We start from the raw sequence: 55,643 nt of genomic DNA, 5'->3' as shown, positions 1-55,643 counted from the left end.
AAAGCAGCCTGGAGAGGATCCGGTCCGTCACGGTCGATGATCTGCCGCTGGTCTCGGGCGCGGTGCGGCTGGGGCCGTGCGTGACCGGTGTCGGCAACTTCATCGCCGTCGGACTGAACTATGCCGACCATGCGGCGGAAAGCGGCATGCCGGTTCCGGCGGAACCGGTGCTGTTCAACAAGGCGCCGTCCTGCATCGTTGGCCCGGACGACACCGTGCTGATCCCCCCGGGGTCGGAGAAGACCGACTGGGAGGTCGAACTCGCCATCGTCATCGGCGAGCGCGCCTCCTACGTGTCGGAGGCCGACGCGCTGAACTATGTTGCCGGCTATTGCGTGTGCAACGACGTGTCGGAGCGCGGTTATCAGCTGGAGCGCGGCGGCGGACAGTGGACGAAGGGCAAGGGCTGCCCGACCTTCGGTCCGCTCGGCCCCTGGCTGGTCACCAAGGACGAGGTGGAGGACGTCCACAACCTCGCCATGACGCTGTCGGTCAACGGCCAGACCATGCAGAACGGCTCCACCCGGACGATGGTGTTCCAGGTGCCGTTCCTGGTTTCCCACATCTCGCAGTTCATGACGCTGATGCCGGGCGACGTCATCACCACCGGGACGCCGCCGGGCGTCGGCATGGGCATGAAGCCGCCGCGCTACCTGAAGCCGGGCGATAGCATCCGCGTCGAAATCCAGGGGCTGGGCGTGCAGAACCAGCGCGTCGCCGCCACCTGAGCAGCTATCCGGGCCGCGATCCGTCGCGGCCCGCTTTTCCGGCGGCGCGCGGGTTCGGCCTTCAGTTCGGCCGCGCCGCCCGTCCCGGCCTTCTTCGGCGTCCCATCGCCGCCCGTACCAGTCAATGCAGAAAGCGGGAACTCGCCGTAGCGCGGGATTGCGCCCGCTCATCCATCCGAGATTTGTGGCCGAGATTTGTGGCCGAGATTTGTGGAGGAAGCGCCCCATGAACATAAAAGACAGAATGGATCGGATTCCCGGCGGCCTGATGCTGGTGCCGCTGCTGCTCGGTGCGCTGTGCAAGACCTTCGTGCCGGAGGCGCCCGGCTATTTCAAAGGCTTCACCCAGGGGATCATGACCGGCGTGGTGCCGATCCTGGCGGTGTGGTTCTTCTGCATGGGCGCGTCGATTAAGCTGAGCGCCACCGGAACGGTGCTGCGCAAATCCGGCACACTGGTCCTGACCAAGCTGATCGCCGCCTGGATCATCGTGCTGGTGATGTCGCAGTTCATTCCGCCCGAGGGCATCCACAGCGGCTTCTTCGCCGGTCTGTCGATCCTGGCCATCGTCTGCGCCATGGACATGACCAACGGCGGGCTCTACGCCTCGCTGATGCAGACCTACGGCACCAAGGAGGAGGCCGGCGCCTTCGTGCTGACCTCCATCGAATCCGGTCCGCTGATGAGCATGATCATCCTCGGCGCATCCGGTGCGGCGCATTTCGAGCCGCAGATCTTCATCGGCGCCGTGCTGCCCTTCCTGGTCGGCTTCGCGCTGGGCAACCTTGATCCGAAGCTGCGCGCCCTCTTCGCGCCGGGCGGCCAGCTGATGATCCCGTTCTTCGCCTTCTCGCTCGGCAACACCATCAATCTCGGCACGCTGTTCTCGCCGCTGCTCGGGCTTGGCGTGCTGCTGGCGCTCGGCGTCATCGTGCTGACCGGCATTCCGCTGATCCTGGCCGACAAGATCATCGGCCGCGGCACCGGCACCGCCGGCATCGCCGCCTCCTCCACCGCCGGCGCGGCGGCGGCCAACCCGGTGGCGATCGCCGCCGTCGCCCCGCAATTCGCCCCCGCGGCGGCGGATGCCACCGTGCTGGTTGCGATCTGCATCATCGTCACCTCGGTCGCCGTCCCGGTCATCACCGGCCTCTGGTACAAGCGTTTCGGCCAGGGACTGGCGGAGACGAACCGTGACGACTCCCCGCTGATGCCGGTCGGGGCGACACCGGTGGACTGACGCCGCAGCCGTCCTTCCATATGAACCGTTACCCACACGCATCACGTCCCGTATTCAGGAGTAGGACCATGACCGGAAAACTGACCGGGAAGACCGCCGTCATCACGGGCGCGGCCCAGGGGATCGGCCGCGCAACCGCCGAGCTGTTCGCCCGCGAAGGGGCCAGGGTCGTAGCCACCGACGTCAACGGCGCCAAGCTGGCCGAGCTGGCAGGGCAGGGGATCGAAACGCGGGTGCTGAACGTCCTCGACGATCAGGCGGTGCGGTCGGTCCTGGGCGAGATCGGCCGCGTCGACATCCTGTTCAATTGCGCCGGCGTGGTCCACAACGGCACGATCCTGGAAATGACCGACGACGAGCTGGAGTTCGCCCTCGACCTCAACGTGAAGGCTCTGGTCCGCACCACGAGGGCGGTGCTGCCCGCCATGCTGGAGCACGGCGACGGCTGCATCATCAACATGTCGTCGGTGGCGTCCAGTGTGAAGGGGGTGCCCAACCGCTTCGCCTACACGACCACGAAGGCGGCGGTCATCGGGCTGACCAAGTCGGTCGCGGCCGATTATGTGGCGAAGGGCATCCGCTGCAACGCCATCTGTCCGGGGACGGTCGAATCTCCGTCGCTGCAGGAGCGGCTGTCGGCCCAGGGCGATTATCAGGCCGCCCGCGCCGCCTTCGTCGCCCGTCAGCCGATCGGCCGCATCGGCCAGCCCGAGGAGATCGCCGATCTGGCCCTCCACCTCGCCACCGCCACCTACACCACCGGCCAGATCCACATCATCGACGGCGGCTGGGCGATGTAAGGGGCGTCACGACAGGTGCGGCCCCCCTTCAGACCAGCGTAAGTCCAAGCCCGTACAGGGCATGGACGCCGACATAGATCCCGACCAGGATGATGACGGCGCTGGACAGGTAGGGGGCACGGCGCGCGAATTTGCCGAAGGCGTCCGACCAGCGCCGCTCGGCATGGCGCATGCCCAGCGCGGCGACCGCCCCGGCGGCGACCAGGGTCAGCGCCAAGCCGATGCTGAAGCAGACGACCAGGGCGGCGCCGAGCGTCACCTCCTTGAGCTGCAGGCACAGCAGCAGAACGGTAATGGCCGCCGGGCAGGGGATCAGCCCGCCGGTCAGGCCGAACAGCAGGATCTGTCCGGTGGTGACGTGCCGTCCGGCGAAGCGGCGCTGGATGTCGCGGGCATGCGCCCGTTCATGGGCGTCCTGATGGTCTGACCGTCCGAGATCCAGTCCGCCCGCGTGGGCATGGGTATGTCCACCATGGCTGTGGCCGTGATGGTGGTGATCATGCCCGTGGTCATGGTCATGCACATGGCCGTGACGATGATGGTGGTGATCGTGCCCGGCCGTCTCATGCCGCTGATCCCGCCATGTCCGCGCCGCCATCCACAGCGCCACCGCGATGATCAACGCCGCCGAGGCGAGCTGGAAATAGGGCTCGGTCGTCTCGGCGTTCCAGCCGCGGCCGATCCACATCCCAGCGAGAGCCACCGCCCACACCACCGCCGTGTGCGAAACCGTCGCGGCCAGACCGAGCAGGACCGCCTGGGCGACGGTGCCGCGGATGGCGACGATGAAGGCCGCCATCATCGTCTTGGAATGGCCCGGCTCCAGCCCATGCAGCGCGCCGAGCAGGATGGCGCTCGGGATGAACAGCCAGGCGTTGGCGGCGCCTTGCTGCAGGAGGGCGGAAAACTCCGGCATCGCGGGTTCCTACAGATATTTCGTGATCGCCTTGAACTCGGCGATCGATGCCCGCGCTTCGGCGGGCGTGGCGTCGACCGCCGCGTCCAGGCAGTGATCCAGATGGTCGTGGATCAGCACCTTCTTGGCCTCGCGCACGGCGCTTTCCACTGCATGCAGCTGCTGGGCAAGGTCGAGGCAGGGCCGGCCGGCTTCGATCATCTCGATGATGCCGCGCAGATGTCCATCGGCCCGCTTGAGGCGCTTGATGATGTCGGGGTGGCTGTGGTGCGTGCTCATGCCGAAATCGTATCCCCCTGGATAGGATATGGCAAGAGCCACGGCCGCGCCGGACGTGCTGCCGGTTATGCATTGATTGCGCTGCATGCCGGGCGGAGTTGACCGACCCCCTGATCATGCTCTATCCCCCTGGATAGGATCGCCGCGGCGACGCGCGCGGGGCGGGGGTCGGCTCCCGCCGATCCGACGCCCGCCGATCCGACGGAGGTCTCATGGATGATTTCGCCGGTCTGGCCGGCCTGTTCAGCGCGGCGCTGCTGGCGGCGACGATCCTGCCGGCCCAGTCGGAGGTGGTTCTGGCCGGCATGCATATGGCCGGGACCCATTCGACGCCGACGCTGGTGCTCGTCGCCACCGTCGGCAATGTGCTGGGGTCGGTGGTGAACTGGCTGCTCGGCCGCTACCTGATCCATTTCCGCGACCGCCGCTGGTTTCCGGTTAAGGCCTCGCTGATCGACCGCGCCACCGCCTGGTATCAGAAATGGGGGGTATGGTCCCTGCTGCTGGCCTGGGCGCCCTTCATCGGCGACCCGCTGACCCTGGTCGCCGGCATCCTGCGGGAGAATTTCTGGATATTCCTGCTGCTGGTGACCATCGGCAAGGCCGCCCGCTACGTGGCGCTGGTGGTCGCCTTCTGATAGTCTTGCCACCTTTAACCGAGGACCAACGATGTCGTCTTGCCCCTGCTGTTCCGGCCGTTCCTTCGAAGACTGCTGCGGCCCCATCCTGGCCGGGGAGCCGGCACCGACCGCCGAGGCGCTGATGCGGTCCCGCTACACCGCCTTCGTCCGCCACGAGCTGGACCATGTCGAGCGCACCCACGCTCCGGAAATCCGCGACGACTTCAACCGCGGCGAGGCGGAGCGGGTGGCGGAGGAATCGGAATGGCAGCGGCTCGACATCCTGCGCGCCGCCGAGGAGGGCGACAGCGCGGTGGTGGAGTTCCAGATCCAGTTCCGCAAGGACGGCAAGGACATGCGCCATCACGAACGGGCAAGCTTCCGCCGGGAGGATGGGCGGTGGCTGTATGTCAGCGGCGAGGTCAACCCGAAGGGCGAGCCGCGCCGGGTGGTGAAGGTCGGACGCAACGAGCCCTGCCCCTGCGGATCCGGCAAGAAATACAAAGCCTGCTGCGGCAAGTGACCGGAGGGGCGCCGCGATGGAACCGCGTTTCTCCTGCACCGCCTGCGGCAAATGCTGCCACGGCTGGCTGCCGCTGACGCTGGCGGACGCCGTCGCCCATGCCGGCCGTTTCCCGCTGGCGATGGTGTGGACGCCGGTGCGGCAGAACGCCCGGTCCTACGAGCTGGCGACCCGGCTGGGCGCCACGGTGCGGCTGCCCAACCGCAAGACGGTGGCGGTGCTGATCGTGCCGACCGCCTACCTGCCGACCTCCCACCCCTGTCCGGAACTGCGGGAGGACGGGCTGTGCGGCATCCATGAGGACAAGCCGTCGCGCTGCCGCACCATGCCCTTCTACCCCTATCGCGAGGAGAAGGATCAGGCCGACCTGCTGATCCCGCGCAAGGGCTGGCAGTGCGACACCTCGGCCTCGGCGCCGGTCGTCTATGCCAATCACGCCATCCTCGACCGCAAGGATTTCGACCGCGAGCGGGGCGACCTGCTCGACCAGGCGCCGGTGATCCAGCGTTACGCCGACTATGTGCTGAAATACATGCCGTGGATCGTCGACGAGCTGGCGAAGCTGGCGGCCAAGCCGACCGGCGGCAATCTGGTCACCAGCCTGTCTTCCTTCCTCACCGCCACGCGCCGGCCGGATGCCGTGGAGATCGCCGCCGCCCAGGCCCCGCTGTTCCGGGCAATGGCGGAGCGGACCAGGGACGATCCGGCCTTGCGTGACTACCACCGCAATTACAGCGGATGGGCCAAGGAGATGGAGGCGCTTGCCCGGCGGAAGTAGCCTTTCTCAGAGTTCGGCCGCGACCGCCTTCACCGCCTTGGCGGTGGCGGCCACCACGATGTCGGCCTCCTCCCGCGTCAGGCAGAGTGGCGGGGCGAAGCCGAGGATGTCGCCCTGCGGCATGGCGCGGGCGATGACGCCGCGTTCCAGCAGTGCGGCGGACAGGCGCGGTCCGACCTTCGCCTCGGCCGGGAAGAAGCGGCGGTCGTCCTTGTCGGCGACGAACTCCACCGCCGCCAGCATGCCCTCGCCGCGCACCTCGCCGACCATCGGATGCCCGCCCAGCGCATCGGCCAGCGCGGCGCGGAAATAGCCGCCGGTCTCGCCCGCGTTGGTCACCAGATCGAGCTTGTCGATCAGCTCCAGGTTCGCCACGCCGGCAGCGGCGCAGAGCGGATGCGCCGAATACGTCCAGCCATGGCCGATGGGCCCGAGCTGATCGGAACCCTGTTCCAGCACCTTCCACACCCGGTCGCCGACGATCACGCCCGACAGCGGCGCATAGGCGGAGGTCAGGCCCTTGGCGATGGTGATGAGGTCCGGCTTGATGCCGTAATGGTCGGACCCGAACATGCTGCCGAGCCGGCCGAACCCGGTCACCACCTCGTCGGCGATCAGCAGGATGTCGTACTTGGTCAGCACCGCCTGGATCTTCTCCCAATAGCCGGCGGGCGGCGGGACGATGCCGCCGGTGCCCAGAACCGGCTCGCCGATGAAGGCGGCGACGGTCTCCGGCCCCTCCGCCAGGATCATCGCCTCCAGCTGGTCGGCGCAGTGCTGGGAGAACTGCTCCTCGCTCATGCTGCGGTCGGCGCGGCGGAAGTAATAAGGGGCTTCGGTGTGCAGCACCGGCGGGCGCGGCAGGTCGAAGGCCTTGTGGAACAGCTCCAGCCCGGTCAGGCTGCCGGTCATCACCCCCGACCCGTGATAGCCGCGCCAGCGCGAGATGATCTTCTTCTTTTCCGGCCGGCCGAGGATGTTGTTGTAATACCAGACCAGCTTGATGTTGGTCTCGTTCGCGTCCGATCCCGACAGGCCGAAATAGACGCGCGACATCCCGGCGGGCGCGCGGTCGATGATCATCTTGGCCAGCGTGATCGACGGCTCGCTGCCATGCCCGACATAGGCGTGATAATAGGCGAGCTTGCCGGCCTGCTCGGCGATGGCATCGGCGATCTCGCGGCGGCCATAGCCGACATTGACGCAATAGAGTCCGGCGAAGGCGTCCAGGCTGCGCTTGCCGTCACGGTCGGAGATATAGACGCCTTCGCCGCCGGTGACGACGCGGGTCGGCGTGTCGCCGCGGGCATGTGCCGCCATGTGGGTCGACGGGTGGAAGAAATGGTCGCGGTCCCAGGCGGTCAGCTCGTTGGTCAGGTCGGTCATGACGTTTCTTTCCCGATATGAATCTTGGTTCAGGCGGCGTCGAGGCAGACGTATTTCAGCTCGGTGAAGGCCTCCATCCCATGGCGCGAGCCTTCGCGGCCAAGGCCGGATTGCTTGACCCCACCGAAGGGGACCGGGGCGCCGGTGATCTTCAACCGGTTGACCGCCACCATGCCGTACTGCAGCGACCGCGACAGGCGCAGAATCCGGCCGGCGTCGCGGGTCACCAGATAGGCGACGAGGCCGAATTCGGTGTCGTTGGCGCGGGCCACCACCTCCGCCTCGTCATCGAAGGGCAGGATCGCGGCAACCGGACCGAAGGTCTCCTCGCGCAGGATCAGCGAGTCCGGCGCCACGTCGGCCAGCACGGTGGGCCGGTAGAACAGCGGGCCGGCGGGATGGATTTCGCCGCCGGTCAGGCAGCGGGCGCCGCGGTCCACCGCGTCGCGGACGTGGCGTGCGCATTTGTCGACGGCCCGCTCGTTCATCAGCGGTCCGATCTGCACCTCCGGCTCCAGCCCCGGCCCGACGCGCAGCGCGGCGCTGCGGGCGGTGAAGGCGGCGCAGAAGGAGTCGTAGAGTGGGCGCTGCACATAGATGCGGTTGGCGGCGAGGCAGTCCTGGCCGGAGGTGGCGAACTTCGCGTCGATGGCGATGTCCACCGCCCGCTGGAGGTCGGCGTCGGCGAAGACCAGCAGCGGCGCATGGCCGCCCAATTCCATCACCAGCCGCTTCATGGTGGGCGCGCAGCGCGCGGCGATGCGGCTGCCGATTTCCGTGGAGCCGGTGAAGCTCATGGCGCGGACGCGGGAATCGTCGCACAGCGCGCCGACCAGCGGTTCGGGATCGCCGGTCAGGACGTTGAACACGCCGGCGGGGATGCCCGCCCGCTCCGCCAGTTCCGCCAGCGCCAGTGCCGACAGCGGCGTCTCGGAGGACGCATGCGCCACCACGGTGCAGCCGGCCGCCAGCGCCGCCGCCGCCTTGCGCGTCAGCATGGCCGACGGGAAGTTCCACGGCGTCGCCATGCCGACCACGCCCAGCGCCTCCCGCCGCAGCAGCATTTCGGCACCGGGGAGATGGCTGGCGATACTCTCGACGCCGCCCCGCTTGGATTCCTCGGCGTACCACTCGACGAAGGAGGCGGCATAGTCGATCTCCCCCCGCGATTCGGCGAGCGGCTTGCCCTGCTCCAGCGTCATCAGCAGGGCGAGATCCTCCCGGGCGGCGGTGATGCGGTCGAACCAGTCGCGCAGGCGGGCGGCGCGGTCCTGCGGCAGCCGGGCGCTCCAGGCCGGGAACGCTGCCGATGCCGCGGTGACGGCGGCGGTCGCCTGGGCGGCGTCCAGCGCCGCGACATGGGCGAGCGTCCGTCCGCTGGCCGGATCGGTCACCGGGAAGGTGGAATTGTCCGGGGCTGCGGTCCAGCGTCCGCCGACATAGGCGAGTTCGCGCAGCAGGCGGCGGTCGGTCAGGCGGCTGACGGCGTCGTGACGGTCCAGGCGGGACAGCTGCGCGGTCATGGGCACCTCCGGAATAGTGGGGCGCAGAAGCGCCGGTGATCCGGAGTCTAGCGGTGATGCGGTGGAGACTGTGTCCGAACTGGGCCTGCTTGGCGGAGACTGTCTCTTTGCCGGGGCGGGGTGGAAGAGAAAGTCTCTCTCACGATGGTACGGACCCGCCCGGCTCCTCCATCAGCGCCTCCAGCGGCATCGCCGCGTCGTCCTTCACCGTGCGGGTCACGATGTAGGTGAAGTAACGGTCGATCCCGGCGTCGCCCTCCAGCAGCCGGTCGATGATGCGCTGATAGGCGTCCACGTCACGCGCCACCACCCGCAGGACATAGTCGAGCCCGCCGCCGACGGACCAGCAGGAGACGATGCCGGGTTCCGCCCGCACCGCCCGTTCGAACCGGTCGAAATCGGCCTGCCGGTGGCTGCCCAGCGTCACCTCGACCAGCGCCATGGCGAAGGGCGTCACCTGCCGCAGGGCCAGCCGGGCGTGATAGCCGGTGACGATGCCGGCCTCCTCCAGCCGGCGCAGACGTACCCAGCAGGGCGTCGGCGACAGCCCCACCCGGTCGGCCAGCGCCAGCTTGGTGATGCGGCCGTCGCGCTGGATTTCCGACAGGATGCGCAGGTCGATGGGATCGAGCTTCAGGTCAGACATGGGCCGGCCGCCTTGGGAAAAGTGACAACCCGACGATGTCCATGCTTTCCGCCATTGTCAAATGTGATGATTTCCAGCAGAAATGTTGCATGACAAATTGGCACCCCGATGCATCGGCTTTGAGCAGGCCCGTCTATCTCTCGCTGGCCGATCAGGTGCAGCGGGCGATAACGCAAGGCCAACTGGCGGTCGGCGACCAGCTGCCCACTCACCGGCAGCTTGCCGACGAATTGGGCATTTCCGTCCAGACCGTCAGCCGCGCCTACGAGGAATTGATCCGGCGCGGCCTGATCAGCGGGGAGACCGGCCGCGGCACCTTCATCCGCGCAGCGCAGACCGAGGTCGATCCGCCCTATATCCCCCAGCGCACCGACGAGGTGATCGACCTGTCGATCCTCAAGCCGGTGTGCGAGCCGCTGCATGTCGAGGCGATGCGGCAGGCGCTGGTGGAACTGTCCGCCAGCCTGCCGCCGGCCGTCGTGCTGTCCTTCCGCCCCAACACCCTGTTCGCCCGCCACCGGGCGACGGCGGTATCCTGGCTGCGCCATTGCGGGGTGGAGACCACGGCGGCCAACGTCACCCTGACCAACGGCGCCACCGCCGGCATGACCATCGCCCTGATGGCCGCCGCCCCTCCCGGATCGACCGTGGTGACGGAGGAGGTCGGGCACCACACGCTGCTGCCGCTCGCCTCCTATCTCGGCATCAAGCTGCGCGGCGTCGCCATCGACGAGGAAGGAATCCGGCCCGACGCGCTCGACGTCGCCTGCCGGGACGGTATGGCCAAGGCGCTGTTCGTCATGCCGAATCCGATCAACGCCACCGCGACCCACATGGGCGAGGCCCGGCGCGCCGAGATCGCGCGGCTGGCCCAGCGCCACAATCTGTCGATCGTCGAGAACGACCCGCTCGGCCCCCTGCTGAGCGACCGGCGCCCGCCGCTGGCGGCCCTGGCGCCGGAGCGGACGCTCTACGTCACCAGCTTCACCAAGACGGTGATGCCCGGCCTGCGCACCGGCTATCTGGTGGTTCCCGACCGGCTGCTCGCCGCCGTCACCAACCGCCATCTGGTGACCAACTGGATCGCCACGCCCATCGTCGCCGAGATCGCCACACGCTGGGTCGAGAGCGGTTTCGCGATGGAGATGGTGGAGTGGCAGCGCAAGGCGCTGCACCGCCGCCACGCGCTGGCCGCGGAAATCCTGCATGGCATTCCCCACCGCAGCCATGCCGAGGGGCTGCATCTGTGGCTGCCGCTGGGCGAAGGGCGGCCGGAGGCGACCTTCGTGTCGCATGCCCGCCACCAGGGGGTGGCGCTGGCGCCCGGATCGGCCTTCGCCATCGGCCCCGGCACGCGGCCCGACGCGCTGCGCGTCTCCATCGGCTCCACCACCGAGGCGGAGCTTCACGCCGGCCTGCGCGTGATCGTCAATCTGCTGAACAGCGACCCGGAGCCGGTGCTGCTCGCCATATGACAGGCACTACATTGTCATGATTTGATTTTCCGGATTGACATGATTTAGGCGGTCCCGCATCGTTCACGCACATCCACGGTCGCCAACATTGCAAGGGAAGACCGGTGTGACCGATACAATCATCGACATCGACTGCGTCACCAAACGCTACGGCTCGCACACCGTGCTGAAAGACTTGTGCTTTTCAGTCCGTCCAGGGGAGAAGCTGGCGCTGATCGGGCCGTCCGGTTCCGGCAAGACGACGATCCTGCGGACGCTGATGACGCTGGAGACCATCGAAGGCGGCACCATCCGCATCGATGGCGAGAACCTGTTCCAGATGGAGCGCAACGGCCGTCTGGTCCCCGCCGACGAGGCGCATCTGCACCGGATGCGGACCAAGATCGGCATGGTGTTCCAGCTGTTCAACCTGTTCCCGCACAAATGCGTGCTGGACAACATCACGCTGGCGCCGATGCTGACCAAGGGCGTCAAAAAGGCGGATGCCGAGCGGCGGGCGATGGAGTTGCTGGACCTCGTCGGCCTCGCCGACAAGGCCCGCGCCATGCCGGCCCAGCTGTCCGGCGGCCAGAAGCAGCGGGTGGCCATCGCCCGCGCCCTGGCGCTGCAGCCCAGGATCATGCTGTTCGACGAGGTGACCTCGGCGCTCGACCCCGAACTGGTGGAAGAGGTGCTGAGCGTCATGCGGATGCTGGGGTCCACCACCGACATGACCATGCTGCTGGTGACCCACGAGATGAGCTTCGCCCACGATTTCGCCGACCGCGTGCTGTTCTTCGACCGCGGCCGCATCGTGGAGGAAGGGCCGCCCGACGTGCTGTTCACCAACCCGTCGCACGAGCGGACCCAGACCTTTTTGAAAAAGATCATCGCGGCCGGCCAGCGGATCTGACCGTTTGCGCCGACGACAGGCGCTCTTGCCGCATCCATTCCGAACGCAGGAGATTTCGGCTTCATGGCTGATTGGGCCGGCTATATGGGCTTGATGCTGGACGGCGCGCTGGTGACGGCGAAGCTGACCGTGCTCGGCTGCGCGCTGGCACTGCCGGCCGCCTTCCTCGCCGGGCTGGGCCGGCTGTCGCGTTTCTCCGCCGTGCGCGCCCTGTCCGTCGCCTACATCGAGTTCTTCCGCGGCACATCGATCTTCGTCCAGCTGTTCTGGGCCTATTTCGTCCTGCCGTTGATGGGGGTGACGCTGACGCCGCTGCAGGCCGGCGTGCTGGCGCTGGGGCTGAATGTCGGCGCCTATGGTGCGGAGGTGGTGCGGTCGGCGGTGCAGTCCATCGGCCGCGAACAGCACGAGGCCTGCGTCGCCCTGAACCTGACGCGCTGGCAGAGCCTGCGCCATGTGCTGCTGCCGCAGGCGGCGGTGGTGATGGTTCCGACCTTCTGCAACAACGCCATCGAGCTTTTGAAGGCGACCTCGGTCGTCTCGCTGATCTCGCTCAGCGACCTGACCTTCCAGGCGCAGGTGGTGCGTTCGCAGACCGGCAGCACCGCCATGCCCTTCCTGACCGTCCTGGTCATCTACTTCGCCTATGCCAGCCTGATCTCGTTCGGCATGAAAACCCTGGAGCGCCGCATGACCCGCGGCCTCGACGGGCTGCGCACCTGAGGAACCGGCCATGGAATGGGATTGGGAATTCGTCCGCGAGATCATGCCGACGCTGCTGGACGGCCTGCGCATCACGCTGCTGGCGACGCTGCTCGGCTCCATGCTGGCCGCCGCCGCCGGGCTGGGCTTCGCCCTGCTGCGCCGGTCCAAAAGCCGGGCGGTGGCGCGCACCACCGGCTTCGTGGTGGAGTTCATCCGCGGCACGCCGCTGCTGGTGCAGCTGTATTTCCTGTTCTACGTGCTGCCGGAACTGGGGGTGCTGCTGTCGCCGCTGACCGCCGGGGTGGTGGGGCTAGGCCTCCATTACGCGACCTACACCTCTGAGGTCTTCCGCGCCGGCATCGACAACACGCCGCGCGGCCAGTGGGAGGCGGCGAAGGCCTGCAACCTCACGCCCTATCAGACTTGGCGGCACATCATCCTGCCGCAGGCGATCCCGCCGATGATCCCGGCGCTGGCGAACTACTTCGTCGCGATGTTCAAGGAAACGCCTCTGCTCTCCGCCATCACGGTGATCGAGCTGATGAGCGAGGCCCGCAGCGTCGCCAACAGCAACTACCGCTATCTGGAGCCGATGACGCTGGTCGGCGTCCTGTTCCTGTGCATCAGCCTGATCGCCGTGCCCGCCCTGCACCTGCTGGAGCGCCGGTTCCGGCCCACCCGCTGACTGCGGACACGCTGATTGCAGCAAGCCGATCTCTGGAGTTTTCGAGCCATGCCCTCCATTCCCATCCTGCGCTCGGACACGACGCTGGCCTTCGACGACCGACCGGTGGAAAAGCGCGTGGGCCTCGTCGTCCTGGCGACCGACCACACGACCGAGCCGGATTTCCGCCGCATGGTCGCGAGTGAGCGCATCGGCGTCTACACCGCGCGCATCGCCTACGCCAACCCGACGACGCCGGAGAATCTGCGCCGCATGCAGCCGCGCCTCGCCGAAGGGGCGGCGCTGATCCTGCCCGACGAACCGCTCGACGCCATCTGCTATTCCTGCACCTCGGCCAGCGTCGTGATGGGCGACGACGCCATCGAGGAGGCCATCGCTTCGGCCAAGCCGGGCGTTCCCGTCATCACGCCACCCGCCGCCGCCCGCCGCGCCCTGTCGGCGTTCGGCGCCCGGCGGATCGCCGTGCTGACCCCCTACACCGAAGAGACCAGCCGGCCGATGGCGGTCTATTTCTCCGAGCACGGCTTCGACATCGCGCGCTTCACCTGCTTCGGTCTGGACGACGACCGCGAGATGGCGCGCATCGCGCCGGCCAGCCTGGTGCGCGCCGCCGTCGAGGCGATGGCGCCCGACGCCGACGCGCTGTTCATCTCCTGCACCGCCCTGCGCTCCGCCGGCGTCGCTGCCGAGATCGAGGCGGCGGTCGGCCGTCCCGTCGTCACCAGCAACCAGGCCACCGCCTGGGCCACCTTGCGCCTGTGCGGCGACGAGCGTCCCCGGCCCGAAGGCGGGCGTCTGATGACTTTGCCGCTGCCGGGGGAGGCCCAGAAATGATCGACCGGGTCATGACCGAGCGCAGCATCGGCCTGGAGGATGTCTTCCGCGCCCGCGCGCGGCTGGCCGGGCGGATCGCGGCGACGCCGACCGTGGCCTCGCCCAGCCTGACCGCCCGCTGCGGCGCCCCGGTCCTCCTGAAGCTGGAAACCCGCCAGACCACCGGCAGCTTCAAGCTGCGCGGCGCCACCAACGCGCTGTCGGCCCTGCCGCGCGAGGCTCTGGCGACGGGAGTCGCGGCGGCCTCCACCGGCAACCATGGCCGGGCGCTCGCCCATGCCGCCGCACAGGCCGGCGTCCGCTGCGTCGTCTGCATGTCGGCGCTGGTCCCATCCAACAAGGTCGAGGGCATCCGGGCGCTGGGCGCCGAGATCCGCATCGTCGGCCGCTCCCAGGACGACGCCCAGGTCGAAGTCGACCGGCTGGTCCGCGAGGAGGGGTTCGCCACCGTCCCCCCCTTCGACCATGCCGACGTCATCGCCGGGCAAGGCACGCTGGGGCTGGAGATCATCGAGGCGGTTCCCGATGCCGAGTTGCTGCTGGTGCCGCTGTCGGGCGGCGGCCTGATCGGCGGCGTGGCGCTGGCGGCCAAGGCGCTGCGGCCCGGATTGCGGGTGATCGGCGTCTCGATGGAGCGCGGCGCCGCCATGCATGCCAGCCTGAAGGCCGGGCACCCGGTCCTGGTCGAGGAGTTGGAGACGCTGGCGGATTCGCTCGGCGGCGGCATCGGCCTCGACAACCGCTACACCCACCGCCTCGCCGCCAGCCTGCTCGACGACGTCGTCCTGCTGACCGAGGACGAGATCGCAGCCGGCATCGAGCACGCCTATTCCGCCGAGCAGGAGATCGTCGAGGGTGCCGGCGCCGTCGGCATCGCCGCGCTTCTCGCCGGCAAGGTGACGCCGCGCGGCCCCACGATCGCGCTGCTGTCCGGCCGCAACATCGCCATGGACCTGCACCGCCGCATCATCACCGGAGCCCATTCATGCCCCGCATGACCATCCTGACCGAGGCGGAGCTTCGGCGGATCGTTCCGCTCGACCGCGACGCCGTCGCCTGCGTCGAGGACGCCTTCCTGGCGCTGGCCACCCGCCCGGTGGCGATGCCGCCGATCCTGCGGCTCGACATCCCGGAATATCGGGGCGAGGTCGACGTCAAGACCGCCTATGTCCCCGGCCTCGACGGCTTCGCCATCAAGATCAGCCCCGGCTTCTTCGGCAACCCGGCGCTCGGCCTGCCCAGCGTCAACGGGCTGATGGTGCTGCTGAGCAGCCGGACCGGGCTGGTCGAAGCGCTGCTGCTCGACAACGGCTATCTGACCGACGTGCGCACCGCCGCGGCGGGGGCGGTCGCCGCCAAACATCTGTCGCGCCCCGACAGCGCCGTCGCCGCAATCTTCGGCGCCGGGGTGCAGGCGGCGTTGCAGTTGGAGGCGTTGACCCTGGTCCGCCCGATCCGCGAGGCCCGCATCTGGGCACGCCAGCCCGAGCGCGCCGCCGCCACCGCCGCCCGCCTGTCGGAGCGGCTGGGCATCCCGGTGCACGCCGCGGAGGAGGGCAGGGCGGCGGTCGCCGGCGCCGACATCGTCGTCACCACCACCCCGGCCGACCGGCCGATTCTGACGGCCGACTGGCTGCAACCCGGCCAGCATGTCACCGCCATGGGGTCGGATGCCGAGCACAAGAACGAACTGGATCCCGCCATCCTGTCGCGCGCCGACCTCTACGTCGCCGACAGCCTGAAACAGACCCGCCGGCTGGGCGAACTGCATCACGCCATCGCCGCCGGGATCGTCGCCACCGACCGCGACTTCCCCGAACTGGGTGCCGTCATCGCCGGGCAGGCCGCCGGCCGGCCGTCCACCGACGCCATCACCGTCTGCGACCTCACCGGAACCGGGGTGCAGGACACCGCCATCGCCACGCTGGCGCGCAGCCGGGCCCTAGCGGCCGGCGCCGGCACCGTCTTCGAGACCTGAACAGCCCTCTTCTTACAAGAGAGACCACCGACATGCTGGAACCGACGCTGAACTTCAGCCGGGCCGAATATGCCGCACGGCTCGACAAGACCCGTGCCGCCATGGACAAGGCCGGCATCGAGCTGCTGATCGTCACTGATCCGTCGAACATGGCCTGGCTGACCGGCTATGACGGCTGGTCCTTCTACGTCCACCAATGCGTGATCGTGCCGCCGCACGGCGAGCCGATCTGGTACGGCCGCGGCCAGGACGCCAACGGCGCCAAGCGCACCGCCTATCTCGCCCATGACAGCATCATCGGCTATCCCGACCATTACGTGCAGTCGACCGAACGCCACCCGATGGATCTGCTATCGACGATCCTGGCGGATCGCGGCTGGGGCGGGCTCAACATCGGCGTCGAGATGGACAATTACTGGTTCACCGCCGCCGCCTTCCAGTCGCTGACCACCCATCTGCCGAATGCCCGCTTCAAGAACGCGACGGCGCTGGTCAACTGGCAGCGCGCGGTGAAGAGCCAGCAGGAACTCGACTACATGCGCAAGGCCGCCCGCATCGTCGAGGCGATGCACGCCCGCATCGTCGAGCGGGTCGAGCCGGGCATGCGCAAATGCGACCTCGTCGCCGAGATCTACGATGCCGGCATCCGCGGCATCGGCGGAGCGGACGGCTTCGGCGGCGACTATCCCGCCATCGTGCCGCTTCTGCCGTCGGGGGCCGACGCCTCGGCGCCGCACCTGACCTGGGACGACCGGCCGATGAAGCTGGGGGAGGGCACCTTCTTCGAGATCGCCGGCTGCTACAAGCGCTACCACTGCCCGCTGTCGCGCACCGTCTTCCTCGGCACGCCGACCCAGGCCTTCCTCGACGCCGAGAAGGCGACGCTGGAGGGGATGGAGGCCGGGCTCGCCGCCGCCAAGCCGGGCAACAGCTGCGAGGACATCGCCAATGCCTTCTTCGCCGTGCTGAAGCGCTACGGCATCACCAAGGACAACCGCACCGGCTACCCGATCGGTCTCAGCTATCCGCCGGACTGGGGCGAGCGCACCATGAGCCTGCGCCCCGGCGACCGCACCGAACTCCAGCCCGGCATGACCTTCCACTTCATGACCGGCCTTTGGCTGGAGGATATGGGGCTGGAGATCACCGAAAGCATCGCCATCACCGACACCGGCGTCGAATGCCTGGCCAACGTGCCGCGCAAGCTGTTCGTGAAGTCCTGACCATGGCGCCCGTCACACTTGCCCCCTCCCCGATAACCCCCACCGTCGATTTCGACCGTGACGGCGTGCAGCACGGCTTCCTGCGGCTGCCCTACAGCCGCGACGATTCGGCCTGGGGATCCGTGATGATCCCGATCACCGTGGTGCGCAACGGCAGCGGGCCGACCGCCCTGCTGACCGGCGCCAACCATGGCGACGAGTATGAGGGCGCGGTCGCCCTGTTCGACCTGTCCCAGACGCTGACAGCCGACCGGGTCGCCGGCCGCGTCATCATCGTCCCGGCGATGAACTACCCGGCCTTCCAGGCGGGAACCCGCACCTCGCCCATCGACAAGGGCAACCTGAACCGCAGCTTTCCCGGCCGCCCGGACGGCACGGTGACGCAGAAGATCGCCGATTACTTCACCCGCGAGCTGCTGCCGCTGGCCGATCTGGTGATGGACATCCATTCCGGCGGCCGGACGCTGGATTTCGTTCCCTTCGCCGCCGCCCACATCCTGCCCGACAAGGACCAGGAGGCGCGCTGCTTCGCCGCGGTGGCCGCCTTCGCCGCGCCCTATTCCATGCGCATGCTGGAGATCGACGCGGTCGGCATGTACGACACCGCGGCGGAGGAACAGGGCAAGACCTTCGTCACCACCGAACTCGGCGGCGGCGGCACCGGCCGGGCGGAGACCATCGCCATCGCCAAGCGCGGCGTCCGCAACGTGCTGCACCACGCCGGGATCCTGACGGGCGACCAACCGTCGGACGCCCAAGCGGCGGAAGCCAGCCGCTGGCTCGACATGCCGTCGGCCGACTGTTTCCGCTTCGCCGAGGACAGCGGCCTGATCGAGGCCTGCGTCGATCTGGGCCAGCCGGTACGCAAGGGCGATCTGCTTGCCCGCATCCATCCCATCGGCCGCACCGGGCTGGCGCCTTCCGAATACCGGGCGGCGCTGGACGGCATCCTGGCGGCCCGCCATTTCCCCGGCCTCGTCAAGGCCGGCGACTGCATCGCGGTGGTCGGAACGGTCGAATCCTGACCGCCGCCTGTATGAACCCGCCTCGGCAGAAGGCGGGCAAGTTGCAAGAACGGTAACGACACCGACCAAACAGGGGCCGGCGCCCCAAGGGGAACGCCGGCCGGGCAATCACCAAATCACGAACAAGGGACGGCCGACATGAAACACCTCAAGATCGCCCAAGGCTTCGGCATCGCCGCCGCACTCCTCACGCTCGCCGCGCCGGCCTTCGCCGCCGACACGCTGGAGACGCTGCGCGAACAGGGCTTCGCCCGCATCGGCATCGCCAACGAACCGCCCTACACCGCCGTCAAGCCGGACGGCACCGTGTCGGGCGCCGCCCCCGACGTCGCCCGCGCGGTGATGAAGAAGCTGGGGGTCAACGACGTCGTCGCCTCGATCTCCGAATATGGCGCGATGATCCCCGGCCTGCAGGCCCGCCGCTTCGACATCGTCACCGCCGGCCTGTTCATGAAGCCGGAACGCTGCAAGGCGGTCGCCTATTCCGAACCGATCCTCTGCGATGCGGAGTCCTTCGCCCTGAAGAAGGGCAACCCGCTGAAGCTGACCTCCTACGAGGACATCGCCAAGAACCCCAACGCCAAGATCGGCGCTCCCGGCGGCGGCACCGAGGAGAAGCTGGCGCTGCAGGCCGGCGTGCCGCGCGACCGCGTGATCGTGGTCCCCGACCCGCAGAGCGGCCTGAAGATGCTGCAGGACGGCCGCATCGACGTCTATTCGCTGCCGGTCCTGTCGATCCATGATCTGGTCGCCAAGGCCAACGACCCGAACATCGAGGTGGTCGCTCCGGTCAAGGGCGCCCCGGTCTATTGCGACGGCGCCGCCTTCCGCAAGCAGGACACCGCGCTACGCGATGCCTTCGACAAGGTGCTGGCCGAGATGAAGGCGTCCGGCGAGTTCGCCAAGATCATCGAGCCCTACGGCTTCTCCGCCGAGGCCGCCAAGCAGACCTCCCGCGAGAAGCTCTGCGCCGCGTCCAACTGATCGGGCAGGTTGACGTCCGTCAGTGCCGGCCGCTTCCGACCCCGGCGTCCGGCCCGTCCTCGCCCAGCGTGTGCAGGACGGCGCCGGCGGCCAGGGTCCGGGCATCGTCTCCGCGCGGTGCATCTCCGGGCGGGGCGCCGGCGGGGCCGTTCACCGTCGCTTCGCCGGCGAAGCGGACCGTCACCTCGCGATGGGCGAAGCGGATGCCCTCGCGGCGGAACAGCGCGTGGAGTTCCTGGAACACCCGCTTGCGGACGTCCCACTGGTCACCGGGGCGGGTCATGAACTTGACGCGGAGGATCATCGCCGAATCCTCCATCTGGATGACGCCCTGCGATTTCAGCGGCTGCAGGAACTTCGGCCCCAGTTCGGGATCCTCCAGCAGGGCTTGGCCCAGCTGCTTGATGTGCTTGCGCACCTTCTCGACATCGGTGTCGTAGGTGATGCGCAGCGGCAGCTTCATGATCACCCAGTCGCGCGAATAGTTGGTCAACTGGTGGATTTCACCGAAGGGAACGGTGTGCAGCGGGCCGCGATGATGGCGGAGCTGCATAGACCGCACCGAGATCTTCTCCACCGTGCCGCGGATGTTCCCGATCTCGATGTACTCGCCCTTGCGGAAGGCGTCGTCGATCAGGAAGAAGGCGCCGGAGAAGATGTCGCGGATCAGCGTCTGCGCGCCGAAGCCGATGGCGATGCCGGCGATGCCCGCCCCGGCGAACAGCGGCGCGATGTTGACCCCCAGATCCATCAGAACGCTGACCAGCACCGCGCCGATGATCGACAGCAGCACGAAGTTGCGCACCAGCGGCAGCAGCGTCGCCAGCCGGCTGGCCGAGGCGTGGCCACCGCCCTCGTCACCCGGCACGGTGCCGGGCACCGGCCCCTCCTCGGCGATCCGGCGGTCGATCCAGATGCGGATGCTCTGGTGGGCGACGTAGCCGATCAGGCAGATCGTCATGATGCTGGTGAGGTGCTCGGCCGCATCGCCCTGCATGCGCGGGATGTTCCACACCGACAGGGTCACCGTCACCCCGGCGGCGGCGGCCAGGATGCCGGCGACCCGCCGGGCCAGCGCCTCGAAACTGTCGGGGGCGCCGGCCGGCGGGGGAGAGGAGGGCAGGGCGTCGCCGTCCGCGGGCTCTCCCGCAGACCACCAGAGGCGCCGCCGCTGGTGGAACAGCCGGTGGGTGGCGTAGGTGACGGTGGCGTAAACGACCAGGATCGCCCCGGCGACCGCATAGGCGCCGAGCAGCAGCGGCAACTCGGTCGGCCAGCCGAGAATCAGGCGGTTGACCAGCACGACCCACGCGCAGGCGAAATAGGCGACCACCACGGGAAACCACAGGCGCAGGCCCAGCCGCACCAGCGGCGCGACCGCTTCGGCCCTGCGTCCGGCGAGAACGAGATGATCGACCGTCCGCCGGTGGATATAAAGCGCGCCGACCGTCGCCAGCACGGTCAGCAGCCCGAACAGCGCGACCAGCACCGCATGGGGATCGGCGGGCATCCCCAGCGCCTCCAGCCAGACGGTGCACGTCATCAGGGCGATGCCGACGGAACCGCTGGCGGTCAGGTCGCGCCGCAGCCGATGGCCGCCGGGGGGCAGCACCAGCCGCCAGAACAGGCCGATGGCCCAGACCAGCAGATATCCCACTCCGGCAAGGATGACGGTCTTTTCGGTCATCGGCGTCGGGTCCGGGAGCAGCGCGGTGGCGAGCCCGAATGCGATCAGGCTGGCCAGGACCATGCCGACCGCCGTCATCAGCGCACGGGCAACCAGACCGGGAAAGCGGTCGGCCAGGTCCGAACCGCCCGGATCCGGCGCGGCGCGGCGCGGCAGCAGGCGGCGGGCGACCGGCCGCTCATAAAAGACATGCTGCACCGCATGTCCCGCGGCCAGCAGGGCGATGACGATGCCGATGACCCGCAGGAAGTGGCCGGGATTGCCGGTCGGGCTCTGGGCCGTCAGGGTCGCCACGATGGCCGAGGGAATGTCCGGCGTGGCGCGGAGCCGCTGGGCGAGCTTGCCGCGGAACCCGGCCATGCGGTCCTGACTCTCGCTCAGCATCTTCATCATCATGTAGTCGCCACCGCCCAGCGCGGCGGCGGTTGCCGGCGCGGGCGCGGGAGCCGCCGGCGGGATCGCCTGCGCCGAAGCCCCGGCCGCCGGCCAGAGCGCCATCAGAAACAGCAGCCCGACGATCCGGAGCCGGGAGCGCAGGGCGCTCGAAATAAGCAGGACTGTATGCATGGCGTGGCTTCGCGGTCCGTGGCGGTCGACGCCATCAGAATAGCTCAGCTCACGCGGCCGGGAAGCGTATCGCAGTCGGTCGGGACAAGTTGCACGTCAGAATGGAATCCGGCCTTGCTTGCACCCAAAAAAACGCATAACGGTCCTTATGGAAAACACTACCCGTCATGCGACATCGCATGATGGGTAGCTGCGCCCATCAACACTCCGGCAGATTGACCGCGAGTCCGCCCAGGCTGGTTTCCTTGAATTTGCTGCTCATTTCTTCGCCGGTCTGCCGCATCGCCTGGATGCAGTTGTCCAGCGGCATGAAATGCTGGCCGTCACCGCGCAGCGCCAGGGATGCCGCAGCGACCGCCTTGGTGGCGCCGATGGCGTTGCGTTCGATGCACGGCACCTGCACCAGCCCGGCCACCGGATCGCAGGTCATGCCGAGGTGATGCTCCAGCGCGATTTCCGCCGCATTTTCCACCTGCTCCGGCGTTCCGCCCAGAACGGCGCAGAGACCGGCGGCGGCCATGGCGGCGGCGGACCCGACCTCGCCCTGGCAACCGGCCTCGGCCCCGGAGATCGAGGCGTTGTGCTTGATCAGCCCGCCGATGGCCGCGGCGGTCAGCAGGAAATCGGCGACCTTGGCCGGTTCGGCCCCGGCGCAATGGTCCAGGTAATAGCGGATCACCGCCGGCACGACGCCGGCCGCCCCGTTGGTCGGCGCGGTCACCACCTTGCCGCCGGCTGCATTCTCCTCGTTGACCGCCATCGCGTAGACGCTCAGCCAGTCGTATGCGACATGCGGCTGGCTGGAATTGACACCGCGCTCCCGCAGCAGCTGCTGGTGGATGGCCTTCGCCCGCCGCTTCACCTTCAGGCTGCCCGGCAGCTGGCCGTCCAGGCTCAAACCGCGTTCGATGCAACCGTTCATCACCGCCCAGATGCGGTCGAGGCCGTCGTCCAGCTCCGGACCGGAGTGATGCACCAGTTCGTTGGCGCGCTTCATCTCGGCGATCGACAGGCCGCTTTCCCTGGCCATGCGCAGCATGGTGGAGGCACGCTCGAAGGGATAGGGCCACTCGGCGCTCCCCTCGCGGGCCGCGGTCGGGGCCGCTTCCCGCTCCGCCGCCGTGACGACGAAGCCGCCGCCGATGGAATAGAAGGTCTCGGACAGCAGAACCGTGCCCTGCCCGTCCAGCGCCTCGAAGACCAGCCCGTTGGCGTGGCCCGGCAGCGCCGGCCCGAAGTCGAACACCACGTCGGCCTCGGGATCGAACGCCAGCGGCGGCAGGCCGGGAGGCGTCAGAGTCCGCCCGTTGTAAAGCTCGGCGATGCGGCGGTCGGCCTCGTCGACGTCCAGATTGTCCGGCCGGTAGCCGAGCAGGCCGAGCACCACCGCCCGATCCGTCGCATGGCCCTTGCCGGTGAAGGCCAGCGACCCGTGCAGCCGGACCCGGACGGCGGCAGGCGCTGTCCCGGTCCACTCCCGCAGCATGGCGAGGAACCGCACCGCGGCGGTCATCGGCCCCATCGTGTGCGACGAGGATGGGCCGATGCCGATCTTGAACACATCGAATACGCTGAGGAACATCGGGCGCCTCGTCAGAGTTCGTGAGTTTTCAAAGCTCTTCTCGGCCGTCATCCCCGCGAAGGCGGGGATCCAGGCGGCTCCGCGTCTAAGCTTTCGAAACTGTTGGATCCCCGCCTTCGCGGGAATGACGGCCGAGAGATGCTCATGATGAGATCCGGTGCGAAGCGGTTCAATCTTGAACGTCTCTCGGCAGGACTCACAAAAACTCACAAACTCTCAACCATAAATCGGGAAGCGCTCGCACAGTTCCCGGACCACGCCGTGCACCCGCTTCTCGACATCGGGGTTGCCGTCCGGGCCGGCTTCGGCCAGGGCGTCGACCACGGTCAGGATCAGCTCGCCGATGCGGGCGAACTCCTCCTCGCCGAAGCCGCGGGTGGTGCCCGCCGCGGTGCCCAGCCGGATGCCGGAGGTCACCGCCGGCTTTTCCGGGTCGAACGGGATGGAGTTCTTGTTGCAGGTCAGGCCGGCCCGCTCCAGCGCGCGCTCGGCATCGCGGCCCTTGACGCCCTTCGGCCGCAGGTCGACCAGCACCATGTGGCAATCGGTGCCGCCGGAGACGATGTCCAGCCCACCCTTCACCAGCGTGTCGGACAACACCTTGGCGTTGGCAACCACCTGGCCCGCATAGGCCTTGAACTCCGGGGTCAGAGCCTCGCCGAAGGCGACCGCCTTGGCGGCGATGACATGCATCAGCGGGCCGCCCTGGTTACCCGGGAACACCGCCGAATTGAACTTCTTCGCCAGCGCCTCGTCATTGGTCAGGATCATGCCGCCGCGCGGACCCCGCAGCGTCTTGTGCGTGGTGGTGGTCACCACATGGGCATGCGGCAGCGGGTCCGGATAATGGCCGGTGGCGACCAGCCCGGCGTAATGGGCCATGTCCACCATCAGATAGGCGCCGATCTCGTCGGCGATGCGGCGGAACTCGGCGAAGTCGATCACCCGCGGATAGGCCGACGCGCCGGCGACGATCAGCTTCGGCTTGGTTTCCAGCGCCTTGGCACGCAGCGCTTCATAGTCGATCCGCTGGTCGCTCTCGCGCACCTCATAGCTGACGATGTCGAACCACTTCCCCGACATCGTCACCGGCGACCCATGGGTCAGATGGCCGCCATGGGCCAGCGACATGCCCATCACCCGGTCGCCCGGCTGCAGCAGGGCGAGGAACACCGCCTGATTGGCCTGGGCGCCCGAATGCGGCTGGACATTGACGAAGCCGGCGCCGAACAGCTTCTTGGCGCGGTCGATGGCGATGGTCTCGACCTCGTCCACGAACTGGCAGCCGCCGTAATAGCGGCGGCCCGGATAGCCTTCGGCGTATTTGTTGGTGAGGATCGACCCCTGCGCGGCCAGCACGTCCGCCGAGACGATGTTTTCCGAGGCGATCAGCTCGATTTCGTACTTCTGGCGGTTCAGTTCGCGGTCGATGGCCGCCGCAATCGCGGTGTCGGCGAGATCGGGCTTCGGCAGTGACTGATGACGGTTCATGTGCGGTTCTCCCGATCAGATGCCGAGCGCGATTTCGCGGCTGACGGCTTGCAGCAGGCCCCAGACATGGTCGGCGAAGGAGCGCCAGACCTCGATCCGGAAGCGGTTGTTGTCCTCGCGGATCAGGACGATCTGCGCCTTGTCGAAGATGGTGCGGCAGCCGCTGCCGACCGGCATCGCCTCGACATCGAAGGCGATGGCCGAGCGGAGCGCGAGCGCCGCCGCCTCGCCTTCCACCAGGATGCCGACCTCGCGATGGCCGATGTCGACCAGGCTGTGCGGCTCCTGCAGGGCGGCGAAGGCCTCGGCGATGGCGTCGCTCTCGGCGACCGGCGCCAGCAGCACCCACTCGTCGGGGCCGAGTTGGAGCGCGGTCCGGCCGCCATTCTCCACCAAACCGCCGATGCGGGTGGGAAGCGGCGTGCCGAAGGCGGCCCCGGCCGACTGCGCGGATGCGGGATCGATGCGCAGGCTGAAGCGGGCGACGTCCTCGGCCGCACGGATGGTCAGGCTGCTGGTTTTGTCGCCGGCGATCGTCTTGCCCAGCAACGGGTGATTGGCCAGAAGCACGGTTAGGCCTCCTATGCGCTGAGACGCTTGTTCTCGGGATCGACGAACACCATGCCGGTGATGGTCGCGGAATGGACGTTGTCCGGCATCGGCACATGCACGGTCTGGCCCTGCAGCGACCGGCCGCCCTGGATCACCGCAAAGGCGATGGACCGCCCCAGCTCGGCGCTCCAGTAGGACGAGGTCACATGGCCGACCATCTCCATCGGCACCGGCTGGTTGGGGTCGAGGACGATCTGCGCCCCCTCTTCCAGCACGGTCTTCGGATCGGCGGTCAGCAGGCCGACCAGCTGCTTGCGGTCGTTCGCCAGCATGTCCGGCCGCGACAGCGACCGCTTGCCGACGAAGTCCGGCTTAGTCTTGCCGACGGCCCAGGACAGCCCGGCGTCGTCCGGCGTCAGCGTGCCGTCCGTGTCCTGCCCGACGATGATGTAGCCCTTTTCGGCGCGCAGGACGTGCATCGTCTCGGTGCCGTAGGGGGTGATGCCGAAGCGCTGCCCGGCCTCGAACAGCTTCTCCCACACCGCGCGGCCGTAGCGGGCCGGCACGTTGATCTCGAAGCCGAGTTCGCCGGTGAAGGAGACGCGGAACAGCCGGGTCGGCACGCCGCAGATCCTGCCGGTCGCCACCGCCATGTGCGGGAAGGCGCCTTCCGACAGGTCGATGCCCTCGACGAACGGTTCGATCAGCTTGCGGGCGTTCGGACCTTGCAGCGCGATCACCGACCATTGCTCGGTGGTCGAGGTCAGCCAGACCTTCAGGTCCGGCCATTCGGTCTGGAGGTAATCCTCCATCATGCCCAGCACGCGCGCGGCACCACCGGTGGTGGTGGTGACGTGGAAGCGGTCATGGGCCAGACGCCCGATCACGCCGTCGTCGCGGATGAAGCCGTCCTCGCCCAGCAGCAGGCCGTAGCGGCAGCGGCCAGGCGCCAGCTTGGTCCAGGCATTGGTGTACATGCGGTTCATGAACTCGGCGGCGTCGGGACCGACGATCTCGATCTTGCCGAGGGTGGAGGCGTCGAACATGCCCACCGACGTGCGCACCGCCTTGCACTCGCGCGCCACCGCCGTGTGCATGTCCTCGCCGACCTGCGGGAAGTACCAGGCGCGGCGCCACAGCGACACCGGCTCGAACACCGCGCCGTTTTCCTCGGCCCAGCCGTCGATCGGCGTCTTGCGCGTCACGTCGAACAGCGCGCCCTTGTTGTAGCCGGCGAAGGTGCCGAAGGTGGTCGGGGTGTAGGGCGGACGGAAGGTGGTCAGGCCCACGGCCGGGATCGGCCGCTTCAGCGCATCCGACGCGACGGCCAGACCGTTGATGTTGGACGTCTTGCCCTGGTCGGTCGCCATGCCGTTGGTGGTGTAGCGCTTGATGTGCTCGATCGACTTGAAGCCTTCGCGCACCGCCAGCCGGATGTCCTTGGCCATCACGTCGTTCTGGAAATCGACGAAGGCCTTGGCATGGCCCGGATCGCGGTCGGTCGGCAGCTCGCGGCCGGTCACCCCGGTGAAGGACAGCTCGCCCTCCACATGGTAGGAGGCCGGTTCGGCCCCAGACCCGGCCCCGGCGTCCGCCGCAGCGGCGGCACCGGCCGCGGCGCCATCCTCGAACGCCGCCTTCAGCCCGAAGCGGCCCTTGCCGGCACCGGCCAGACGGCATTCCTCCTTGCCACGGCCGGGCAGGAACATCTGGCCGTCCTCGTTCCAGGTCAGCGAACCCTGGGTGTGCGAGAACAGATGGACGCTGGGGGTCCAGCCACCCGACATCAGCAGGGCGTCGCAGGCGATGGTCTCGGCGCCGCCGACCTTGCCGCCGGCGCCGACCGGATTGACCCGCACCGACGAGACGCGCAGCCGGCCCTTGGTGCCGGTGACGGTCCAGCCGATCTTCGTCTTGATGCGCAGCGCGTCGGCGGCGGAAACCAGTTGGGTCGGAACGGTGCCGCGGACATCGACGATGGCCGCGACCTCCACCCCCGCCTTGGCGAGGTCGAAGGCGGCATGCCAAGCGCTGTCATGGGTGGTGACGACGACGACCCGGTTGCCGACCTTGACGCCGTAGCGGTTCAGGTAGGTGCGCGCGGCGCCGGCCAGCATCACGCCCGGCCGGTCGTTGCCGGCGAACACCAGCGGCTTCTCGATGGCGCCCTGGGCCAGCACGACCTGCTTGGCCCGCACCTTCCACATCCGTTCGCGCGGCGCGCCGTCCGGCACGATGGCGAGGTGGTCGGTCAGCCGCTGGCACAGGCCGACGAAGTTCTGGTGGTAATAGCCGATGGCCGTCGTGCGCGGCAGCACGGTGACGTTCGGCATCGACGCCAGCGCGGCGTTGGTGTCTTCCAGCCAGTCCCAGGCCAGTTGCCCGTTGATCTCGGCAGCCGGCTCTGACAGCAGCGAGCCGCCAAGCTCCGTCTGCTCGTCGCACAGGATGACCGAGGCGCCGCTGCGCCCGGCTTCCAGCGCGGCGGCGAGACCGGCGGCGCCGCCGCCGACGACCAGCACGTCGCAATGGGCGAAGCGGCTGGCGTAGGTGTCGGGATCGGGAGCGGTCGGCGCCTTGCCCAGGCCGGCGGCGCTGCGGATGAACGGCTCGTAGACCTTATTCCAGAAGCTCTTCGGCCACATGAAGGTCTTGTAGTAGAAGCCGGCCGAAAACATCATGTAGAGCGAGTCGTTCACCGCACCGATGTCGCGGGTCAGCGACGGCCAGCGGTTCTGGCTCTCGGTCTTCAGCCCTTCGAACACCTCCAGCACGGTCGCCCGGGTGTTCGGCTCGAACCGGCCGTTGCCGCGGTCGGTGCCGACCAGCGCGTTCGGCTCCTCCGACCCGGCGGTCAGGAAGCCGCGCGGCCGGTGGTACTTGAAGGAGCGGCCGACGAGATGGACGCCGTTGGCCAGGAGTGCGGACGCCAGGGTGTCGCCCTCGTATCCGGTGTAGTCCACGCCGTCGAAGGAGAAGCGGACCTGACGGCTGCGGTTGACCCTGCCCTTGCCTGCAATGCGGAAATTGCTCATGGACGTGCTTCCTTGACGCTGGAGGCGGCCAGCGCGATCTCCTCGTCGCTCGGACGCGGAGCCCCCGCCTTGTAGGTCATGGCGAATTTGTCGGTCACGGTGTCGCGCACCGCGTTGAAGAAGCGGCCGCAGCCGTGCATGTGGCGCCAGCGTTCGAAATGCCGGCCGCGCGGGTTGGTGCGGATGAACAGGAAGTCGCGCCATTCGTCGTCGGACAGGGCGGACGGGTCCGCCGGGCGGGCGATGTGCGCCTCGCCGGCATAGGTGAACTCCAGCTCCGGGCGCTCGGCTTCGCAATATGGGCAGCGGATGAGCAGCATGGTCGTTTCCTCAATGCGCGACGGCGGCGGCGGCGGCCTCGTCGATCAGCCGGCCGGTCTTGAAGCGTTCCAGCGTGAAGGGCGCGTTGATCGGGTGCGGCTCGTCACGGGCGATGGTATGGGCGAAGACGTTCGCCGAGCCCGGCGTCGCCTTGAAGCCGCCGGTTCCCCAGCCGCAGTTCACATACAGCCCCGGCACCGGCGTCTTGGCGATGATCGGCGAGCGGTCGGGGGTGACGTCGACGATGCCGCCCCATTTGCGCAACATGCGCATGCGGTTGAAGATCGGGAACACCTCGCAGATGGCGGCGACGGTGTGCTCGATCAGCGGCAGGCCGCCGCGCTGGCTGTAGGAGGTGTATTGGTCGGTGCCCGAGCCGATCACCAGCTCGCCCTTGTCGGACTGGCTGATATAGGCATGCACGGTGTTGGACATCACGACGCAGGGGAAGGCCGGCTTCACCGGCTCCGACACCAGCGCCTGCAGCGGATAGCTTTCCAGCGGCAGCCGGACGCCGGCGGTGTCCATCACCACCGAGGTGTTGCCGGCGGCCGACACCGCGACCTTCTTCGCCTTGATGAAGCCGCGCGCCGTCTCCACGCCGGTGACGCGGCCGGAGGCGTCGCGGCGGATCGCCGTCACCGGGCAGTTCTGGATGATGTCCACCCCGCGCGCCGACGCGGCCCGCGCATAGCCCCAGGCGACCGCGTCATGGCGGGCGGTGCCGCCGCGGCGCTGCAGCGCCGCACCCATTACCGGATAGCGGGCGTTGGCGGCGATGTTCAGCGGCGGGCAATATTCCTTGGCCTGCTCAGGCGTCAGCCACTCGTTGTCGATGCCGTTCAGGCGGTTGGAATGGATGTGGCGCTTGAAGCTCTGGACGTCGTGCACCGTGTGCGCCAGCATCATCACGCCGCGCTGCGAGAACATGACGTTGTAGTTCAGCTCCTGGCTCAGCCCTTCCCACAGCTTCACCGCATGCTCGTAGAGCCGGGCGCTTTCGTCGTACAGGTAGTTGGAGCGGATGATGGTGGTGTTGCGGCCGGTGTTGCCGCCGCCGAGCCAGCCCTTCTCCACCACCGCGACATTGGTGATGCCGTGTTCCTTGGCGAGATAATAGGCCGCACCCAGACCATGCCCGCCCGCGCCGACGATCACGACGTCATATTCGGCTTTCGGCTCCGCGTCGGGCCATTGAGGCTGCCAGTTCTTGTTTCCGGTCAGCGCGTTCGTCAAAAGCGAGGAGAATGAGAAGCGGGTCATGGCAGCACCGCGAAGTTCAACGTGCTGACAGTATCGGGAAGCGACCCTTTGTTGGACAGGACGGATGCGTCAGTTTAATGTCACCCATGCGACGCTGGGTCCGCCGGAGGTCACATGACGAACACCACTGGGGCTGGCAACACTGGGGCCAGCGGAATCGCGGCAGGCAGCAACGGATCAAACGCCGCCAGGGCCGGCCGGTTCCCGAACCGTCCCGCGGCACCGCGCCTGTCCGTCGGTTTCATCCTCGCCCACCGCTTCACGCTGTGCGCCTTCGCGAATTTCGTCGACGTGCTGAGGCTCGCCGCCGACGAGGGCGATCGCAGCCGGCCGATCCTGTGCGACTGGGCCGTGCTGTCGGACCAGATGCGGCCGGTGGCGTCCAGCTGCGGCATGCTGGTCCAGCCGACCGAGCGGCTCGGCGATCCGGCAAAGTTCGACTACATCGTCGTGATCGGCGGTCTGATCGACGAGATCTCCAACCTCAGCCCCGACTACATCCGCTATCTGCGTCAGGCGGCGGCATCGAGGATCCCGCTGGTGGGCGTCTGCACCGGTGCCTTCATCCTGCAGCGGGCCGGGCTGATGGACGGCTATCGCTGCTGCATCAGCTGGTTCCACCATGCCGATTTCCTGGAGCAGTTCGACGGCATTACGCCGGTGTCCGACCAGATCTTCATCGTCGACCGCGACCGGCTGACCTGCTCCGGCGGGACCAGCTCGGCCCATCTCGCCGCCTATCTGGTCGAGAAGCATGTCGGCCGTGCCCAGGCGCGCAAGAGCCTGCACATCATGATCATCGACGACGCGCTGCGCGGGGAGAAGCCGCAGCCCGGCATCCCGCTCGACTTCTCCACCAATGACGAGGTGGTGCGGAAAGCGCTGCTGCTGATGCAGCAGAACATCGACGTGCCGCTGTCGGTGGCGGAGATGGCCCGCCGGCTGGGAGCCGCCCGGCGCCAGATGGAACGGCATTTCCAGAATGCGTTGGGCATGACGCCGACCGAGGCCTACCGCATCATGCGGCTGGAGCACGCCGAATTCCTGCTGCGCAACACCGAACAGTCGGTGACGGAGATCGCCGCCGCCGTCGGTTTCTGCGATTCGTCGCACTTCGTCCGCGCCTTCAAGGAACGCCGCGGCATGACGCCGTCCGTCTTCCGCAAGGGCTGAGGCTCTCCCTTCCCGCCAAGCCGCAAGGCAGTTTCATGCAATGCCGGTGACGCACCCGTACAATCGGCGGGTGGATCCCTTTGCCATGCTGCGTCCTACGGAAAGGTCGGGATCGCAACCATCCACGGTGCCCTCGACCCGCACAGCGGCAATCCGCTCTCCATGGCTTGCCGGACCCACAAGGATGGCGAAAATGCTCGACCAAACCGACACCATGCAGATGCACTGGCGTGAAGCCGGCATTCCGGAAGACCTGTGCCGGGAACTCGCCCTTGCATCGATGCCGATGCGCCTGCACGCCCATCCGCCGGTGCGCACCGTCGCCGACGCCGAGGAACACTGGCGCAGCGTTCCCGGCGTGCACACCAAGAACCTGCTTCTGAAGGATGCCAAGGGCGTTCTGTGGCTGGTCGTGCTGCCGCACGATCAATCGGTGAACATGAAGGAACTGGCCCCGGTCATCGGCTCGGCCAAGCTGTCCTTCGCCTCCCCGGTCACGCTGGAGCAGGTGCTGTCGATCGAGCCGGGCGGCGTCAGCCCGCTGGCCCTGGTGGCGGACAAGGAACGCCGTGTCCGTCTGGTGCTGGACCGGCGTGTTCTGGCCGGCGACACGGTCAATTTCCACCCGATGACCAACCGCGCGACGCTGTCGATGCACCCCGACGATTTGTCGGCCTTCCTCGCCCGGCTCGGCTACGAACCGACGCTCGTCGACCTCGCCTGAGCCCTCCGGCCTTCCCTTCCGCGCGAGACCTGCGATGCGTCAGACTCACAACCCGTTCTACATGACCGTCAGCTGCCGGAGCCGGCCGGGGATCATCGCGGCCGTTTCGACCTACCTGTCGGAGCGCGACTGCGACATCATCGAAAGCGCGCAGTTCGTCGATCACGACGGCGAGCATTTCTTCCTGCGGATGGCCTTCGACGCTCCCGAAGCGATCCGCAGCGAAGCCGGCCTCATCGAAGAGCTGCAGCCCATCGTGAACCGCTTCGCGATGACCCTGACCCTGCGGGACGCGCGGCGGCGGCCGAAGATCCTCATCATGGTGTCGAAGTTCGGCCATTGCCTGAACGACCTGCTGTACCGCCACAGCATCGGGGCGCTGCCGGTCGACATCGTCGGCGTCGTCTCCAACCACGACGATTTCAAGTCGCTGGTCGAATCGCACGGCATCCCCTTCCACCATCTTCCGGTCTCCGCCGGCACCAAGCGGGAACAGGAAATCCGCCTCATGGAGATCGTGGAGGCGAACGAGGTCGAGCTTGTCGTCCTCGCCCGCTACATGCAGGTGCTGTCGCAGGACCTGTGCACGCGGATGGCCGGGCGGATCATCAACATCCATCACAGCTTCCTGCCCAGCTTCAAGGGCGCCAAGCCTTATCACCAGGCCTACAAGCGCGGCGTGAAGCTGATCGGCGCCACGGCGCATTACGTCACCGACGATCTCGACGAAGGTCCGATCATCGAGCAGGAGGTGGCGCGCGTCGACCATTCCATGTCGCCCGACGATCTGGTCGCTATCGGCCGCGATGTCGAAAGCGTCGTGCTGGCCCGCGCCATCCGCCTGCACATCGAAGCGCGCGTCATGGTCCACGACCACAGGGCAATCGTGCTGCGCTGACCAGCCCTCCAAAAGGAGTCCATGGACATCATGCAACTCATCGACGAAAAGGCCACCCAGGCGGTTCACCGGGCCTTCGCATCGGGCGGTCTGGCTGCGGCGGTGCAGGAACTCCGCCGGCATGTCGTCATCGAAGACGAACGCATGGCGCTGGCCACCATCGAAGCCTTCCTCGCCGCATCGCGGAACGAGGCCGCACCGAAGGACCCGGCCCCGCGTTCGTAACCGTCGCCGGCCTCAGCCCGGACGCGTCACGTCGGCTGCCGTCTCCTCGCCGCAACCGGCTTCGCATCCGAGCGCGACGGCGGCATCGTCGAACCGTTCTTCGAAGCGCTCGATGCGGCCGTCGTTCACACGCAGATGGTGGTGTGTCACCGTCTCGATCCGCTTGCCGGTCTTGCGGTAGGTGGCGCCGACGAGATTCGTCACCCGGACATCGTCGCCTTCCACCGTGATGTCCAGCATGTCGTGGCGATCGATGCTCCAATCCCGGATCAGCCCGTCGAAATACTGGCGGACGCCCTCCGGCCCCCGGAATGTACCGGACATGGGGGCGAAGACCGGCGACTCCCGGTTGGAAATCCATTCCACATCGGGAGACAGGTGATCGAACACCGCCTGCACCTCGCCGGCGCCATAACGCTGGTAAAGGGTCCGCAGCCACGCCAGATCCGCTTGCGCCATGATGTCCTCCCTGCCCTGCCCGGCGCCTGTCGACGCCATGTTCAGAAGACCGGGAGCGAATCCTACGCCAGCCTTCCGCCCGGACAAGCAGGCAGTCGGCGTGCCCCGAAGGATGCCGGCGCCCGTCCGTCCGTACACGACCGCGGGGCCGCCACGACCGGACGGCGGGCGCCGGTCCGGGCTCAGAAGCGCTTGTAGGGCAGGAACTTGCCGGACATGGTGATCTTCACGCGGTCGCCCTTGGGATCCGGCTGCCTGTCCATCTCCATCTCGAAGTCGATGGCGCTCATGATGCCGTCGCCGAACTCCTCCTGGATCAGCTCCTTCCAGGTGGTGCCATAGACCGACACCAGTTCGTAGAAGCGGTAGATCAGCGGATCGGTCGGCACGGCGGTGGGCAGCGAACCGCGATAGGGGATCTCCTGGAGAAGCAGCGTCTCCTCCTCGTCCAGGCCGAACAGCTCCGCCGCCACGGCCGCCTGTTCGGCTGTCATCGGCATCTGCCCCATGAGGGCCGCGGTGATCAGCACGGGAGAAGCGCCGCCGATGCGCTCGGCGATCTCCGCCCAGGTCAGCCGCGCCAGACGCTTCTTGCTGAGGACCTTTTCGGTGACGTCTTCGCGCTTCATGGCGGTGCTCCTGTGGTGAAGAGGAAAAAGGCGGGATGAAGGCGCGCAGGCTCTGCAACGCCCGTACCAGACCCGTCCTTGACCGTCCGTCGGCGCTTCGGCCGCTCCGGCGACGCCCGAACTGCCCGCAAAGCGATCAGGTTGCCCATTGCGCCGCCGGGCCGAATGCCCCCCGCATGCCGATCGCAGCGGCATGTCCTTTTTTGAACCTGGACGACGAACACAAGGCGCATCGACCCCGGCTTCCGAAGCCGCGCGAACGTCGAAGCCCTATCGTTTTGAATAGGCCTCAGACTCTTTGGTATGGGTTTCCGCAGGTTTGATCCATGTCAAATCGCTCGCACCTTGCAGTGGCGCAAATTTCGTTTTCCAAGTGGATTGCCTCATCGCCCTCACCGCTCTCTGACGGTTCTGTGGAGACGACCATGTCGTCATCGCATGGCTTTTCGAACAGCGAAGCGCTCTACGCGGAACTCTTGAGCTTTGCTGTCGCCGCACTTGCATCCGGCTCGCACAGCGATCACGCTCTCCTGCTGCTGCACGAACGCTACCGCGAATCCAAAGACGGGGAAACCGCCCGGCGGAAGCGGTTGCTGCGCTCGCTCATCAGCACCCCCGCCCAAACCCCGCTCGGCGTCGCCGTCAAGCTGACCGTGGCCTGTCGCCTCGACGGACACCTGGAAGCGGCCCAGGAAGCGGCGGACGGTCCCATCGGCAGCCACGTCATCGTTTCAGCCCTGATCGACTCCCTGGCGCAAGCTCATGTGCTCTCCCAACTGCGCCCCGATCTGCCACCCACAGGCCGGAAAGAGCCGAGACATTAGGCACATGCGAGAAAGGCATCCCATGCGGCCCGAATGCCAGTCCTGCCCGGTTCGACGCGACGGGCTATGCGCAAGCGCCTCCGACGCGCAGCTCCAGGCGCTGGGCACCATCAAGCACCCGCTCTGGCATGTGCCGGCGGGCGGCTGCGTCTTCGCCGAAGGGGACGGCAGCGAGATGGTGTTCATCATTCGCCGGGGCTGGGCGGCGGTGTCCGTCTTCCACGAGAACGGGCGTCGCCAGGTGCTTCGCTTCGCCATGCCCGGCAGCATGGTCGGGTTCGAGACGACCGCCGACGGCTGCATGCCCTGCACGGTGGAGGCGCTGACCGACCTCACCGCCTGTCCGATCCCGCGCCAGTCGCTGATGCGGTTCTGCCAGACCGCACCGGAACTGACGTTGCGGATGTGGTCGCTTCTGGCGGCGGAGACGATTTCGGACTGGCGTCTGCTGGGCGGGCTCGGCACCTGCACCGCGACCGAGCGGATCGCCCGTCTGCTCGTCGCGCTGTGCCAACGCCAGCCCCGGGAGGCCGGCGCCGGTGTCGACGAGTTCGCGCTTCCGATCAGCCAGACGGTGATCGCCGACGCGACCGGCCTGACCTCGGTTCACGTCTGCCGGACCTTGAAGGAGATGCGGGCCGCCCGGCTGCTGTCCTTCGCCAAGGGGCGCCTGCGCGTCATGGACTGGCAACGGCTGGCCGGTCTGGCGGAGATGACCGCAGCGCCGGCGCCCTGCTCCGCGGTCCTCCCGTCTCCGACGCTTCAGCCGGACCGCTGGCGCGAGGGCGTCTGGCGCAACGCCTCCACCCAAATCCAATGACCGTTACCCATCGAACAGGCGCAATCTTGCCTCAATGCACCATCAGCACCGGTATGGTGGCGAGCCCCACCACATGGGACGTGGTGCTTCCCAACGTCCACTGCCGCAAGCGGTTGCGGCCATGCCCGCCCATGACGAGCAGGTCGGCGCCGAACTGGGCCGCCATCGCAAGCAGGACGCTGCCGGTCTCGCGCAGGCTTGCCGGCAGATGTTCGGCCTTGGCCTCGACCCCCTGCATCAGCAGATAGTCCTGCAACCGCTCCGTATCGGCGTGGATGTCGTCCCCCAATCCGAAGGTTCCGATGAGGACCTCCTGCGCATGGCGCAGCAGGGGCAGCGCCGCCACCATGGCCCTGGTTGCCTGAGGACTGCCGTTCCACGCGATCATGATCCTCGACCCGATGGGCCGCACGGCCGTGAAGGGAGTCAGGATCACCGGGCGGGCCGTTCCGAACAGGGCGGCGTCGAACATCGACCGCCAGACGTTGTCGGTCACGCCGTCATGCTTGGGCTTGGCGAACAGGAGGAGGTCCGCGAAGCGCCCTTCCGTCGCGATCGTCTTGTCGGCCGGCCCGTCTACCTCGCGCCAGACGATCTCCGGATCGCGGCCGGCAGCCGCCGCCTGGCGGAGATGCCCTTGCATCCGCTCATGTGCGGCCTGGCAATCCCGTGCGATCTTCGCCTGGACCTCCCGCATGGCGTTTTCCAGCATCGTGCCGGCAAAGCCCTTCCCGAGCACCAGGATCAGGTTCTCCGGGCTGGGGCGCGCGTACAGCACCTCGACACGGGCACCGAAGACGCGGCCGATGAAGAGTGCGGCGTCGAGCGCGGCATCCATGCTGCCGGCCGCGTTGGACAGCGGAACAAGAATCTTGCGGTACATGGTCCATCCCTCCGGCTGACGGGACCGAGGCGTTCCCGACATTCGCAAGACCAGGATCGGACCTTCGCATCGCCGCGGCATTAATCCCGGTTAAGGCCCCGCGCTCCGCCATCCGCCATTCTGTCCCGACACCAACGATGGAGGGCACCATGCACCCTACCCTGTCCGGCGGGCGGCTCTTCGCCCGGATCGTCATGGTCATGGGCATCGCTGCGCTGTGCTCGCCGGCGCTTGCGCAATCGCGCTCCGAAAAGGCCACGGGAAGGTCTGACGAGCCGATCGGCCAATCCTCCTACTTCGCCAACTGCGCGGTGTGCCACGGCCGCACCGGTCATGGCGACGGCCCCTATGCCGATTACCTCACCAGGAAACCGGCGGATCTGACCACCATCCGCGAGCGCAACAAGGGCGTCTTCCCGCTCGACTATCTCTATGGGATGATCGACGGGCGCGAGTCGATCGGGGCCCATGGCCCGCGGGAAATGCCGGTCTGGGGGTCGGCGTTCCGGGCCGAATCGGTGCAGGACTTCTGGCCCTGGGGGTCGGAACAGGTCGTCCGCGGAAAGATCCTGGAGCTGGTCTATTACATCCAGACCATTCAGGACAAATGACGGGTTCGCCTTGCCGGTGCGGGTCCCGCGCCGGCCGGTGGGTGCGGCGGTTTCAGGCGGGGGCGCAGCGCATGTCTCGAAAGACCGCGAAACGGATCGTCGATCTGGTGCGACGCACGGCGATCGGATCGGCGGTGCTGGCGAGCCTCGGCGCCTGCGCCCTGAACGGCTCCGTCGAACCGCCGAACGGCATGTCGCCGAACGCCATGCCCACGCTCGCCCCCATGCTGGAGCGGGTGCTGCCGGGAGTGGTCAGCATCGCGGCAAGCGGCCAGTTTTCCGCGGAGGAAATGGCCCTGATCCGCGACCCGGAATTCCGCGCCATGCTCGGCCTGCCCAAGCGCATGCGGCCGGAGGAGGAACGGTTCCTCGTCCAAGGGTCCGGCATCGTCATCGACGCGCCCACCGGCACCATCCTCACCACCCGCCACCTCGTCGACGGGGCGGACGACATCACCGTCACGCTGAAGGACGCGCGGAGCCTCCCCGGCCGCATCGTCGGCACCGACGCGGACGGCGACATCGCGGTTGTTCAGGTCGAGGCGCGCGACCTCGTTGCGGTGCCGCTGGGGAATTCCGACGATCTGCGCGTGGGCGATTTCGTTGTGGCGATCGGGAACCCGTTCGGCCTCGCCCAAACCGCGACGCTGGGCATCGTCAGCGGTCTGGGGTCGCGCAACCCGACCGAGCCCGACGGTTCCTTCATCCAGACCGACGCCTCGATCAATCCCGGCAATTCGGGTGGCGCGCTGGTGACTCTCCGGGGCGAGCTGGTCGGGGTCAACGACAGCCTGATCGGGTCGGCCGTCGGCAACAGCGGCATCGGCTTCGCCATCCCGATCGCCCGGGCGAACCGCAGCGTCGACCGTCTTCTCCGACGAAAGATCGACCGGCCTTAATCCAGATAAAGTCGGCCGGCTCCGCCGGGTGCTAAAAACCATCGCGTCACAAGGGTAATCCCAAGGGAAAACCAGGAGGATGCCATGACCATGACTGAAACGAGCGCCGCCGAAAAGCCGAAGGAGCTGAAGACCACCGGCCAGGCGGCCAAGGAAGTGGCGGAGCGCAATCGCCATCCGCTTTTCGCCCTGCGCGACGAATTCGACCGCCTGTTCGACGAGGCGTCGTCCATGCTGCGCTTCCCATGGAGCCGCCGCCCGGTATTCGGCCTGGAGCCGCTGTTGCGCGGCGACGCCGACCTGGAGGCGATCGTGCCCCCGGCGGAAGTGGACGAACGGGAGACCGAGTACCGCGTCACCCTGGAAATCCCCGGCATGGACGAGAAGGACGCCGAGGTTTCCATCCAGGACGACATCCTGACCGTCAAGGCCGAGAAGAAGGAGGAGACGGAGGAAAAGGACAAGAACCGTTACTTCTCGGAGCGCCGCTATGGTTTGTGCGCCCGCACCTTCCGGTTGCCGGCCAATGTGAAGGCGGACGCGATCACGGCCAGCATGAAGAACGGCGTGCTCACCATCGTGCTGCCGAAGGCGGAGCCGAGCAAGCCCACCAAGCGCACCATCGAGATCGCCAAGTCCTGATCTCCCGGCGCCACAGAACAGGCCGCTGAAACACAGGATCGCGAAACACAGGATCGCCGACGGTCAGGCCGGCCGCCGGCGATCCCGTCCGTCAGGGATCGACGCTGCGGGCGGCCACATGTTCCTGCAGGAAATGGCACAGGACGAGCTTCAGCAGCGCGGTGCGTTCCTGCTGGCCGTGCGCCTTCGCCTCGGCGATGTCGTCCTCGATCATGCGGCGGATTTCGCCCTGCCCCGCCTCGGTCGCGACCAGATAGCTGCCCAGCTCGGAGGCGACGATCTCCGGCAGATGCTCGTGCGTGGCGATCGCGTCGATCTCCTCCTTCGTCAGCCCGCTCATGCCGACGCAGTCCTCGAAGGTGATGACCATGGCCCGTCTCCCCATTTGGCGGTTTTGAAGTTCGTCAATGGCGGTTCGCACTCCATTGCCGGCCTCCCTGAACGGCATCCGTGCAGCCGTGTCGGGAGAATGACGCCATTCAGCCATGGCTTTCCGATGCCGGCCTTAACCGGCGTTAAGGCCGTGCTCTCCTCAAGCTGCTGGGATGGGTGACGCCGTTGCACAGACGGTTGCCAAGCCAAGGAGAAGAGCCATGCCGATGGCCCAACTGAAAGCCGACCGCCCCGTTGCCCCCAACCGGTCCGACGCCGCGCCGGCAGCGGTCGGTCCGGCGGCCATTCCGGCGCCTCCACCCGGAACGGCGACAATGGGAACGGCGATGCGCAGCCCGGCCTATGGATTTCCCTATCTGCCCTTCAGCGGCGAGATCATCGACCGGCTGGTGCATGCGTGGCAGGGCCGTTTCACCCTGTCGATCTCGCCGGCGGCGGTGACGCTGGCCTTCGCCGACTGGGCGATGCATCTGGGCAATGCGCCGGGCAAGCAGGCCGTCCTGGCCGACAAGGCGGTGCGCAAACTGGTGCGGCTGATGGTCTATGCCGGCGCCGCTGCCATCGACCGCGACACCCCGCCCTGCATCGAACCGCTGCCGGGCGACCGCCGCTTCGCCCATCCCGACTGGCGGCAGTTTCCCTATTCACTCTATGCCCAGTCCTTCCTGTTGGCACAGCAGTGGCTGCACAACGCGACCACCGACATTCCCGGCCTGTCGCAGGCCAACGCCCGCATCGTGCCCTTCGTCGCCCGTCAGCTTCTCGACGTGGCGGCGCCGTCCAACAACCCCTTCACCAATCCCGAGACCCTGCGCACGGTCATCGCCACCGGCGGCATGAACTTCGCCTTCGGCATGGCGAACTGGATGGAAGACGCCCTGCGCCTGATGACCGGACAGCAGGCGAAGGGCTTCGATGCGTTCCAGGTCGGCCGGGACGTGGCGGTGACGCCGGGCAGCGTCGTCTTCCGGAATGAACTGATCGAACTGATCCAGTACGCGCCAGCCACCGCACCATCGGCCGGCTCGGTCCATGCCGAACCGGTGCTGATCGTGCCGGCCTGGATCATGAAATACTATATCCTCGATCTGTCGCCCGAAAACTCCCTGATCCGCTATCTGGTCGGCCGCGGATTCACCGTGTTCGCCATCTCCTGGCGCAATCCGGGTCCGGAGATGCGCGATTACGGCCTCGACGAATACCGGCGACTGGGGGTGATGGCGGCGCTCGACGCCATCGGCGCGATCTGCGACACGGAAGACGGCCCGCCGCCGCCCGTGCACGCCTGCGGCTATTGCCTGGGCGGCACGCTGCTGACGATCGCCGCCGCCGCGATGGCCCGCGACGGGGACCGGCGGCTGAAGTCGATCACGCTGCTGGCCGCCCAGACCGACTTCACCGAGGCCGGCGAACTGATGCTTTTCATCAACGAAAGCCAGGTCGCCTATCTGGAGGACATCATGTGGGAGGCGGGATACCTCGACACCACGCAGATGTCCGGCGCCTTCCAGATGCTGCGCTCGAACGATCTGATCTGGTCGCAGGCGGTCCAGCAATATCTGCGCGGCCGGCGGCCCGAGGTGACCGACCTGATGGCCTGGAATGCCGATGGAACGCGGCTGCCCTACCGGATGCATTCGGAATACATGCATCAGCTGCTGTTGGGCAACGACCTGTCGGAAGGACGCTACAAGGTGGAGGGCCGCCCGGTCGCCCTGTCGGACATCCGGGCGCCGATCTTCGCCGTCGGGACGCGGCGCGACCATGTGGCGCCCTGGCGGTCGGTCTACAAGATCAACCTGCAGACCGACACGACCGTCACCTTCCTGCTGACCGACGGCGGCCACAATGCCGGCATCGTCGCCGGCCCCGACCGTCCCGACCGCCAGTACCGCATGAGCGAGCGTGGACCCGACGACCGCTATGTCGACCCCGACCTGTGGCTGGACTCGACACCCGCCCGCACCGGGTCGTGGTGGCGCCCCTGGGCGGACTGGCTGGACCGGCAATCGGACGCGGAGCCGGTGGCGGCGCGGGCGATCGGATCGGCGAAGCGCGGCCTCGGCCCGCTCGGCCCGGCGCCGGGACACTATGTCCTGGAACGGTGAGGCGGGCTCAACCTCCCGGCAGCCGCTTCTCCAGCTCCATCAGCACGAACAGCCCGGCGCCGACGGCGATCATCGCCACCCAGGCGGTGACGCCGACCGCGGCGGTGCCGAACAGGGCCTGCAGCGGGGGCGCATAGGTGAAGGCCAGCTGCAGCACGATCATCAGCAGGATGGACAGCCAGACCGGCCGGCTGCCGGCCAGACCGGACAGCAGCCCCAGCCGGCCCCCCGCTTCGCCGCGCAGCCCGCGGGCGCTCAGCAGGAAGAAGATCTCCCCAATCACCAGTGTGTTGACGGCGATCGTCCGCGCCATTTCGATCCCGTCGCCCTGCATCCGGTGGTAATGGAAGAATCCGAAGCTGGCCGCCACCAGCAGCACCAGCACCACCGTCATCCGCCACACCAGCCGGCCGACCAGGATCGGCTCGTCGCGCGGGCGCGGCGGGCGGGCCATGACGCCGGGCTCCGGCGCCTCGAAGGCCAGCGCCAGACCCAGCGTCACGGCGGTGACCAGGTTGACCCACAGGATCTGCACCGGCGTGATCGGCAGGATGCTGCCCGACAGCACCGCCAGCAGGATCACCACCGCCTGGGCGCCATTGGTCGGCAGCATGAACAGGATCGTCTTGCGCAGATTGTCGTAGACGGTCCTCCCCTCCTCCACCGCATGGACGATGGAAGCGAAATTGTCGTCGGCCAGCACCATCGCCGCCACCTCCTTCGCCGCCTCGGTGCCGTCGCGGCCCATGGCGACGCCGATGTCGGCCCGCTTCAGCGCCGGGGCGTCGTTGACGCCGTCGCCGGTCATGGCGACGGTGTCGCCCGCCGCCTGGAGCGCCGCGATCAGCCGCAGCTTGTGTTCCGGCGTGGTGCGGGCGAAGACGCTGTTGTCCTGGGCCGCGGCGGCGAATCCGGCCTCGTCCAGCCGGTCCAACTCCGGGCCGCTGATGACGCCATCGGGGAGGCCGAACCGCCGGCCGATGGCGGCGGCGGTGGCGGCATGGTCGCCGGTGATCATCTTCACCGTGATCCCGGCCTGCCGGCAGGCAGCGACCGCCACCAGCGCCTCCTCCCGCGGCGGGTCGATCAGGCCGCAGAGGCCGAGCAGTTCCAGCCCCTCCTCCCGCAAATCCTCGGCATTCAGTTCGGACAGGTCGATGGGGGTGCGGCGCATCGCCAGCGCCAGCACCCTCTGCCCCTGCCCGGCCAGTTCGGCGGTCAGGGCGGTCCAGCGGCCCCGGTCCAGCGGTGCGGTCTGCTCCCCATGCCTCTCCCGCTCGCAGAGCGCCAGCACCCGTTCCGGTGCGCCCTTCACCACCAGGATGCCGTGGCCGGCATGGTCGTGATGCAGGGTCGCCATATACTGGCGTTCGGATTCGAAGGGCAGAGCGTCGCGGCGCGGGGTGCGCCGGGCCTCATCCACCGGGTCGAGCCCCGCCTTCATCGCCAGCGCCAGCAGCGCGCCGTCGGTCGGGTCGCCGGCCAGCCGCCACTCGCCGCCGGGATCGCGGTGCAGGGCGGCGTCATTGCACAGCAGCGCCGCACGCGCCAGATCGAGCAGCAACGGCTCCCCGGACGGGTCGGCCAGCCGGCCGTCGCGGCAGATCTCCCCCTCCGGGGCATAACCGCTGCCGCCGACCCGATAGGTCGCGTCGGCGGTGACGACGTCGGTCACCAGCAGTTCGTTGCGGGTCAGGGTGCCGGTCTTGTCGGTGCAGATGGTGCGGACGGAGCCCAGCATTTCCACCGCCGGCAGATGGCGGATGATGGCATTGCGGCGGGCCATGCGGGTGACGCCCACTGCCATGGTGATGGTCATCACCGCCGGCAGCCCTTCCGGAATCGCCGCCACCGCCAGCCCGACCGCGGTCAGGATCATGTCCTGCCACGGCTCGTCCCAGACCAGCCGGCCATAGGCGACGGTGACCGCCGCCAGCAGGAGGATGCCGCCGGTCAGCCAGCGCCCGAACCGCTCCATCGACACCAGCAGCGGCGTCGCCACCGACGACACGGAGGCCAGCAGATGACCGATGCGCCCGACCTCCGTCGCGTCGCCGGTCGCCACCACGGTGCCGGTGCCCTGGCCCTGGACCACCATGGTTCCGGCATAGGCCATGCCGCTGCGGTCGCCCAGCGCCGCATCGGCGGCGACGGCGGCGGCGGACTTGACGGTGGGAACCGACTCCCCGGTCAGCGCCGCCTCCTGCACCAGCAGGCCCTTGGTGCGGTCGAGCCGCAAATCGGCCGGCACCCGGTCGCCGGAAACCAGGAACACGCGGTCGCCCGGCACCAGCGCGTCGGCCGCCAGGGTCACGGCATGGCCGTCGCGCAGCACCACCGCCTGGGGCGACAGCAGGTTGCGGATCGCCTCCAGCGCCTGCTCGGCCTTGTCCTCCTGGATGTAGCCGATCAGCGCGTTGACCAGCACGACGCCGAAGATCACGCCGGCATCCGTCCAGTGGCGCAGCAGCAGCGCCACCGTGCCCGACGCCAGCAGCACATAGATCAGCAGATTGTGGAACTGCGCCAGGAATCGCAGCCATGCCGGCCGCCGCTTGGGCGGGGTCAGGCGGTTGGGGCCGAAGCGCCTCAGCCGCGCCGCCGCCTCGCCGCTGCCGAGTCCCTCCGCCGGACTGTCGAGCTGCACGGCGACGGCGGACGCGTCCAGCGCATGCCACGGGACATCGGCCGGCGACGGGCTGCCTGTGCGTGTCTCTGCGAGATGAGCCATGATCCGTTACTCCCGGCCTTTACAGATTGGCGCTTCAAAGGCGCGGGGAAGTGGGACGGATGGTCGCGCCGCCGACAGGATGCCATAGCCCGCCCGCGATTCTTCGGGCTATGCTGGCGATTATGTGGAAGCTGCTGATAGTTTCATGTGTCGTGCTGATCTCCGCGGCCACCGCAAGGGCGGAGCCGGAGTTGGACACCGTGCGCGTCGGCGTGCTCGCCTATCGCGGATCGGAGCGGGCGGCCCACGATTGGGAGCCGACGCTGTCCTATCTGGAGCGCGCGATTCCCGGCCGCCGCTTCGTCATGATGCCGCTCGACCTCGCCGGCATGGTGCTGGCCGTCGCCGACCGCCAGGTCGATTTCGTCATCACCAATCCCGGCAGCTATGTCACGCTGGAGGCGCGCTTCGCGGTGACGCGCATCGCGACGCTGGAGTCGGGGACACCGGACACGCCCATCGCCGCCGTCGGATCGACCGTCATCCGCCGCGCCGACCGGGCCGGGATCGGCAAGCTGGCCGACCTGAAGGGCAAGCGGCTGGCGGTGGTGTCGACCGACGCCTTCGGCGGCTTCCAGATCGCGTGGCGCGAGATGGAGGAGGCCGGCGTCCGCCCCTTCACCGATCTGGCGGAGCTGACGGCGGTGGGCTTTCCGATGGAAGGGGTGGTGGAGGCGGTGCGCGCCGGCAGCGCCGACGCCGGCGTGCTGCGCGCCTGCCTGCTGGAGGAGATGACGGCGCGAGGGCGCATCGCCCCCAACGAGTTCGTGGTGGTCGGCGAGAAGCCGCCCGGCGAGCTGCCCTGCCGGGTGTCGTCGCGGCTCTATCCCGACTGGCCCTTCGCCCGGCTGGCGCACACGCCGCGCGATCTGGCCCGGCGCGTCGCCGCGGCGCTGCTGACCATGCCCGAGACAGAGGGGCCGACCTGGACCGCCTCGCTCGACTACACGTCGGTGCATGAGCTGTTCCGCACCCTGCACATCGGCCCCTATCCCAAGACCCCGCCGACGCTGGAGGAGGTTCTCAAGGAAAACTGGCAATGGCTGGCGGTCATCGCGGCGGCGGTGCTGTGGTGGGTGGTCCATTCCGCCCGTGTCGAGGTTCTGGTCCGCCGCCGCACCGCCGAGCTTGAACGCGAGATCGCCGAGCGCGAGCGCGCGGAGGCCACCGCGCTGCGCCTGCGCGAGGAGCGCGACCAGCTCTCCCGCCTCGGCATCGTCGGGGAGATGGCCAGCAACATCGCCCATGAGCTGAACCAGCCCTTGGCGGCCATCGGCAATTTCGCCGGCGGCATGACCCGCATCCTCGACGCACCAACGCCCGACCTCGGGATGCTGCGGGCCGGGGCGCGCTCCGTCGCCGAGCAGGCCGAACGCGCCGCGGCGATCATCCAGCGCACCCGCGGTTTCGTCAGCCGCCGCGACGCCCAGCGCTCCGCCCTGTCGGTCAATGCCGTGGTGGAGGAAACCCTGTCGCTGTTCGGCGCGCCGCCGGACCCGGCGCTGTCCATCCTGACCGAACCGGCCGACGGGCTGCCCGAGGTCAGGGCCGACAAGGTGGAGCTTCAGCAGGTGCTGCTGAACCTGCTGCAGAATGCGGTCGAGGCGACGCGGACCGGCAATAATGGCGGCGGCGAGATCGTGCTGCGGACCGCGCTGTCCGGCGGCATGGTGCTGATCGAAGTGCGCGATTCCGGGCCGGGCGCGCCGGAGGAGTCGCGGCGGCGCATGTTCGAGCCCTTCTTCACCACCAAGCCCGGCGGTCTGGGACTCGGCCTGTCGATCTGCCGCACCATCGTCGAGCGGCATGGCGGCCGAATCTGGGCGGTGCCCGGCGTGCCGCGCGGGCTGGCCGTCCGCTTCACACTGCCGCCGGCCGCCGGGGAAACCGTATCATCATTGTCCGTCCCATCGTCCATCCAGGAGACAAACACATGACCGACGCCCCCCTGGTTCTGGTGGTGGACGATGACGAGGCGATGCGCAGTTCGGTGCAGTATCTGCTGGCCTCCGTCGGCATCGCCTGCGAGAGCTTCGCGTCGGCCGAAGCCTTCCTGGCCTCGCCGCACCTACGCCCGCCGCTGCGGCCGGGCTGCGTGCTGCTGGACGTCCGCATGCCCGGCATGAGCGGGATCGAACTGCTGCGCCACCTGAAGGAGCGCGGCTGCAAGCGTCCCGTCATCATGGTCACCGGCCATGGCGACGTGCCACTGGCCGTCGCGGCGCTGAAGGGCGGGGCCGAGGACTTCATCGAAAAGCCCTGGAAGGATCAGGCGCTGCTCGACGCCGTCAACGCCGCCATCCGCAAATGCCGCGAGGTGCTGGTGCGCAGCGCCGGGCGCGAGGCGGTCGAGGCGCGGATGGCCCAGCTGAGCCGCCGCGAGCGCGAGGTGCTGGCCCTGGTGCTCGACGGCCGGCAGAACAAGGAGATCGCGGCGGCGCTGTCGATCTCGGTCAAGACGGTCGAGGGCCATCGCCAGATGGTGATGGAGAAGATGGGCGCCCGCTCCGTCGCCGAACTCGCACGGCTGGCACTGACCCCCGGCGACCGGGTTTAATCAGGCAACAATCAAGCAATTCAAGGCTCCGGCCCCGCCCCCGCTCCCAAAGCAAGGGTTTACCCTTGGTCGCCACCGGAATCGACCCGATGGCGGCGATTGTTCGCTGCACGTACCATCGGCGTGACAAAGATACCGGCAGCGAACCGGAAGGAAATGGGACGGAAATGAGCAAGTTGCGGCCAACGGGAGAGGCGACTCCCCGAACCGATCCGCTCGTCCCCGGCGCGGATGCACTGTCCGGCCGGTTGCGGCGGGCGCCCGAGAACTTCCTGACTCCCGACGAGATCGGGCAGGTCGGCAAGGGACGGCGCGATTTCCTGCGCGCCAGCTTTCTGGCGGCGGCCGGCGCCACCGCCGCGGCGACGCTGGGCGGCCGTAACGCCGCCGCCGCCACAGCCGACGCTGCCGGCGATCCCGACATCCTGAACCCCACCCCCTGGGGCAGCAGCCTGGGCCAACCGGTGGCGGCCAACCCCTACGGTCTGCCGTCGAAGCACGAGCGCGGTCTGGTGCGCCGGCAAAGCCCCGGCCTGACCCAGGTGGCAGCCGCCAGCGTGTCCTTCGCGCCGCTGCAGGGGCTGTTCGGCATCATCACGCCCTCCGGCCTGCATTTCGAGCGGCACCACCAGGGCTGGCAGGACATCGACCCGACCCGGCACCGGCTGATGATCAACGGCTCGCGGCCGGAGTTCGTGAAGACGCCCAGGGTCTACACGATGGACGACATCATGCGGCTGCCGCCGGTGTCGCGCATGCACTTCATCGAATGCGGCGCCAACACCGGCATGGAGTGGGGCAACGTGGCGGTCCCCACCGTGCAGTACACCCACGGCATGCTGTCCTGCAGCGAATTCACCGGGGTGCCTCTGCGCACGCTGCTGGAATATTGCGGCGCCGACCTGAAGGCCGCCAAATTCATTCTCGCAGAGGGAGGTGACGGCTCGTCGATGACCCGCACCATCCCGATCGAGCTGGTGCTGTCCGGCGAGGTGATGGTCGCCTACGGCCAGAACGGCGAGATGCTGCGGCCGGAGAACGGCTATCCGCTGCGGCTCGTGGTTCCGGGGGTGCAGGGCGTCTCCTGGGTGAAGTGGCTGCGCCGGATCGAGGTCGGCGACCGTCCCTATGCCGCCAAGGACGAGGCGGTCCACTACATCGACCTGATGCCCGACGGCCAGCACCGGCAATATACCTCCATCCAGGAATGCAAGTCGGTCATCACCAGCCCGTCGGGCGGCCAGACGCTGCTGGACAAGGGATTTTTCACCATCAGCGGGCTCGCCTGGTCGGGCCGCGGCGCCATCAAGCGGGTGGACGTGTCGGTCGACGGCGGCATCAACTGGACGCAAGCGACCTTGCAGACGCCGGTCCTATCCAAATGCCTGACCCGCTTCACCCTGCCCTGGAATTGGGACGGCCGGCCGGCGCTGCTGCAATCGCGCGCGATGGACGAGACCGGCTTCGTCCAGCCCGCCTACGGCCAGCTGCGCGCGGTGCGCGGCACGCGGTCGATCTACCACAACAACGCGATCCAGACCTGGCAGGTTGCCGAAAGCGGGGACGTGAACAATGTCCAGATCCTGTAAAGCGGCCCTCCTGGCGTCAGCCTTCGGTGCGATGCTCGCCTGGACGGCACCGGTGCTGGCGGACGGCCCCTCCAGCGTCGGCCGTCCGGCCTCCCCGGCGGAACTGAAGGCCTGGGACATCGACGTCGGTCCCGACTTCAGCGGCCTGCCCAAGGGCTCCGGCACCGTGTCGCGCGGCATGGAGATCTGGGAGGAGAAATGCGCCAGCTGCCACGGCACCTTCGGTGAGAGCAACAGCGTCTTCAACCCGCTGGTCGGCGGCACCACCGCCGAGGACATCAAGACCGGCCATGTGGCGGCGCTGAAACGCACCGACTTCCCGGCGCGGACGACCTTCATGAAGGTCGCCAGCGTCTCCACCCTCTACGACTACATCCGCCGCGCCATGCCGTGGAACGCGCCGAAGTCGCTGAGCGACGACGACGTCTATGCCGTGCTGGCCTATCTGCTGAACCTCGCGGAGATCGTCCCGGACGACTTCACCCTGACCGACGCGACGATCCGCGACGTGCAGCAGCGGATGCCGAACCGCAACGGCATGACCACCGCCCACGCCCTCTGGCCCGGCCTGGACTTCCCCGGCATGGCGGCCAAGCCCGACACCGCCAATGCCGTCTGCATGACCAATTGCAAGCCGAAGGCCGAGCTGGCCTCGCAGCTGCCCGAGCATGCCCGCGGCGCCCACGGCAACATCGCCGAACAGAACCGCGTCATCGGGCCGGTCCGCGGCCAGCGCACCGGCCCGGATACGGCGGCGGCTGAGGCTCCCTCCCCCGCCCTGGCGCTGGCGGAGAAGTCCGGCTGCCTGTCCTGCCATGCCGTCGATACCCGCATCGTCGGCCCGAGCTACAGCGAGATCGCCGCGCGCTACCGCGGCAAGAACAACGCCGAGGCCCTGGTTTCCAAGGTCAAGGCCGGCGGCGAAGGCTCCTGGGGCGCCGTGCCGATGCCGCCGCAGGACGACCTCAGCATCGACGACGCCAAGACCCTGGTCGCCTGGATCCTGTCCGGCGCGCCGCAGAAGTAACGAGACCGAGGAGGAGCATCTCTCATGACACAGGCAGCGATGGAACGGCGTCAGGTACTGACCTTTCTGGGGGCGCTGGCGGCGGCCGGATTCGTGGTGCCACGCGTGGCGCTCGCCAACTGGGACAAGACCGCCTTCGACGCCAAGACGATGGACGACGCGCTGAAGGCGTTCGGCGCCGGCGCACCGGCCGACAGCGGCGACGTGCAGATCATCGCCTCCGACATCGCGGAGAACGGCGCGGTGGTTCCGGTTCAGGCGGTCAGCAAGCTGCCCAAGACCGAGCGGATCGCCATCCTGGTGGAAAAGAACCCCAACATGCTGGCCGCCGCCTTCGACATCGGGCCGGACACCATCCCCGAGGTCACTGCCCGCATCAAGATGGGCCAGACCTCCAACGTCATGGTGCTGGTCAAGGCGGACGGCAAATTCTATGCGACCGCCAAGGAAATCAAGGTGACGCTCGGCGGCTGCGGCGGCTGAACGGACAGGATGGGAGAGAAGATCATGGGCAATCCGATGAAGATCCGCGCCTCCGCCAAGGACGGCGTCACCGAGATCAAGGTGCTGATGAGCCACGAGATGGAGACCGGCCAGCGCAAGGACGCCAGCGGCACGGTCATCCCCGCCTGGTTCATCAACGAGGTCACCGCCAAGCTCGACGGCAAGACGGTGATGCAGGCGCAATGGGGACCGTCGATTTCCAAGAACCCCTACCTCGCCTTCAAGGTCAAGGGCGGCAAGGCCGGCGACAAGGTCTCCGTCACCTGGGTCGACAGCAAGGGCGACACCCGCACCGACGAGGCCACCGTCACCTGACGCGCCGACGGGACCAAGGCCGACAAGAACAAGGACGGGAGGGGGGAGACATGGATCGCGTAAGCGTTGGGATTGCGGCGTTCCTTGCGGTGTCGGCGGCGGTCGCCACGGCGGCCTACGCCCAGCAGAAGGATGCGGCGCAGGAGGGCATCGAGGCCTACCGCGAGGCCCTGCAGGACGGCAACCCCGCCGAACTGTTCGAGCTGAGCGGCGAGGAGCTGTGGAAGACGCCGGCCGGCCCGAAGAAGGACTCGCTGGAGAAATGCGACCTCGGCCTCGGCCCCGGTGTGGTCAAGGGCGCCTATGCCCAGCTTCCGCGCTACTTCGCCGACACCGACCGCGTCCAGGACCTGGAATCGCGCCTGCTGACCTGCATGGAAACGCTGCAGGGCAAGGACCCGAAACCCTATGTCGAGGCCTCCTTCACCGCCCCGCCGAAGGAGGAGATGATCGCGCTCGCCGCCTACGTCTCCGGCCAGTCCAAGGACGATCCCATCACCGTGAAGCCCAAGCATCCCAAGGAACAGGCGATGTACGACCTGGGCAAGCGGATGTTCTACTATCAGGGCGGCCCCTACGACTTCGCCTGCGCCACCTGCCACGGCCAGGAGGGCACGCGCATCCGGCTGCAGGATCTCCCCTACATTCCGGGGCAGAAGGGTGCCGCGGCCGGCTGGGGCAGCTGGCCGGCCTACCGCGTCAGTTCCGGCCAGATGTGGTCGATGCAGTGGCGGCTGAACGACTGCTTCCGCCAGCAGCGTTTCCCCGAACCGGTCTACACCTCCGACGCGACCATCGCGCTGTCGATGTACATGGCCGCCAACGCCAGCGGGGAGACCATGAAGACACCCGGAATCAAGCGCTGAGGGAGGCCGTCATGAAACACGCCATGAAACACGCTGCCTTCCTTGCCGCCCTGCTGCTGGCCGGTCCCGCCCTTTCCGAAACCAAGGTCGCTCCCTCCTGGGGACCGGGGGCCGACGACGCCGCCTTCACCCGCATGCTGGCCGCCAGCTTCAAGGACAAGGGCATCGCCAAAATCGACCGCCTGACCCAGGACGAGACGCAGGCCTTCTGCTCCGACCCGGAGGCCGCCGCCAGCCCCGCCGCCGCCGAGAAGCGGCTGCGGATCGAGGCCGCCAACCTGGCGACGGTGAAATGGCCGTCCGACGGCAAATGGCTGGGCGACTGGAAGGAGGGCGAGAAGATCGCCCAGAGCGGCCGGGGCAACACCTGGACCGACAAGCCGGGCGAGCCGAACGGCGGCAACTGCTACAACTGCCACCAGATCAGCCCGACCGAGATCTCCTATGGCACCATCGGTCCCAGCCTGCTGCAGTACGGCGCGCTGCGCGGCCGGGACGAGGAGACGATGAAGGCGGCCTGGGCCAAGATCTACAACGCCAAATCGGCCAACGCCTGCTCCAACATGCCGCGCGCCGGCCATATGGGCATCCTGGGGGAGACGCAGATCAAGCATCTGATGGCGCTGCTGTTCGACCCGAACTCTCCCGTCAACGCCCAGTCCAATTCGGCCAAATCGGGGCCTGCACAATGAACCGCCGCGAGTTTCTCACCGTCCTGGCCGCCGCCAACGCCGCCGGCCTGCTGCTGCCCGGCGCCGGCTTGGCCCGCGCGGAGGCTGCTGCGGACGCGGTCTACGATGCGCCGGCCTTCGGCAACGTCTCGCTTCTGCACATCACCGACTGCCACGCCCAGCTGAAGCCGATCCATTTCCGCGAGCCGAGCGTCAATCTCGGCGTCGGCGAGATGTCAGGCCGGGCGCCGCATCTGGTGGGCAGCCGGCTGCTGGAGCATTTCAAGCTCGCCGCCGGAAGCCGCGAGGCGCACGCCTTCACCTGCCTCGACTTCGAACGGCTGGCCGGGCTGTACGGCAAGGTCGGCGGCTTCGCCCATCTGGCGACGCTGGTCAAGCGGGTCCGGGCCAACCGGCCGGGCGCCCTGCTGCTCGACGGCGGCGACACCTGGCAGGGGTCGGGCACAGCGCTGTGGACCCAGGGCCAGGACATGGTGGAGGCCGCCAAGCTGCTGGGCGTCGACATCATGACGCTGCATTGGGAATGCACCTACGGCCAGGAGCGCGTGCAGGAGATCGCCGAGAAGGACTTCGCCGGCCACATCGAAATCGTCGCCCAGAACATCAAGACCGCCGATTTCGGCGACGACGTGTTCAAGCCCTACAGCCTGCGCGACGTCAACGGCGTCAAGGTCGCGGTGATCGGGCAGGCCTTCCCCTACACGCCGATCGCCAACCCGCGCTACATGGTGGCCGATTGGACCTTCGGCATCCGCGAGGAGGAGATGCAGGCGACCGTCGATGCCGCCCGCGCCGCCGGCGCCGCGGTGGTCGTCGTGCTGTCGCACAACGGCATGGACGTCGACCTGAAGATGGCGTCGCGCGTCCGCGGCATCGACGCCATCCTCGGCGGCCACACCCATGACGGCATGCCGGCACCCAGCATCGTCGCCAACCCTGGCGGCAAGACGCTGGTCACCAACGCCGGCTCGAACGGCAAGTTCCTGGGCGTCCTGGATCTCCAGGTCACCGGCGGACGGGTCGCCGACTTCCGGTACCGGCTGATGCCGGTCTTCGCCAACCTCCTGCCCGCCGACCCGGAGATGGAGGCGTTGATCACCCGCGTCCGCGCGCCCTACGAGGCCAAGCTGGGCGAAACGCTGGCGGTGACGGAGGGCACGCTGTACCGGCGCGGCAACTTCAACGGCAGCTTCGACCAGCTGATCCTCGACGCGCTGATGGCGGAAAAGGATGCCGAGATCGCCTTCTCCCCCGGCTTCCGCTGGGGCACCACGCTGCTGCCCGGCCAGCCCATCACCATGGAAAACCTGCTGGACCAGACCGCCATCACCTATCCCTACGTCACGCTTTCGCAGATGAGCGGCGAGCAGATCAAGACGGTGCTGGAGGATGTCTGCGACAACCTGTTCAACCCCGACCCCTATTACCAGCAGGGCGGCGACATGGTGCGCGTCGGCGGACTTTCCTATGCCTGCGATCCCGCCGCCCCGGCCGGCCGGCGCATCCAGGACATGACGCTGAACGGCAAGCCGGTTGAGGCGTCGAAGACCTACAAGGTCGCCGGCTGGGCACCCGTGGCGGAGGAGGCGAAGGCGGCCGGCGGCGAGCCGATCTGGGACCTCGTCGCCCGCAACCTGCGCGCCCGCAAGATTGTGGCGCCGCCGCAGCTGAACCTGCCGACCCTGAAGGGCGTGGACGGCAACCCCGGCCTCGACGCCTGACCCGAAATTCCGCCCGCCAACTGGGGCAAGCTCCAATCCGGAAAGGCTCAGACCATGAGCGTTCGTCGTTTCCTGGCCCCCCTGCTGATGCTGTTCGCCCTGGCCGCCGCCGCCCCGGCGCTGGCCCAGGACAAGGTCGTCTACCACATCGACAATGCCGCGGAGCAGGGCACCAAGGCGCTGCGCAACATCCGCAACCATCTGGACGTGGCGCCGAAGACCGAGATCCGCGTGGTCACCCATGCCGAAGGCGTCGATCTGCTGATGGAAGGCGCCAAGGACACCAAGAACAACATCGACTACGGCCCGCTGATCTCCGACCTGAAGGGCCGCGGCGTCCGGTTCGAGGTGTGCGAGATCACCATGAAGCGCCGCAACCTGACCAAGGACCAGTTCGTGATGGAGGCGGAGTTCACCCCGTCCGGCGTCGTCCGCATCACCGAACTGCAGGCGCGCGACCATTACGCCTACATCAAGCCCTGAAAGGGCGCCTGAGAAAGCAATGGCCATGGGTTTCACCGTCGATTCCCTGATGGAAAGCCTGGGCGAGGACAGCTTCATGGCGCTGGGCGGGCTGCTGATCGGCACGCTGTTCGGCGTGGTGGCGCAGCGGTCCCGCTTCTGCCTGCGCGCCTCGACGCTGGAGGTGGCGCATGGCCGGTTGGGCGGACGGCTGGCGGTCTGGCTGCTCGCCTTCTCCACCGCGCTGATGGCGACGCAGGGGCTGATCCTGCTGGGGCTGTTCGACACCGGCAGCGTCCGCCAGCTCAACAATCCCGGCAGCCTGTCGGGGGCGGTGATCGGCGGGCTGATGTTCGGCTGCGGCATGACGCTGACGCGGGCCTGCGCCAGCCGCATGCTGGTGCTGTCGGCCACCGGCAACCTGCGCGCACTGCTGTCCGGGCTGGTGTTCGCGGTGGTCGCCCAGGCGGCGATGCGCGGCGTCCTGTCGCCGCTGCGCGAGACGGTCAACGGCTGGTGGGTCATCAGTGGGCAGCAGCGCGACCTGCTGGCGCTGGCCGGCATCGGCCATGGCGGGGCGCTGCTGTTCGGCATGGGCTGGTTCGCGGCGGGCGTGGTGATCGCGCGGCGCAACGCCCTGTCGGGCTGGTCCTGGGTGGGCGCGGCCGGGGTCGGGGCGACGGTGGCCGCCGCCTGGTGGTTCACCTGGCGCGCCGCATCCTCCGCCTTCGATCCGGTGACCGTCCATTCCCTCAGCTTCACCGCGCCCTCGGCCGATTTCCTCATGCTGGTGCTGTCGCCGCCGGGCACCCGCTGGAGCTTCGACACCGGGCTGATCCCCGGCGTGGCGCTGGGCGCCTTCGTCGCCGGGCTGGCCGGGCGCGACCTGAAACTGGAAGGGTTCAACGACGGCTCCACCATGCGGCGCTACATCATCGGCGGCTGCATGATGGGCCTCGGCAGCGTGCTGGCCGGCGGCTGCGCGGTCGGGGCCGGCGTGTCCGGCGCGTCCATCTTCACGGCGACGGCGTGGCTGGTGCTGTGGTCGATGTGGATCGGCGCCGTGCTGACCGATCTCGCCATCGACCGGCCGGCGCGGGTGCGCGCCGCCGCCATCGCCGCAATTCCGCCGGTCGCGGCACAGTGACCTTCACAGGAGATCCCGCATGCCACGCCTGCCCCGCCGCCGCCTGCTGACAGCCGGTGCGGCACTCCTGGCCGCCGTGCCGGGCCTGGAGGCTGTCCGCGCCTTCGCCGCCGGAGTGGAGTCCTTCGTCAAGGGACCGCCGGTGCCCGACATGCCGCCGGTCCAGGTCAGCCCGCATGTCTGGATCATCCAGGCGCCCGACGGCTTCCCGACGCCTCAGAACCAGGGGATGATGGCGAACATCACCTTCGTCATCGGCCGCGACGGTGTCATCGTCGTCGACAGCGGCGCCTCGCTGCAGATCGGCGAGATGGCGATCCGGATGCTGCGGACGCTGACGCCCAAGCCGGTCGTCGGCATCGTCAACACGCATTACCACGGCGACCATTGGCTGGGTAACCACGCCTTCGCCGAGGCGTTCGGCGAGGATCTGCCCCGCTACGCCCTGCCCCAGACGCGGGAGGCGATCCTGGGCGTGCAGGGCAGCTTCTGGCAAAGCTCCATGGTCAAATGGACGGCGCAGGCGTCGGCCGGGACGCGGATCGTCGCCCCCAACCGCGACGCCAAGCATGGCGACGAGCTGTCGCTGGGCGACGTCCGGCTGCGCCTGCACCATTACGGCACCGCCCACACGCCGTCCGACCTGTCGGTCGCGGTGGTGGAGGACGGCGTCATGTGCGTCGGCGACGTGATGATGGACCGCCGCATCGCCAACATGGACGACGGCTCTTATCTCGGCACCTTCGAGACGATGGACAGGCTGCGGGCCGACAGCGACACCCGCATCTGGCTGCCGGCCCACGGCGTGCCCGGCCCCGGCGTGCCGGAGTGGCAGCGCAGCCTGTTCGAAGGCATCTTCGAATCCTGCGTCGCCGCGGTGAAGGCCGGCCAGTCGGTCGAGCAGGCCAAGGCCGCCGTGCTGGCCGATCCGCGCGTCGCCTCCCGCGCGGCCGAGACCAAGGGCTGGGACAGCAACATCGGCAAATACATCAGCCTCGCCTATCTG

55 protein-coding genes (2 of these 55 running past the window's edge) are annotated in these 55,643 nt (G+C 68.2%); 38 read left to right on the top strand and 17 right to left on the bottom strand.

The annotated features are described in order from the left end of the window. From B9N97_RS00535 to B9N97_RS00525, 3 genes are all read left to right on the top strand, one after another. Positions 1–728, top strand: partial view of a fumarylacetoacetate hydrolase family protein gene (locus B9N97_RS00535; protein ID WP_085082261.1) — the 3' portion only. 118 nt of this gene lie to the left of the window's left edge; the window shows 728 of its 846 coding nt (coding positions 119–846); its start codon lies beyond the left edge, outside the window; it ends in the stop codon at positions 726–728. 244 nt (positions 729–972) lie between these two features. Continuing rightward, a complete protein-coding gene (locus B9N97_RS00530) occupies positions 973–1,968 on the top strand; it encodes a 2-keto-3-deoxygluconate permease (RefSeq protein ID WP_244560476.1) in 996 nt (331 codons plus the stop codon). A 68-nt stretch (positions 1,969–2,036) separates the two neighbouring features. Beyond that, positions 2,037–2,768, top strand: coding sequence for an SDR family oxidoreductase (locus B9N97_RS00525; protein WP_085082258.1), 732 nt, complete (start codon positions 2,037–2,039; stop codon positions 2,766–2,768). 28 nt (positions 2,769–2,796) lie between these two features. Here B9N97_RS00525 and B9N97_RS00520 read toward each other — a convergent pair whose 3' ends face one another. After that, positions 2,797–3,684 (bottom strand): nickel/cobalt efflux transporter, encoded by an 888-nt coding sequence (locus tag B9N97_RS00520; protein WP_085082256.1) that lies wholly within the window; start codon positions 3,682–3,684, stop codon positions 2,797–2,799. A 9-nt stretch (positions 3,685–3,693) separates the two neighbouring features. After that, entirely contained in the window at positions 3,694–3,963 is a 270-nt protein-coding gene (locus B9N97_RS00515; RefSeq protein ID WP_085082254.1) for a metal-sensing transcriptional repressor, read from the bottom strand. Between the two features lie 212 nt (positions 3,964–4,175). On the opposite strand from B9N97_RS00515, the gene B9N97_RS00510 reads away from it, so the two are divergent. The 3 genes from B9N97_RS00510 to B9N97_RS00500 are packed head-to-tail and all read left to right on the top strand — an operon-like array spanning position 4,176 to position 5,884. Beyond that, positions 4,176–4,601, top strand: a complete 426-nt coding sequence (locus B9N97_RS00510; protein WP_085082252.1) for a YqaA family protein — start codon at positions 4,176–4,178, stop codon at positions 4,599–4,601. 31 nt (positions 4,602–4,632) lie between these two features. Then, entirely contained in the window at positions 4,633–5,106 is a 474-nt protein-coding gene (locus B9N97_RS00505; RefSeq protein WP_085082250.1) for a YchJ family protein, read from the top strand. A gap of 16 nt (positions 5,107–5,122) precedes the next feature. Further along, on the top strand, positions 5,123–5,884 hold the full coding sequence (locus tag B9N97_RS00500) for a YkgJ family cysteine cluster protein (RefSeq protein WP_085082248.1): 762 nt from the start codon (positions 5,123–5,125) through the stop codon (positions 5,882–5,884). Positions 5,885–5,890: 6 nt separating this feature from the next. Here the strand turns inward: B9N97_RS00500 and B9N97_RS00495 are convergent, their stop codons facing one another. The 3 genes from B9N97_RS00495 to B9N97_RS00485 form a co-directional block, all read right to left on the bottom strand. After that, positions 5,891–7,270, bottom strand: coding sequence for an aspartate aminotransferase family protein (locus tag B9N97_RS00495; RefSeq protein ID WP_085082246.1), 1,380 nt, complete (start codon positions 7,268–7,270; stop codon positions 5,891–5,893). Positions 7,271–7,299: 29 nt separating this feature from the next. Continuing rightward, positions 7,300–8,793 (bottom strand): NAD-dependent succinate-semialdehyde dehydrogenase, encoded by a 1,494-nt coding sequence (locus B9N97_RS00490; RefSeq protein WP_085082244.1) that lies wholly within the window; start codon positions 8,791–8,793, stop codon positions 7,300–7,302. Positions 8,794–8,932: 139 nt separating this feature from the next. After that, positions 8,933–9,439 (bottom strand): Lrp/AsnC family transcriptional regulator, encoded by a 507-nt coding sequence (locus B9N97_RS00485; RefSeq protein WP_085082242.1) that lies wholly within the window; start codon positions 9,437–9,439, stop codon positions 8,933–8,935. A gap of 89 nt (positions 9,440–9,528) precedes the next feature. Here B9N97_RS00485 and B9N97_RS00480 point away from each other — a divergent pair, with 89 nt between their 5' ends. The 10 genes from B9N97_RS00480 to ehuB all read left to right on the top strand — a co-directional run bounded on the left by B9N97_RS00480 (position 9,529) and on the right by ehuB (position 19,240). Then, the gene (locus B9N97_RS00480; protein ID WP_085083225.1) at positions 9,529–10,914 is read left to right on the top strand and encodes a MocR-like ectoine utilization transcription factor EhuR; all 1,386 of its coding nucleotides are present in this window, start codon (positions 9,529–9,531) and stop codon (positions 10,912–10,914) included. A 106-nt stretch (positions 10,915–11,020) separates the two neighbouring features. Continuing rightward, positions 11,021–11,806 (top strand): ectoine/hydroxyectoine ABC transporter ATP-binding protein EhuA, encoded by a 786-nt coding sequence (gene ehuA, locus B9N97_RS00475; protein ID WP_085082240.1) that lies wholly within the window; start codon positions 11,021–11,023, stop codon positions 11,804–11,806. A gap of 63 nt (positions 11,807–11,869) precedes the next feature. Next, positions 11,870–12,529: an ectoine/hydroxyectoine ABC transporter permease subunit EhuC gene (gene ehuC, locus B9N97_RS00470; RefSeq protein WP_085082238.1), complete on the top strand. Its 660-nt coding sequence runs from the start codon at positions 11,870–11,872 to the stop codon at positions 12,527–12,529. A gap of 10 nt (positions 12,530–12,539) precedes the next feature. After that, positions 12,540–13,196: an ectoine/hydroxyectoine ABC transporter permease subunit EhuD gene (gene ehuD / locus B9N97_RS00465; RefSeq protein WP_085082236.1), complete on the top strand. Its 657-nt coding sequence runs from the start codon at positions 12,540–12,542 to the stop codon at positions 13,194–13,196. Positions 13,197–13,244: 48 nt separating this feature from the next. After that, positions 13,245–14,030, top strand: a complete 786-nt coding sequence (gene eutA, locus B9N97_RS00460) for an ectoine utilization protein EutA (RefSeq protein ID WP_085082234.1) — start codon at positions 13,245–13,247, stop codon at positions 14,028–14,030. After that, complete coding sequence (gene eutB / locus B9N97_RS00455; RefSeq protein WP_244560475.1) at positions 14,027–15,028, top strand: hydroxyectoine utilization dehydratase EutB; 1,002 nt, start codon at positions 14,027–14,029, stop codon at positions 15,026–15,028. The genes eutA and eutB overlap by 4 nt, the downstream gene beginning before the upstream one ends. After that, positions 15,016–16,008: an ectoine utilization protein EutC gene (gene eutC / locus B9N97_RS00450; RefSeq protein ID WP_085082232.1), complete on the top strand. Its 993-nt coding sequence runs from the start codon at positions 15,016–15,018 to the stop codon at positions 16,006–16,008. Before eutB ends, eutC begins: the two co-directional genes overlap by 13 nt. A gap of 32 nt (positions 16,009–16,040) precedes the next feature. Beyond that, positions 16,041–17,231, top strand: a complete 1,191-nt coding sequence (gene doeA, locus B9N97_RS00445) for an ectoine hydrolase DoeA (protein WP_085082230.1) — start codon at positions 16,041–16,043, stop codon at positions 17,229–17,231. A 2-nt stretch (positions 17,232–17,233) separates the two neighbouring features. Then, positions 17,234–18,256 carry a N(2)-acetyl-L-2,4-diaminobutanoate deacetylase DoeB gene (doeB, locus tag B9N97_RS00440; RefSeq protein WP_208621104.1) on the top strand — a complete coding sequence of 341 codons (1,023 nt, stop codon included), beginning with the start codon at positions 17,234–17,236 and terminating at the stop codon, positions 18,254–18,256. Positions 18,257–18,394: 138 nt separating this feature from the next. Beyond that, complete coding sequence (gene ehuB, locus B9N97_RS00435; RefSeq protein WP_085082226.1) at positions 18,395–19,240, top strand: ectoine/hydroxyectoine ABC transporter substrate-binding protein EhuB; 846 nt, start codon at positions 18,395–18,397, stop codon at positions 19,238–19,240. 19 nt (positions 19,241–19,259) lie between these two features. Here ehuB and B9N97_RS00430 read toward each other — a convergent pair whose 3' ends face one another. From B9N97_RS00430 to B9N97_RS00400, 7 genes are all read right to left on the bottom strand, one after another. Next, positions 19,260–21,494, bottom strand: a complete 2,235-nt coding sequence (locus B9N97_RS00430) for a mechanosensitive ion channel family protein (RefSeq protein WP_085082224.1) — start codon at positions 21,492–21,494, stop codon at positions 19,260–19,262. A gap of 199 nt (positions 21,495–21,693) precedes the next feature. After that, a complete protein-coding gene (locus B9N97_RS00425; protein WP_085082222.1) occupies positions 21,694–23,076 on the bottom strand; it encodes an L-serine ammonia-lyase in 1,383 nt (460 codons plus the stop codon). Positions 23,077–23,292: 216 nt separating this feature from the next. After that, positions 23,293–24,567 (bottom strand): serine hydroxymethyltransferase, encoded by a 1,275-nt coding sequence (glyA, locus tag B9N97_RS00420; protein ID WP_085082220.1) that lies wholly within the window; start codon positions 24,565–24,567, stop codon positions 23,293–23,295. Positions 24,568–24,582: 15 nt separating this feature from the next. Beyond that, positions 24,583–25,137 (bottom strand): sarcosine oxidase subunit gamma, encoded by a 555-nt coding sequence (locus tag B9N97_RS00415; protein ID WP_085082218.1) that lies wholly within the window; start codon positions 25,135–25,137, stop codon positions 24,583–24,585. An 11-nt stretch (positions 25,138–25,148) separates the two neighbouring features. Next, positions 25,149–28,154: a sarcosine oxidase subunit alpha gene (locus B9N97_RS00410; protein WP_085082216.1), complete on the bottom strand. Its 3,006-nt coding sequence runs from the start codon at positions 28,152–28,154 to the stop codon at positions 25,149–25,151. Continuing rightward, positions 28,151–28,474, bottom strand: a complete 324-nt coding sequence (locus tag B9N97_RS00405; protein ID WP_085082214.1) for a sarcosine oxidase subunit delta — start codon at positions 28,472–28,474, stop codon at positions 28,151–28,153. The genes B9N97_RS00410 and B9N97_RS00405 overlap by 4 nt, the downstream gene beginning before the upstream one ends. A 10-nt stretch (positions 28,475–28,484) precedes the next feature. Further along, positions 28,485–29,738: a sarcosine oxidase subunit beta family protein gene (locus B9N97_RS00400; RefSeq protein WP_085082212.1), complete on the bottom strand. Its 1,254-nt coding sequence runs from the start codon at positions 29,736–29,738 to the stop codon at positions 28,485–28,487. A gap of 114 nt (positions 29,739–29,852) precedes the next feature. Here B9N97_RS00400 and B9N97_RS00395 point away from each other — a divergent pair, with 114 nt between their 5' ends. The 4 genes from B9N97_RS00395 (at position 29,853) to B9N97_RS00380 (ending at position 32,758) form a co-directional block, all read left to right on the top strand. Next, positions 29,853–30,911, top strand: coding sequence for a GlxA family transcriptional regulator (locus B9N97_RS00395; RefSeq protein WP_085082210.1), 1,059 nt, complete (start codon positions 29,853–29,855; stop codon positions 30,909–30,911). Between the two features lie 193 nt (positions 30,912–31,104). Beyond that, positions 31,105–31,635, top strand: coding sequence for a prolyl-tRNA synthetase associated domain-containing protein (locus B9N97_RS00390; protein WP_085082208.1), 531 nt, complete (start codon positions 31,105–31,107; stop codon positions 31,633–31,635). A gap of 34 nt (positions 31,636–31,669) precedes the next feature. Further along, positions 31,670–32,533 (top strand): formyltetrahydrofolate deformylase, encoded by an 864-nt coding sequence (purU, locus tag B9N97_RS00385; RefSeq protein ID WP_167393155.1) that lies wholly within the window; start codon positions 31,670–31,672, stop codon positions 32,531–32,533. A 30-nt stretch (positions 32,534–32,563) separates the two neighbouring features. Then, on the top strand, positions 32,564–32,758 hold the full coding sequence (locus tag B9N97_RS00380; RefSeq protein WP_085083219.1) for a hypothetical protein: 195 nt from the start codon (positions 32,564–32,566) through the stop codon (positions 32,756–32,758). Between the two features lie 12 nt (positions 32,759–32,770). Here the strand turns inward: B9N97_RS00380 and B9N97_RS00375 are convergent, their stop codons facing one another. Together B9N97_RS00375 and cynS are read right to left on the bottom strand one after the other, a co-directional pair. After that, on the bottom strand, positions 32,771–33,217 hold the full coding sequence (locus B9N97_RS00375) for a nuclear transport factor 2 family protein (protein ID WP_167393154.1): 447 nt from the start codon (positions 33,215–33,217) through the stop codon (positions 32,771–32,773). Between the two features lie 182 nt (positions 33,218–33,399). Further along, positions 33,400–33,846: a cyanase gene (cynS, locus tag B9N97_RS00370; protein ID WP_085082205.1), complete on the bottom strand. Its 447-nt coding sequence runs from the start codon at positions 33,844–33,846 to the stop codon at positions 33,400–33,402. Positions 33,847–34,271: 425 nt separating this feature from the next. Between cynS and B9N97_RS34625 the strand changes: the two genes are divergently transcribed. Then, the gene (locus B9N97_RS34625; protein WP_143266305.1) at positions 34,272–34,670 is read left to right on the top strand and encodes a hypothetical protein; all 399 of its coding nucleotides are present in this window, start codon (positions 34,272–34,274) and stop codon (positions 34,668–34,670) included. Positions 34,671–34,692: 22 nt separating this feature from the next. After that, positions 34,693–35,490, top strand: a complete 798-nt coding sequence (locus B9N97_RS00360) for a Crp/Fnr family transcriptional regulator (RefSeq protein ID WP_167393153.1) — start codon at positions 34,693–34,695, stop codon at positions 35,488–35,490. Between the two features lie 31 nt (positions 35,491–35,521). Here the strand turns inward: B9N97_RS00360 and B9N97_RS00355 are convergent, their stop codons facing one another. Beyond that, on the bottom strand, positions 35,522–36,373 hold the full coding sequence (locus tag B9N97_RS00355; protein WP_167393152.1) for a universal stress protein: 852 nt from the start codon (positions 36,371–36,373) through the stop codon (positions 35,522–35,524). A gap of 149 nt (positions 36,374–36,522) precedes the next feature. Between B9N97_RS00355 and B9N97_RS35870 the strand changes: the two genes are divergently transcribed. The 3 genes from B9N97_RS35870 to B9N97_RS00340 all read left to right on the top strand — a co-directional run bounded on the left by B9N97_RS35870 (position 36,523) and on the right by B9N97_RS00340 (position 38,525). Then, positions 36,523–36,984, top strand: coding sequence for a c-type cytochrome (locus B9N97_RS35870; protein ID WP_143266304.1), 462 nt, complete (start codon positions 36,523–36,525; stop codon positions 36,982–36,984). A 71-nt stretch (positions 36,985–37,055) separates the two neighbouring features. After that, positions 37,056–37,883: a S1C family serine protease gene (locus tag B9N97_RS00345; protein WP_167393151.1), complete on the top strand. Its 828-nt coding sequence runs from the start codon at positions 37,056–37,058 to the stop codon at positions 37,881–37,883. A gap of 84 nt (positions 37,884–37,967) precedes the next feature. Beyond that, positions 37,968–38,525 (top strand): Hsp20/alpha crystallin family protein, encoded by a 558-nt coding sequence (locus tag B9N97_RS00340; RefSeq protein ID WP_085082195.1) that lies wholly within the window; start codon positions 37,968–37,970, stop codon positions 38,523–38,525. Positions 38,526–38,616: 91 nt separating this feature from the next. Here the strand turns inward: B9N97_RS00340 and B9N97_RS00335 are convergent, their stop codons facing one another. Next, a complete protein-coding gene (locus tag B9N97_RS00335) occupies positions 38,617–38,895 on the bottom strand; it encodes a hypothetical protein (protein WP_085082193.1) in 279 nt (92 codons plus the stop codon). A 223-nt stretch (positions 38,896–39,118) separates the two neighbouring features. On the opposite strand from B9N97_RS00335, the gene B9N97_RS00330 reads away from it, so the two are divergent. Beyond that, positions 39,119–41,026, top strand: a complete 1,908-nt coding sequence (locus B9N97_RS00330) for a PHA/PHB synthase family protein (RefSeq protein WP_085082191.1) — start codon at positions 39,119–39,121, stop codon at positions 41,024–41,026. Between the two features lie 7 nt (positions 41,027–41,033). On the opposite strand, the gene B9N97_RS00325 is transcribed toward B9N97_RS00330, so the two are convergent. Then, positions 41,034–43,757, bottom strand: coding sequence for an HAD-IC family P-type ATPase (locus B9N97_RS00325; RefSeq protein ID WP_085082189.1), 2,724 nt, complete (start codon positions 43,755–43,757; stop codon positions 41,034–41,036). A gap of 152 nt (positions 43,758–43,909) precedes the next feature. Here B9N97_RS00325 and B9N97_RS00320 point away from each other — a divergent pair, with 152 nt between their 5' ends. The 12 genes from B9N97_RS00320 to B9N97_RS00265 all read left to right on the top strand — a co-directional run. Next, complete coding sequence (locus B9N97_RS00320; RefSeq protein ID WP_244560474.1) at positions 43,910–45,694, top strand: sensor histidine kinase; 1,785 nt, start codon at positions 43,910–43,912, stop codon at positions 45,692–45,694. Continuing rightward, complete coding sequence (locus tag B9N97_RS00315) at positions 45,691–46,314, top strand: response regulator transcription factor (protein WP_085082187.1); 624 nt, start codon at positions 45,691–45,693, stop codon at positions 46,312–46,314. Before B9N97_RS00320 ends, B9N97_RS00315 begins: the two co-directional genes overlap by 4 nt. Positions 46,315–46,481: 167 nt before the next feature. Then, entirely contained in the window at positions 46,482–47,903 is a 1,422-nt protein-coding gene (soxC, locus tag B9N97_RS00310; protein ID WP_085082185.1) for a sulfite dehydrogenase, read from the top strand. Next, the gene (locus B9N97_RS00305) at positions 47,887–48,930 is read left to right on the top strand and encodes a c-type cytochrome (RefSeq protein ID WP_085082183.1); all 1,044 of its coding nucleotides are present in this window, start codon (positions 47,887–47,889) and stop codon (positions 48,928–48,930) included. The genes soxC and B9N97_RS00305 overlap by 17 nt, the downstream gene beginning before the upstream one ends. A 24-nt stretch (positions 48,931–48,954) precedes the next feature. Further along, positions 48,955–49,413, top strand: coding sequence for a thiosulfate oxidation carrier protein SoxY (soxY, locus tag B9N97_RS00300; protein WP_085082181.1), 459 nt, complete (start codon positions 48,955–48,957; stop codon positions 49,411–49,413). A gap of 24 nt (positions 49,414–49,437) precedes the next feature. Beyond that, positions 49,438–49,749: a thiosulfate oxidation carrier complex protein SoxZ gene (gene soxZ, locus B9N97_RS00295; RefSeq protein WP_085083217.1), complete on the top strand. Its 312-nt coding sequence runs from the start codon at positions 49,438–49,440 to the stop codon at positions 49,747–49,749. Positions 49,750–49,799: 50 nt separating this feature from the next. Further along, positions 49,800–50,615: a sulfur oxidation c-type cytochrome SoxA gene (gene soxA, locus B9N97_RS00290; protein WP_085082179.1), complete on the top strand. Its 816-nt coding sequence runs from the start codon at positions 49,800–49,802 to the stop codon at positions 50,613–50,615. A gap of 11 nt (positions 50,616–50,626) precedes the next feature. Further along, positions 50,627–51,307, top strand: a complete 681-nt coding sequence (gene soxX, locus B9N97_RS00285) for a sulfur oxidation c-type cytochrome SoxX (RefSeq protein ID WP_085082177.1) — start codon at positions 50,627–50,629, stop codon at positions 51,305–51,307. Next, the gene (gene soxB / locus B9N97_RS00280) at positions 51,304–53,028 is read left to right on the top strand and encodes a thiosulfohydrolase SoxB (RefSeq protein WP_085082175.1); all 1,725 of its coding nucleotides are present in this window, start codon (positions 51,304–51,306) and stop codon (positions 53,026–53,028) included. The genes soxX and soxB overlap by 4 nt, the downstream gene beginning before the upstream one ends. 54 nt (positions 53,029–53,082) lie before the next feature. Further along, positions 53,083–53,511: a DsrE family protein gene (locus tag B9N97_RS00275; protein WP_085082173.1), complete on the top strand. Its 429-nt coding sequence runs from the start codon at positions 53,083–53,085 to the stop codon at positions 53,509–53,511. 25 nt (positions 53,512–53,536) lie between these two features. Then, on the top strand, positions 53,537–54,637 hold the full coding sequence (locus B9N97_RS00270; protein ID WP_085083215.1) for a YeeE/YedE family protein: 1,101 nt from the start codon (positions 53,537–53,539) through the stop codon (positions 54,635–54,637). Between the two features lie 19 nt (positions 54,638–54,656). Continuing rightward, positions 54,657–55,643, top strand: the 5' portion of a protein-coding gene (locus B9N97_RS00265) for an MBL fold metallo-hydrolase (protein WP_085082171.1). Its footprint extends 24 nt past the window's final position; only the first 987 of its 1,011 coding nucleotides appear in the window; it begins with the start codon at positions 54,657–54,659; its stop codon lies beyond the right edge, outside the window.

It is taken from the genome of Azospirillum oryzae, from assembly GCF_900177515.1.
Lineage (GTDB): Bacteria > Pseudomonadota > Alphaproteobacteria > Azospirillales > Azospirillaceae > Azospirillum > Azospirillum oryzae_A.
This window is presented reverse-complemented; position numbering and strand designations above follow the sequence as displayed.

Bases quoted from the DNA above. Each gene is read 5' to 3' on its own strand.
- B9N97_RS00530 (WP_244560476.1), top strand. From the start codon at position 973: ATGGATCGGATTCCCGGCGGCCTGATGCTGGTGCCGCTGCTGCTCGGT.
- B9N97_RS00525 (WP_085082258.1), top strand. From the start codon at position 2,037: ATGACCGGAAAACTGACCGGGAAGACCGCCGTCATCACGGGCGCGGCC.
- B9N97_RS00520 (WP_085082256.1), bottom strand. From the start codon at position 3,684: ATGCCGGAGTTTTCCGCCCTCCTGCAGCAAGGCGCCGCCAACGCCTGG.
- B9N97_RS00515 (WP_085082254.1), bottom strand. From the start codon at position 3,963: ATGAGCACGCACCACAGCCACCCCGACATCATCAAGCGCCTCAAGCGG.
- B9N97_RS00510 (WP_085082252.1), top strand. From the start codon at position 4,176: ATGGATGATTTCGCCGGTCTGGCCGGCCTGTTCAGCGCGGCGCTGCTG.
- B9N97_RS00505 (WP_085082250.1), top strand. From the start codon at position 4,633: ATGTCGTCTTGCCCCTGCTGTTCCGGCCGTTCCTTCGAAGACTGCTGC.
- B9N97_RS00500 (WP_085082248.1), top strand. From the start codon at position 5,123: ATGGAACCGCGTTTCTCCTGCACCGCCTGCGGCAAATGCTGCCACGGC.
- B9N97_RS00495 (WP_085082246.1), bottom strand. From the start codon at position 7,270: ATGACCGACCTGACCAACGAGCTGACCGCCTGGGACCGCGACCATTTC.
- B9N97_RS00490 (WP_085082244.1), bottom strand. From the start codon at position 8,793: ATGACCGCGCAGCTGTCCCGCCTGGACCGTCACGACGCCGTCAGCCGC.
- B9N97_RS00485 (WP_085082242.1), bottom strand. From the start codon at position 9,439: ATGTCTGACCTGAAGCTCGATCCCATCGACCTGCGCATCCTGTCGGAA.
- B9N97_RS00480 (WP_085083225.1), top strand. From the start codon at position 9,529: ATGACAAATTGGCACCCCGATGCATCGGCTTTGAGCAGGCCCGTCTAT.
- ehuC (WP_085082238.1), top strand. From the start codon at position 11,870: ATGGCTGATTGGGCCGGCTATATGGGCTTGATGCTGGACGGCGCGCTG.
- ehuD (WP_085082236.1), top strand. From the start codon at position 12,540: ATGGAATGGGATTGGGAATTCGTCCGCGAGATCATGCCGACGCTGCTG.
- eutA (WP_085082234.1), top strand. From the start codon at position 13,245: ATGCCCTCCATTCCCATCCTGCGCTCGGACACGACGCTGGCCTTCGAC.
- eutB (WP_244560475.1), top strand. From the start codon at position 14,027: ATGATCGACCGGGTCATGACCGAGCGCAGCATCGGCCTGGAGGATGTC.
- eutC (WP_085082232.1), top strand. From the start codon at position 15,016: ATGCCCCGCATGACCATCCTGACCGAGGCGGAGCTTCGGCGGATCGTT.
- doeA (WP_085082230.1), top strand. From the start codon at position 16,041: ATGCTGGAACCGACGCTGAACTTCAGCCGGGCCGAATATGCCGCACGG.
- doeB (WP_208621104.1), top strand. From the start codon at position 17,234: ATGGCGCCCGTCACACTTGCCCCCTCCCCGATAACCCCCACCGTCGAT.
- ehuB (WP_085082226.1), top strand. From the start codon at position 18,395: ATGAAACACCTCAAGATCGCCCAAGGCTTCGGCATCGCCGCCGCACTC.
- B9N97_RS00430 (WP_085082224.1), bottom strand. From the start codon at position 21,494: ATGCATACAGTCCTGCTTATTTCGAGCGCCCTGCGCTCCCGGCTCCGG.
- B9N97_RS00425 (WP_085082222.1), bottom strand. From the start codon at position 23,076: ATGTTCCTCAGCGTATTCGATGTGTTCAAGATCGGCATCGGCCCATCC.
- glyA (WP_085082220.1), bottom strand. From the start codon at position 24,567: ATGAACCGTCATCAGTCACTGCCGAAGCCCGATCTCGCCGACACCGCG.
- B9N97_RS00410 (WP_085082216.1), bottom strand. From the start codon at position 28,154: ATGAGCAATTTCCGCATTGCAGGCAAGGGCAGGGTCAACCGCAGCCGT.
- B9N97_RS00405 (WP_085082214.1), bottom strand. From the start codon at position 28,474: ATGCTGCTCATCCGCTGCCCATATTGCGAAGCCGAGCGCCCGGAGCTG.
- B9N97_RS00400 (WP_085082212.1), bottom strand. From the start codon at position 29,738: ATGACCCGCTTCTCATTCTCCTCGCTTTTGACGAACGCGCTGACCGGA.
- B9N97_RS00395 (WP_085082210.1), top strand. From the start codon at position 29,853: ATGACGAACACCACTGGGGCTGGCAACACTGGGGCCAGCGGAATCGCG.
- B9N97_RS00390 (WP_085082208.1), top strand. From the start codon at position 31,105: ATGCTCGACCAAACCGACACCATGCAGATGCACTGGCGTGAAGCCGGC.
- purU (WP_167393155.1), top strand. From the start codon at position 31,670: ATGCGTCAGACTCACAACCCGTTCTACATGACCGTCAGCTGCCGGAGC.
- B9N97_RS00380 (WP_085083219.1), top strand. From the start codon at position 32,564: ATGCAACTCATCGACGAAAAGGCCACCCAGGCGGTTCACCGGGCCTTC.
- B9N97_RS00375 (WP_167393154.1), bottom strand. From the start codon at position 33,217: ATGGCGCAAGCGGATCTGGCGTGGCTGCGGACCCTTTACCAGCGTTAT.
- cynS (WP_085082205.1), bottom strand. From the start codon at position 33,846: ATGAAGCGCGAAGACGTCACCGAAAAGGTCCTCAGCAAGAAGCGTCTG.
- B9N97_RS34625 (WP_143266305.1), top strand. From the start codon at position 34,272: ATGTCGTCATCGCATGGCTTTTCGAACAGCGAAGCGCTCTACGCGGAA.
- B9N97_RS00360 (WP_167393153.1), top strand. From the start codon at position 34,693: ATGCGGCCCGAATGCCAGTCCTGCCCGGTTCGACGCGACGGGCTATGC.
- B9N97_RS00355 (WP_167393152.1), bottom strand. From the start codon at position 36,373: ATGTACCGCAAGATTCTTGTTCCGCTGTCCAACGCGGCCGGCAGCATG.
- B9N97_RS35870 (WP_143266304.1), top strand. From the start codon at position 36,523: ATGCACCCTACCCTGTCCGGCGGGCGGCTCTTCGCCCGGATCGTCATG.
- B9N97_RS00345 (WP_167393151.1), top strand. From the start codon at position 37,056: ATGTCTCGAAAGACCGCGAAACGGATCGTCGATCTGGTGCGACGCACG.
- B9N97_RS00340 (WP_085082195.1), top strand. From the start codon at position 37,968: ATGACCATGACTGAAACGAGCGCCGCCGAAAAGCCGAAGGAGCTGAAG.
- B9N97_RS00335 (WP_085082193.1), bottom strand. From the start codon at position 38,895: ATGGTCATCACCTTCGAGGACTGCGTCGGCATGAGCGGGCTGACGAAG.
- B9N97_RS00330 (WP_085082191.1), top strand. From the start codon at position 39,119: ATGCCGATGGCCCAACTGAAAGCCGACCGCCCCGTTGCCCCCAACCGG.
- B9N97_RS00325 (WP_085082189.1), bottom strand. From the start codon at position 43,757: ATGGCTCATCTCGCAGAGACACGCACAGGCAGCCCGTCGCCGGCCGAT.
- B9N97_RS00315 (WP_085082187.1), top strand. From the start codon at position 45,691: ATGACCGACGCCCCCCTGGTTCTGGTGGTGGACGATGACGAGGCGATG.
- soxC (WP_085082185.1), top strand. From the start codon at position 46,482: ATGAGCAAGTTGCGGCCAACGGGAGAGGCGACTCCCCGAACCGATCCG.
- B9N97_RS00305 (WP_085082183.1), top strand. From the start codon at position 47,887: ATGTCCAGATCCTGTAAAGCGGCCCTCCTGGCGTCAGCCTTCGGTGCG.
- soxY (WP_085082181.1), top strand. From the start codon at position 48,955: ATGACACAGGCAGCGATGGAACGGCGTCAGGTACTGACCTTTCTGGGG.
- soxZ (WP_085083217.1), top strand. From the start codon at position 49,438: ATGGGCAATCCGATGAAGATCCGCGCCTCCGCCAAGGACGGCGTCACC.
- soxA (WP_085082179.1), top strand. From the start codon at position 49,800: ATGGATCGCGTAAGCGTTGGGATTGCGGCGTTCCTTGCGGTGTCGGCG.
- soxX (WP_085082177.1), top strand. From the start codon at position 50,627: ATGAAACACGCCATGAAACACGCTGCCTTCCTTGCCGCCCTGCTGCTG.
- soxB (WP_085082175.1), top strand. From the start codon at position 51,304: ATGAACCGCCGCGAGTTTCTCACCGTCCTGGCCGCCGCCAACGCCGCC.
- B9N97_RS00275 (WP_085082173.1), top strand. From the start codon at position 53,083: ATGAGCGTTCGTCGTTTCCTGGCCCCCCTGCTGATGCTGTTCGCCCTG.
- B9N97_RS00270 (WP_085083215.1), top strand. From the start codon at position 53,537: ATGGGTTTCACCGTCGATTCCCTGATGGAAAGCCTGGGCGAGGACAGC.